Raw genomic sequence first — 57,671 nt, 5'->3', positions numbered from 1 at the left:
GGGACCGCCGCCCAGAGCGGCCGAGAACGCCCCGCCAGCGCCGTTAACACCATGCTTCCGCAGATGGAGGCAGTACGGGATGTGGTCAACGCCGTTGGCAGTCTCAAAGCCCTGAACGCGGTGGAACTGACCACGGAAGTCAGTGGCCGGGTGGTGGAATTGAATCTGGAAACCGGCCGCCGGGTGGGGCAGGGCGACGTCCTGTTGCGGCTTGATGATCGCCAGGCCCGGGCAGACCTGCAGGTGATCGAGGCGCAACTGGCGGATGCCCGCCGACAGCTTGAAAGGGCACAGCGGTTGCGTTCGAACAACAGTATTTCCCAGTCCCAGGTGGATCAACTGAGAACGTCAGTCGATGTCGCCGAGGCTCAGCGCCAGTCAGCTCAAGTTCGTCTGGAAAACCACCGGATCGAGGCGCCGTTCGCCGGTGTGGTCGGGCTGAGTGACATCAGCGTCGGCGCCTATATTACTGCCGGGACCTCGGTGACTACTCTGGATACCACCGACCGTATGGAACTGGGCTTTTCGATCCCGGAGCGTTTCCTGGGGCAGGTGAGTCTCGGGCAAGAGGTAAGGGGCGCATCGCCGGCCTATCCGGACCAGACCTTTTCCGGTCAGCTGGTGGAGTTGGGTTCCAGGGTCAGTGAGTTGAGCCGTTCGCTGCCTGTCCGGGCACTGATCGATAACCCGGATGGTTTGCTCCGGCCGGGACAGTTCATGTCTGCGACGCTTACACTCCGGCAACGGCAGGCGCTGGTAATCCCCGAGCAGGCGGTGATGATCCGGGGTGATGAACAATATGTGTTTGTGGCTGAAGACGGTGTGGCCCGGCGTGTTTCGGTGAGCCTGGGCTCGCGCATGCCCGGTTTTGTGGAAGTTTCGAACGGTTTGAGCCAGGAAGACCCGGTGATCGTGACCGGTCAGGACCGGCTCAGCAGTGGGGACCGGGTTCGGGTATTGGAAGACGACAAAGCCATTCCCGAGAACCGTTTTATTACGGCCAGGGAGTCGTAACCGGTGGTCCTCTCCGACGTCTCCATCAAGCGGCCGGTGTTCGCTACGGTCCTCAGTCTTCTGATCGTTGTGTTCGGTCTGGCAGCCCTGATGGGCCTGCCGGTGCGCGAGTACCCGGATATTGACCCACCCGTTGTTTCCATCTCTACCGACTACACCGGCGCCGCGGCCGAGGTGGTGGATACCCAGATTACCCAGGTGATCGAGGGTGCCATCAGTGGCATTGAGGGTATTCGGTCGATTGAATCATCCACCGAGCAGGGCGAGTCCCGAACCAGTATTGAATTTACCACCGCCCGGGATGTGGATATTGCCGCCAATGATGTCCGTGATGCGGTGTCCCGGGTGGCCAACCAGTTGCCAGACGAAGCCGATCCACCGGTGGTGCGTAAGGCGGATTCCGATGCACGCCCGATGATGTGGGTGACCCTGCGCAGTGATGTCTGGGACAGTGCCGAATTGAGTGACTTTGCCGACCGGGTCCTGGCGGACAGGTTGTCGGTACTCGATGGTGTTGCCGACGTGCGTATTGGCGGCGAACGGCGCTATGCCATCCGGGTCTGGCTGGACCGCGAACGTCTTGCGGCCCGGGATATCACCGTGGCGGAAGTGGAACGGGCCCTGCGTGCCAACAACGTGGAGCTGCCTGCAGGATCGGTGGATTCGTCCACCCGGAATTTCACCGTGCGGGCCGAGGGCCGGCTGTCGAACGTGGAACAGTTCCGGGAGCTTGTGGTTCGCCGGGATGGTAATGATCTGTTGCGCCTGGGCGAGGTGGCCAATGTCCAGATGGGTGTGGAGTCGGATGTGAGCCGCCTGCGCGCCAATGGCCAGACCGCCATCGGCATGGGGATTATCCGCCAGTCCAAGGCCAACACCGTTGCGGTTTCCGATGCCGTCCGCGCCGAGCTGGAGAAGATCCGGGAGACACTGCCACCGGAAGTCACCATCGCGGAAAGCTACGACGAATCCATTTTCATCCGGGCTTCCATCAAGGAAGTGGTCACCACGCTCGCCATTGCGGTTTCACTGGTTATCCTGGTTATCTTCCTGTTCCTGCGCTCCTGGCGGGCGACTCTCATTCCCGCGGTGACCATTCCGGTTGCGGTGATTGGTGCCTTTATCGGTCTGGGCTTCCTGGGTTTTTCCATCAACGTACTGACCCTGCTGGCGGTGATTCTTGCCATCGGCCTGGTGGTGGACGATGCCATCGTGATGCTGGAAAACATCCAGCGCCGGATTGACGAGGGCGAGCCCCCGTTGCTTGCCGCCTACCGGGGCGCGAAGCAGGTTGCCTTCGCCGTGATTGCGACCACTCTGACCCTGGTGGCGGTGTTCGTTCCCATCTCCTTCATGGGCGGCAACATTGGCCGATTGTTTGCCGAATTCGGCTTTACCCTGGCGGCGGCAGTGGTGTTTTCGAGCCTCGTGGCCCTGACCCTGGCGCCGATGCTGTGTTCCAAGTGGCTCAGGCACAGCCCCGAATCGGCAGAAGGTCATCGTTTCTGGGCCGCCAGTGAAAAGGTCCTGAATGGCCTGACCAATGGTTACCGCAGGCTGTTGGAGTTTTCCCTGAGGCAGCCGGGCTTGTTACTGGGCCTTGGACTTGTCGGGCTGGTCATTGCCGCCGTGGTGTATCCGAAATTGCCTCAGGAGCTGGCGCCTACCGAAGACCGTGCCGTGATTATCATGCCCACCAGCGCGCCCCGTGGCTCAACGGTGGAATACACCGACCACTACGTTCGGCAGGTGGAAGAAACACTGCTCCCGTATCTGGACGAGGGGATAGCCAACCGTTTGCTTGCTATCGTCGGATTCCGCAATGAAGAGGACAACGCGTTCATGATCATGGGCCTGGTACCCTGGGAAGAGCGGGATATCAAGCAGCAGGAGGTGACCAGCGAAATCCGCAGGAAGTTGGCTGATGTGTCCGGCATCCGGACCGTGGCCGTCAATCCGGCGGGTCTGGGCCAAAGGGGTTTCAGCCAGGCGATCGAGTTCGTGGTGGCTGGTCCGGACTATGAGTCGGTTCAGGCCTGGAGCCAGGAGATCGTGGAGCGCGCCAAGGAAAACCCGAATCTCCAGAACTTGGATACTGATTTCGAGCTGACCCGGCCGGAACTTCGGGTGAACATCGACCGGGAACGGGCCGCGGATCTGGATATCACGGTAGAAGACGTGGGCCTCACCTTGCAGACCATGCTGGCTTCCCGGCAGGTAACGACTTACATCGATCGAGGCCGCGAATACGATGTAATCATTCAGGCGGAAGATGCCAACCGGGCAACGCCCGAAGACCTCGGCCAGATTTTCCTGCGGCCCCGGGAGGGCGGTAACCTGATCCCATTGCAGGCACTGGTTTCCGTGCAGGAAATCGGCGCCAACCCGGACCTCCGCCGCATCGACCGCCTGCCCGCTGTGGTGATCAGTGCATCTCTGGCGGATGGTTACGACCTGGGTTCGGCATTGACCTACCTGAACAACCTGGCTGTGGATAACCTGCCGCCGGAAGCCCGCGTCAGTTACAAGGGCCTGAGCCGGGAATTCCAGGAATCCTCGGCGGCAATCTACGTTACCTTTGCGCTGGCTTTCGTCATCGTGTTCCTGGTGTTGGCAGCCCAGTTTGAAAGCTGGATACATCCGTTGATTATCATGCTGTCGGTGCCGCTGGCGGTAACCGGGGCTCTCCTGGCGCTCTGGTGGACGGGTATCAGTCTGAACATCTACAGCCAGATCGGCATCATCATGTTGCTGGGGTTGATGGCCAAGAACGGGATACTGATCGTGGAGTTCGCCAACCAGCTCCGGGACAAGGGTTACGAGGTGCGGGAGGCGATTCTCGAAGGCGCCTGTCTGCGTTTCCGTCCGGTATTGATGACTACCATATCGACGATTTTCGGTGCCGTGCCACTGGTCATTGCCACCGGTGCGGGAGCCGAGAGTCGGGCTGCGATTGGTATGGTCATTCTGGGCGGGCTGATCTTCGCCACCACGCTGACCCTGTTCATCATTCCGGTGCTCTACAACCTGTTGGCCCGGTTTGCCAAGTCTTCCAATGCGGTGGAAAAAGAACTTGAACGTCAGGCGTCCGGACAGGCGGGTGGCACGGGATTGGCCGCCGCGCCACAGAAACGCGCCGACGATTTCTGACTGACCGGATGATTACAGGGTGGCCGGGAACTCCAGCTGGCCGCCAAACATCTCATCCGGGTGTATGTCGACGCAGAAGACCTGTTGCCCCGGCAGCATTGTTGACAGGGTGACGGTACGTTTTGCGTCCGGCAGACCGACATAGGGCCGACAGCTGCTGATGTGCTGGGGCCGTTCCAGGGCATTCCGGAAGTACTCCCGGTGGGTCCATTGAGCACCGGCAGAATGATACAGCGGATTGAACTTTCCGCGATGAATGTCCGGATTGGCGCGGGCAAGGTTGCCTTGCTGAATGCCCTGGGGATTCAGCAGGAAGCAGCGTTTCACGCCATCCACTTCCAACAGCTTGTTGCAGGCGGTGCTGAACGGCAACTCCCGGCTCAGGGAATGGCAGGCTTCGAGAATTTCGAAACGCAGAAGGCGGAAATAACTCTCCTGATCGCGTATGTCCTGGGCTGATGACTCGCTGGAATCGGCAATGATGCGTTTTAGCGCCTGTTCGGTCAGCTCTGGCTCGTGTTGTTTCAGGTTGGACGGCCTTGCGAACAGGAAGCCCTGCAGAAGATCGGCCTCCGTTTGCAGGGCAATGTGAGCCTGGGTGTGGTTCTCGATCCCTTCCAGAAGCACGAGGCTGCCGCTTTCGCGGATCATCTTTACCAGACTCTCCAGCAGCATTCGGGCGCGACTGTTGTTCTCGGCGTTTACCAATAGGCTCCGGTCGAGTTTCACAATGAGCGGATTGATGCGCCACAGGCGCTCAAAATTGGAATCGCCCATACCGAAATCGTCGATAGCGATCTGAAAGCCGTGTGCTTTGGCCTTGAGGATGAATTCCAGAAGTGCGGCCGGGTTGTCGGATGCGGTTTCGACCAGTTCCAGAACCACTTTCTCGGGATCTATTCCGCTACGCTTGCATTGCAGAGCAAGCTTCTCCAGGGAAGCTTCCGGATGGATGCAGGTACCGGGATTGATATTCAGGAACAGCCAGACGGCTTGGGAGCTGGCCGCAAAGTTGTCCAGGTGAAGCTGCAACAGGTGCCGATCCAGCTCCGGTGTCTGGTTGTTTTTTTCGGCCTGTTCGAAAAGCGTAAACGGAGAGATGCTTTCATTGTTCTTTCTGACCCGGACCAATGCCTCATAGCCAACCAGTTTTCGATGGGTTGGGCTCAGGATCGGCTGGTAAACAGAACTGAAATCATAGTCGTCGATGATCTTGGGAGTCCTGGATATTTCGGCTCCGCGATAGATGCGCCTTGGAAGTCGGACTACGCTGCTCATGGTCAGGAACCTTTATAGTGCCAATAATCCAGCCATCCTGGCCTGATAAAATAGTGTCTGAACAAGGAGACCAAGCGAATTGCGTACCAGACGGCCAAAAATCAAGCGTTTAACTATGCTTAACCCCGTCAAATAAATGAACATGATTGCCGCTTTCTACGCTACCGCACCGGATCCGGGCAGATTTTCGGTCGCAATGCCGGCAACGCACCAAAACAGGGTTTCTTAATGCCATCGAAAAGTCAGTTCCGTTTGCTTGGCCAACGCCGGTTCCTGCCGTTTTATCTGACCCAGTTCTCTGGCGCTTTCAACGACAATCTGTTCAAGAACGCGCTGCTGCTGCTGATCACCTTCAGTGCCGGCGGTTTGATGGGGTTGTCGGTGAATGTGGTGGTTAACCTGGCCGCTTTCCTCTTCATACTGCCGTTTTTCCTGTTTTCCGGTATTGCCGGCGAGATGGCGGATCGCTACGAAAAATCCCGAATCATCCGAAATGTGAAGCTGGCGGAAATTGTCATCATGGCCGTTGCCGCACTCGGACTGTGGTTCGGCTGGTACGAGTTGTTGCTGGTTCTGTTGTTCCTGATGGGTACCCAGTCCACGTTCTTCGGTCCGGTGAAATACGCGATCCTGCCCCAGGTGTTGGCGGACGATGAGCTGGTGGGCGGCAATGGCCTGGTTGGTATGGGCACGTTTGTGGCGATTCTTCTGGGCACCATTGCGGCGGGGCTTTTGATGGGCTTTGAGATGGCCGCCCGGCTGACGGCGGTTGCCGTTTTTGTCATGGCGGTGTTCGGCTATCTGGCGGCGCGTCAGGTTCCGGTGACCGAATCCGATGGTTCCGGTGTCAATGTCCGTTTTCGCCCGGTGCTCGAAACCTGGAAACTGATGGCTCTGGCGGCCGAGCGCCGGCAGGTGTTGCTGGCGGTGCTGACGATCTCCTGGTTCTGGTTCCTCGGAGCCGCCTATCTGACCCAGTTTCCCAATTTTGCCCGCACCAACCTCCTGGGTGACGAGACCGTGGTGACCCTGTTATTGGCCATGTTCACGATCGGCATTTCTATCGGCTCCATGATGTGCGAGCGACTCACCAAACACCGCATTACCCTGTCACCCGTGCCCTGGGGCGCCCTGGGGCTGAGCCTGTTCGGAATAGACCTGTATTTTGCGGTGCCTGATGATCCCATGGCCTCCACCTGGTGGACCCTGTTGACCGATCCTGTCTATCTGAGGGTTTTGATGGATCTGGTCGGTATCGGGATTTGCGGCGGTCTTTTCATCGTGCCTCTGTACGCCTTTATCCAGCACGAAACGCCACGGACCAAACGTGCCCGTATTATTGCTGCGCTGAATGTCATTAATGCGTTGTTCATGGTGGTGAGTGCCCTAGCCGGAATTGTGGTGCTTGGTGTGTTGGAGGTAAGCATTCCGGGGTTTTTCCTCCTGCTCTCGCTCCTGAACGGGTTGGTGTTGCTGGTGGTCTGGCGGCTTCGACGAAAAACAGCCGGCAGTTCTGTGGATAATTAGTTGGACAACCTACGGAAAGCCTCTGGATTACTTTCTTTAAAATTAAATAAAACAATAGCTTAGGTGTTTTTTTAGGGTGATTAATAAGTAGTCTTGCATGTGGATAACTTTCTTGAAAACTTTTCTGAGAAGAGTGATCCAAACCCATGAAAAGCCGTAGGTTTCGGTTTTCCACTATCCATTTAACGCTCGGAAAAGTCCCCTTTGAGCCCTGACCAGGCCACTGCCGCTTTCAACGTAGTTCGTCTCTGGTTAAAATTTGCACATCCTGACTGCAATTTCCCGGGTGAAGCGTTATACTCGCCGCCCGATTTTATCCCCCGATTTCCGAGGTGAGCTGTGGATTTTCCGACCCGTTTCGATGTCATTGTCATTGGTGGTGGCCATGCCGGTACCGAGGCCGCGCTGGCGGCTGCGCGCATGGGTTCCCAGACCCTGCTGCTGACCCACAACATTGAGACCCTGGGCCAGATGTCCTGCAACCCGGCCATCGGCGGTATTGGTAAAAGCCATCTGGTGAAAGAAATCGATGCGCTTGGCGGTGCCATGGCCGAGGCCACGGACAAGGCTGGCATCCAGTTCCGGGTCCTTAACAGTCGCAAGGGACCGGCCGTGCGCGCCACCCGTGCCCAGGCTGACCGTGTGCTTTACAAAGCCGCCATCCGCCATACCCTGGAAAGCCAGCCGAACCTGACACTGTTCCAGCAGGCGGCGGACGATCTGATTGTGGAAAACGACCAGGTGACCGGTGTCGTGACCCAGACCGGTATTCGCTTCAACGCCAGGACCGTGGTGCTTACCACCGGTACTTTTCTGGGCGGTGTTATTCACATTGGTATGCAGCACCATGCCGGCGGCCGTGCCGGTGATGCGCCGGCCAATGCCCTGGCACAGCGCTTGCGGGAACTTCCTTTCAACGTTGGTCGCCTTAAAACCGGCACGCCGCCTCGCATCGACGCCCGGTCTGTGGATTTCTCGGTGATGCAGGAGCAGTGGGGGGATGACCCCACCCCGGTGATGTCCTTCATCGGCAGCCGTAGCCAGCATCCGGAACAGGTGTGCTGCTACGTGACCCGGACTACCGAACAGACCCACGATATTATCCGCAGCGGTTTCGACCGTTCGCCGATGTTTGCCGGCAGCATCGAAGGTGTGGGCCCCCGCTACTGCCCGTCGATTGAGGATAAGGTAAACCGCTTTGCCGACAAGGATTCACACCAGATCTTTGTAGAACCGGAAGGCCTGACCACCAACGAGCTCTACCCGAACGGGATTTCCACCAGCCTGCCGTTTGATATCCAGTTGGCAGCGGTGCGTTCGATTCCCGGTTTTGAAAATGCCCATATCACCCGGCCGGGCTACGCCATCGAATACGACTACCTGAATCCGCAGGACCTGCGCCATACCCTGGAAACCAAGTTTATCCAGGGCCTGTATTTTGCCGGCCAGATCAACGGCACAACCGGCTATGAAGAAGCGGGCGCCCAGGGCCTGCTGGCCGGGATCAACGCTGCCCTGCGGTCGCAGGAAAAAGACGAGTGGTACCCGCGCCGGGACGAGGCTTACCTGGGTGTGCTGGTGGATGACCTGATCACCATGGGCACGTCCGAGCCCTATCGCATGTTTACCAGCCGCGCCGAGTATCGCCTGATCCTGCGCGAGGACAACGCCGATCTGCGTCTGACCGAAACCGGTCGCAAGCTCGGCCTGGTTAATGATGAGCGCTGGCAGAAGTTCAATGACAAGCGCGAGGCGATCGCCACCGAGCGTAGCCGCCTCGAGGCCACCCGGATTCACCCGAATACCGAGGCCGGTGAGCGCGCCAACGGCTTTCTCAAGCAGCCGATGACCCGTGATCAGTCCCTGGCAGAGCTGCTGCGCCGGCCCGAGATTGTCTACAGCCACATTGCCGAGATCGGTGCCGAGAAAGCGGAAGATCCGGTGGTCGCGGATCAGGTGGAAATCGAGATCAAGTACGAGGGTTATATTTCCCGTCAGACGGACGAGATTGAGCGGCTCCGTAAAAACGAGAACACCGCCCTGCCGGTGGATCTCGATTATGACGTCATCGGCGGCCTGTCCAACGAGATCAAGCAAAAACTCAAGACCGTGCGGCCGGAAACCGTGGCTCAGGCCTCACGTATCCAGGGTGTGACCCCGGCGGCGGTGAGCCAGATCCTGGTGCACCTGAAAAAGCGCGACCTGCTGCGCAAACAGTCGGCCTGATCCGCGCCCATGACCAAGTCACTCTGGCACGGCCAGCTCCGGGATGGACTGGCCACGATGGGCCTGTCCCTGGATGAGGATCGGCAGGAAAAGCTGCTGGCTTTTCTGGGCCTGCTTAACAAGTGGAACCGGGCTTACAACCTCACGGCTGTGCGTGATGAGCGTGTGATGGTGTCCCGGCAACTGCTCGACAGCCTGAGCATTCTGCCGTGGGTAACGACGGACCATCTTCTGGATGTGGGCGCCGGCGGCGGTCTGCCCGGTATTCCCCTGGCGATCGCCCTGCCCGAGAAGCGCTTTACCCTGCTCGACAGCAACGGCAAGAAGACCCGCTTTCTCAACCAGTGTGTGCTGGAGCTCGGCCTGAAAAATGTCGAGGTTGTCCACGGGCGCGCGGAAGATTGCAATCCTCCGGAACCCTTCAGCCAGATCAGCAGCCGAGCCTTTACCGCGCTCGAGAAGCTGGTGAGCTGGTGCGGTGATCTGTTGGCAAATGAGGGTGAGTTCCTTGCCATGAAAGGTCAGTTTCCGGATGATGAAGTGTCTGCCCTTCCGGCTGGCTGGCAGGTAACATCCAGCCATTCCCTGGACGTACCGGGCGCCGATGGCGACCGCCATCTGCTGGTGATCGCCCGGACCGTGAATTCCCGGTAGTTTGGCAGTCCAATTTCTGAACCGGTAACCCATAAACAAGGAGGCAGGACATGGCGCGCGTGATTGCAGTGACCAATCAGAAAGGCGGCGTGGGCAAAACCACCACCTGCGTCAACCTTGCTGCCTCCCTGGCCGCCACCAAGCGTCGGGTGCTGCTGGTGGATATGGATCCCCAGGGCAACGCCACCATGGGCAGTGGTGTGGATAAAAACGCCCTGGAACTGTCTGGCTACGACATGCTGACCAAGCGCGCCAGTGCCGCCGAGGTGATCATTCCCGCCGAGGCTTCCGGCTTCGATATCCTTCCGGCCAACGGTGACCTGACGGCGGCCGAAGTGGAACTGATGAACGAAATTGGTCGCGAACACCGCCTGAGACTGGCGTTGAACACCGTTCGTGATAATTACGATTACATCCTCATCGATTGTCCACCATCGCTTAGCCTGTTGACGGTGAATGCCCTCTCGGCGGCAGACTCTGTGCTGATTCCCATGCAATGCGAGTACTATGCATTGGAAGGATTGGCCGCGCTGATGAACACCGTTGAGCAGATTCAGGAAACGGTCAATCCAAATCTGCAGGTGGAAGGCATTCTGCGTACCATGTACGACCCTCGCAACAGCCTTACCCTGGACGTTTCCGGCCAGCTGAGCGAGTACTTTGGCGACAAGGTGTATCGTGCAGTGATTCCCCGCAATGTCCGTCTGGCCGAAGCCCCCAGCTATGGGGTTCCGGCCCTGAAATACGACCGCGCCTCCAAGGGTGCGATCGCCTACCTGGCCCTGGCCGGCGAAATGGTACGCCGCCACGGTTCAAAAAAGACATCCGCGCCGGTTGCGGTGTAACATACCGCCCTGTCACTCACTTAAGCACAACGATATTCAACGGGAAGAATGACTGACACCATGGCGGCGAAGAAACGAGGTTTGGGTGAACGCGGACTGGGCGCCCTGCTGGCGGGCTCCAAGGTCAATCTTGACCAGGAGCTGAAAGACCACGACGGTGAGCTCCGCGAAGTTCCCATTGATCTGATCCAGCGCGGCCGGTACCAGCCCCGGCGCGACATGGACCCCGCCGCCCTGCAGGAACTGGCGGATTCCATCCGCCAACAAGGCGTGATGCAGCCGGTGGTGGTTCGTCCCATCGCTGAAGGCCGTTACGAGCTGATCGCCGGTGAGCGCCGCTGGCGGGCTACCCAGATGGCCGGCCTGGACAGCATCCCTGCCATCATCCGGGATGTCCCCGATGAAGCCGCCATCGCCATGGCGCTGATCGAGAACATCCAGCGTGAGAACCTCAATCCTATTGAAGAAGCTTTCGCTCTTCAGCGCCTGCAGGACGAGTTTGGCCTGACTCAGGCTCAGGTGGCCGAAGCCGTGGGCAAATCCCGTACGACCATCACCAATCTGCTTCGACTGATCGGTTTGTCCGAGGACGTTCGTATTATGCTCGAGCATGGCGATCTGGAAATGGGCCATGGCCGGGCAATGCTGACCCTGGCGCCGGAACTGCAGATGCAGGTGGCCAAACAGGTGGTGGCCAAATCCCTGTCGGTTCGCCAGACTGAAGCCCTCGTACGACGGGTGCAACAGGAAACACCGGACAGCAAATCCCGGAAAAAGGGAGTGGTGGACCCCAACATTCGCGCGCTCCAGGATGATCTGGCGGAGCGATTGGGTGCACGAGTGTCGATCGATCATGGCCAGCGTGGCAAAGGCAAGCTGGTGATCGAGTACAGTTCCCTCGACGAACTCGACGGCATCCTGGGCCACATCAAATAAAATCGTCGGGGTTTTGTGGGTCGTCCGACCCCCCTACGAAAGTTCGTATCTGGTTACGTACACAACATGTAGTGGTGAAAAACTGAACGGCCGTCTATTTGTGACGAAAATTGCCAAAACCCAGTTATTACGCCGCTTTTGACGGATCAGCCGGTTCCCGGTTTTGTTGATTCGTGCACATTGAACACATATAATCTGCGGCGCTCGTGTCGGTGTATTTGCTTACTTTTTAAACGACATCGACCGAAAAGCACCGTACTTCCGGAACGAACATGACGAAGGCAGCTTCAGGCGGCATTGGCCGTCCACCCATCGCACGATGGTTTGTTATAGAGAGTGTGGTACTTGTCTTCGTCAGCCTGGCGTTTCTCTTGCGAGGCGAGGTTTCCGGTTATTCAGCGCTGCTGGGTGGACTTATCTTTCTGATCCCCCATGGTTATTTTGCGCTCAAGGCATTCCGTTACGCCGGCGCGCGGTCTGCCAAGAAGATCATGACGTCTTTTTATCAGGGTGAGGCCGGCAAGCTCATCCTGTGCGCCATCCTCTTCACGATGGTGTTCAAATGGATTCAGCCGCTTGATATTGCGGCACTTTTTTTAACATTTGCGATCATGCTGGTCACCAACTGGTTGACACCGCTTCTGGCGGGCAGCAATACGCAGCAAAGCTAACTGGACCTGGGAAACCGTTATGGCAGGAAGTGCATCCGAATATATCCAGCATCACCTCCAGAACCTCACCTACGGTAAACTTCCGGCAGGCTATGAGCGTGCCGACGGTACCGTACTTCAAGATGCAACCTGGACGCTGGCTCACACCGGCAGGGAAGCATCCGACATGGGCTTCTGGGCTCTGCACATCGATTCACTGGGCTGGGCAGTCGCCCTCGGTGCCCTGTTCCTGTTTATTTTCCGCTTGGCCGCCAAGCGCGCCACCTCAGACCAGCCCGGCGGGCTCCAGAACTTTGTGGAAGTGATGGTTGAGTTTGTCGATCAGAGCGTCAAGGAAACCTTCCACGGCAAGAACAAGGTGATTGCGCCGCTATCGCTGACCATCTTCTGCTGGGTATTCCTGATGAACCTGATGGACCTGGTGCCGGTAGACTTCCTGCCCCAGCTGTTCCACCTGATGGGTCTGGAATACATGAAGGTCGTTCCGACTACGGATGTAAACGTTACTCTGGGCATGTCCCTGTCCGTATTCGCTCTGATCATCTATTACAGCCTGAAAGTGAAGGGCGTGGGTGGCTTCGTTGGTGAGCTGACCCTGCACCCCTTCTCTTCAGACAATCTGTTCCTGAAGATTTTGCTTGTCCCGATCAACTTCCTGCTGGAAGGCGTGAGCCTGATCGCCAAGCCGATCTCACTGGCGCTGCGTCTGTTCGGTAACCTGTACGCAGGCGAGCTGATCTTTATCCTGATTGCACTGCTGCCGTTCTGGGCACAGTGGGCACTGTCTGTACCCTGGGCGATTTTCCACATTCTGGTTATCACCCTGCAGGCATTCATCTTTATGATGTTGACGATCGTGTACCTGAGCATGGCTCACGAAGACAGTCACTGATCGGACACCATTAAGCCGTAGTTCTAAACCCTAAACCCTTAAACTGAAAAACCTAACTGAAAACTGGGAGTTATCATGGAAACTGTAGTTGGAATGACCGCTATTGCCGTTGCACTGCTGATTGGCCTGGGTGCCCTGGGTACTGCGATTGGCTTTGGTATCCTCGGTGGCAAGTTCCTGGAAGGCGCTGCGCGTCAGCCGGAAATGACCCCGATGCTGCAGGTTAAAATGTTCATCGTTGCAGGTCTGCTGGACGCCGTAACCATGATCGGTGTTGGTATCGCACTGTTCTTCACTTTCGCCAACCCGTTTGTCGGCCAGATCGCCGGTTAATCGAGTCGCCAGAGCCGGGGTTTTGCCCCGGTCAGATGATTCTTAACAAAACAGGCGAGAGGTGAAGACGTGAACATTAATTTGACGATGATTGGTCAAGCCATCGCGTTCTTTATCTTTGTCGTCTTCTGCATGAAGTACGTGTGGCCGCCAATCATGGCCGCACTGCAGGAGCGTCAAAAGAAGATCGCTGACGGACTGGCTGCCTCAGACCGCGCTGCGCGCGATCTGGAACTGGCTCAGGAAAAGTCAGCTCAGGAACTGCGTGAAGCCAAGCAGCAAGCTGCTGGTCTGATTGAACAGGCCAACAAGCGCGCGGCCCAGATTGTGGAAGCATCCAAGGATGACGCCCGCAAGGAAGGCCAGAAGCTGATTGAGCAGGCCAAGGCCGAAATTGAACAGGAGCGGAATCAGGCTCGTGACGCTTTGCGTGCAGAAATTGCCAGCATTGCCGTTGCCGGTGCCGAGAAGATCCTGGAAACCTCTGTCGATGCCTCCAAGCACAACGAGATGTTGGAAAAACTGGCGGCAGAACTTTAAACGACGAGGTTCATCATGGCAGAACTGAGAACGCTGGCCCGTCCCTACGCAAAGGCAGCATTTAGTGCCGCTCAGGAGCATGAACAGCTGGCTGAGTGGTCCAAGGTGCTGACGATCGCCGGGCAGGTCACCGCGAACAAAGACATTCGACAGCTTCTCGCGAATCCGGGTCTGGAAGAGCAGAAGAAGGCTGAACTGATTCTGGAGGTCGCTGAAGATGGCGTCACCGATCAGGTCCGCAACTTTTTCGCTGTACTGGCTGAAAACCGCCGGCTGACTCTTCTTCCTGAGATTGCAGCGCTCTTCAACACGTACCGGGCTGATCTGGAGCGCACTGTTGATATCGAAGTTACCGCGGCTTTCGAGCTGACGGACGAACAGCAACAGAAGCTCGCCCAGGCACTTTCGAAGAAACTCGAGCGGCAAGTGTCACTCGCAGCGTCATTGGACAAGTCTCTGATTGGCGGCGTGATTATTCGCACCGGCGATCTGGTCATTGACGCATCTGTACGCGGAAAGCTGACCAAGCTGGCCGACGCTCTGGGCTCCTGATTTCAGCACAAGGTTTGAGGATATTGGCATGCAGCAACTGAATCCATCCGAGATCAGTGACATCATCAAGAAGAGAATCGAGAAACTCGACATCTCTTCCGAAGCAAAGAACGAAGGTACGATCCTGTCGGTATCCGACGGTATCGTGCTGATCCACGGTCTGGCCGACGTTATGTACGGCGAGATGATTGAATTTGCCAACGGCACGTTCGGCATGGCTCTGAACCTGGAGCGTGATTCCGTTGGTGCGGTTGTGCTGGGTGACTACGAAGATCTGGCTGAAGGCCAGAAAGTTCGTTGCACCGGCCGCATCCTGGAAGTACCGGTTGGTCCGGAACTGATGGGCCGTGTGGTCGACGCTCTGGGTAACCCCATCGACGGCAAGGGCGACCTCGGTACCGACCTGACCTCTCCGGTCGAAAAGGTTGCACCGGGTGTTATCGCTCGTCAGTCCGTTGATGAGCCGGTTCAGACTGGTCTGAAGGCAATCGACACCATGGTGCCGATCGGTCGCGGCCAGCGTGAGCTGATCATCGGTGACCGTCAGATCGGTAAGACCGCTGTCGCCATCGACGCGATCATTAACCAGAAAGACACCGGCATCAAGTGCATCTACGTTGCCGTCGGTCAGAAGCAGTCTTCCATTGCCGCCGTTGTGCGCAAGCTGGAAGAGCACGGTGCCATGGATCACACCATCGTGGTTGCCGCCGGTGCCGCCGATCCTGCAGCGATGCAGTTCCTGGCTCCGTACTCCGGTACCTCCATGGGTGAATACTTCCGTGACCGTGGTGAAGACGCCCTGATCATCTATGATGATCTGTCCAAGCAGGCTGTGGCTTACCGCCAGATCTCCCTGCTGCTGCGTCGTCCGCCAGGCCGTGAAGCATACCCGGGTGACGTATTCTACCTGCACTCCCGTCTGCTGGAGCGTGCGTCCCGTGTTAACGCTGATTACGTTGAGCAGCTGACCAACGGTGAAGTGAAAGGCCAGACCGGTTCACTGACCGCTCTGCCGATTATTGAAACCCAGGCTGGTGACGTATCCGCGTTCGTACCGACCAACGTAATCTCCATTACCGACGGTCAGATCTTCCTGGAAACCAACCTGTTCAACTCCGGTATACGTCCGGCGATGAACGCCGGTATCTCCGTATCCCGGGTAGGTGGTTCGGCCCAGACCAAGATCATGAAGAAGCTCGGCGGTAACATCCGTCTGGCTCTGGCCCAGTATCGTGAACTGGCCGCTTTCGCACAGTTTGCTTCCGACCTCGACGAAGCAACCCGTCAGCAGCTTGAGCACGGTCAGCGTGTAACGGAACTCATGAAGCAGAACCAGTACAGCCCGATGTCTGTGGCTGAAATGGGTACGGTTCTGTTCGCAGCCAACGAAGGCTTCCTGGACGACGTTGATGTCGACAAGGTAGTGAAGTTTGAAGCGCAGATGCTTGACTGGATGCGCTCCGAGCAGAAAGACCTCCTCGACAAGATCAACGAGAAAGGCGATTACAACGACGAAATCGCTGCCGGCCTCAAAGCTGCACTTGAGAAATTCAAGACCACTCAGAGCTGGTAAGAAAACGGGCCTGCGGCAAACGCCGCGGGCCGCTTTTCGTAGCAACGAGTGTCTAACTTGAGAAGGCAGTGAGTTATGGCCGTCGGCAAAGAAATACGTAACCAGATTTCAAGCATCAAGAGCACGCAGAAAATCACCAGCGCCATGGAAATGGTGGCTGCGAGTAAGATGCGGAAGGCTCAGGAACGCATGCAGGCAACTCGCCCGTATGCAGACAAGATGCGTCAGGTGATCGGGCACATTGCCAAGGCGAACGCTCAGTACAAGCACCCGTTCATGGTCGAGCGCGAAGTAAAGCGCGTGGGCTATATCGTGGTGTCGACTGATCGTGGTCTCTGCGGTGGTCTGAACATCAACCTGTTCAAAACGCTTGTCCGTGAAATGAAAGCGTGGAAAGAAAAAGGAGTGGAAACCGATCTGTGCGCCATCGGGCAGAAAGGGGCTTCCTTTTTCCGGAGCTACGGCGGCAATGTCGTCGCGGCGTTGACCCATCTGGGGGACAGCCCGAGCTCTGAAAAACTCATCGGCAACGTCAAGGTTATGCTGGATGCGTTCTCGGAAGGCAAGATTGATCGCCTTTACGTGGTAAACAACGAGTTCGTCAACACCATGACCCAAAGCCCGAAGGTGGAGCAATTGTTGCCCCTGCCTGAGAGCGAAGACGAAGAAGAGATCAAGAACCAGTGGGATTATCTCTACGAGCCCGATGCCAGGCAGATCCTCGATGGCCTTCTGCCACGTTTTATTGAATCCCAGGTGTACCAGGGTGTGGTAGAAAATCTGGCATGTGAACAGGCAGCCCGGATGATCGCCATGAAGAGCGCAACTGATAACGCCGGTGGCATTATCGACGAACTTCAGTTGGCTTATAACAAGGCGCGTCAGGCAGCCATTACCCAAGAGATATCGGAGATTGTGAGCGGCGCCGCTTCGGTGTGATCCAGCCCACGATCCAACTGGTTTTATTGACTATCAAGATAACGAGGAACCGAGCATGAGTAGCGGACAAATCGTTCAGATCATTGGCGCGGTTATCGACGTGGAATTCCCACGTGACTCCGTACCCAAAGTATATGACGCACTGCTGCTTGAAGGTGGCGAAACAACTCTGGAAGTCCAGCAGCAGCTGGGCGACGGCATTGTTCGTACCATCGCCATGGGCAGCACCGAGGGCCTGAAGCGTGGCCTGAAAGCAGAAAACACCGGCAACCCGATTTCGGTACCGGTTGGTACCCAGACTCTGGGCCGTATCATGGATGTTCTGGGTCGTCCCATCGACGAAGCCGGCGAGATCGGCGAAGAAGAGCGTTGGGCGATTCACCGTAAGGCACCGGGCTATGCCGATCAGGCAGCGTCTGCGGACCTGCTGGAAACCGGCATCAAGGTTATCGACCTGATCTGCCCGTTCGCCAAGGGTGGTAAGGTTGGCCTGTTCGGTGGTGCCGGTGTTGGTAAAACCGTAAACATGATGGAGCTGATCAACAACATCGCGAAAGAGCACTCCGGTCTCTCCGTATTCGCAGGTGTTGGTGAGCGGACCCGGGAAGGTAACGACTTCTACTACGAAATGAAGGAGTCCAACGTTCTCGATAAGGTTGCCATGGTTTACGGCCAGATGAATGAGCCCCCCGGAAACCGTCTGCGTGTGGCCCTGACCGGTCTCACCATGGCCGAGAAGTTCCGGGACGAAGGTCGTGACGTACTGTTGTTCGTCGACAACATCTACCGTTACACCCTGGCAGGTACCGAAGTATCCGCACTGCTCGGCCGTATGCCGTCTGCGGTAGGTTACCAGCCGACTCTGGCTGAAGAGATGGGTCAGCTGCAGGAGCGTATTACCTCTACCAAGAACGGTTCCATCACGTCCATCCAGGCGGTATACGTACCGGCGGATGACTTGACTGACCCGTCGCCTGCAACCACCTTCTCGCACCTGGATGCTACCGTTGTACTGAGCCGTGACATCGCTTCCAAGGGTATCTACCCGGCGATCGATCCGCTGGATTCCACCTCTCGTCAGCTGGATCCGCTGATCATCGGTCAGGAGCATTACGAAGTGGCCCGTGGCGTGCAGACCAACCTGCAGCGCTACAAGGAGCTGAAAGACATCATCGCCATCCTGGGTATGGATGAACTGTCAGAAGAAGACAAGCTGACTGTAGCCCGTGCCCGTAAGATCGAGCGTTTTCTGTCCCAGCCGTTCCACGTTGCTGAAGTATTCACCGGTTCCCCCGGTAAGTACGTTTCCCTCAAGGAAACCATCAGCAGCTTTAAGGGCATCCTGAATGGCGACTATGATGAACTGCCCGAGCAGGCGTTCTACATGGTTGGTACCATTGAGGAAGCGGTCGAGAAAGCGAAGGAAATGAAGAGCAAGGCAAAGAGCTAATCTGAGCCGACGCATTTGTTTCCGGATCGATCAAAGAGGCAACTGACATGGGTATGACCGTGCATTGTGATGTGGTAAGTGCCGAAACAAAGATCTATTCCGGATTGGTGGAAATGCTGATCGCAGCGGGCTCTGAAGGTGACCTGGGTATTGCCCCGGGTCACACCCCACTGCTGACCCAGCTGAAGCCGGGCCCTATTCGGATTATCAAGCAGGGCGGTGAGGAAGAAATTCTTTACGTGTCCGGCGGGTATCTGGAAGTCCAGCCCAATCTGGTGACTTTGTTGGCGGATACCGCTGTTCGTGCAAAGGATGTGGACGAAGCAGCCGCGCTCGAAGCTCAGAAAGAAGCCGAGAAAGCACTTGCCAACAAGACTGGTGAATTCGAGTACTCCCGTGCCGCTGCAGAGCTGGCCGAGGCTGTTGCCCAGCTTCGTACCATCCAGCAGCTGCGTAACAAAATGCGCTAAGCATTTCCGTTTCGGGTTTGCCGAACACCGAAGCCGCATCCTGAGCGGCTGGAAGACCAACGTGTTGCGTTGGCCGTCCGGCCCTGAAGGGTGCGGTTTTTTTATTTTCAGCATTCAGAGAGTAAACACTCCGGGAGCCTGACTTTTCCATGAGCCCGCTACACGTCGTCATTCTGGCCGCTGGCCAGGGTTCCAGAATGAAATCCGCACTGCCGAAGGTGCTGCATCCGATTGCCGGCCGCCCTATGCTTCATCACGTGATCGACACCGCCAAACAGCTTGGCGCCGAGAGGATCCATACGGTCATAGGTCATGGTGCTGACAAGGTTCGGGAAACCACCGATGAGGCCTCGGTAAACTGGGTCACTCAGAGTGAGCAGTTGGGTACCGGCCATGCTGTGGCTCAGGCCCTGCCGGATCTTCCCGATGACGCCCGTGTTCTTGTGCTTTACGGCGATGTGCCTTTGACTCGTCATGAGACGCTCGACGGATTGGTTGGGACACTTGGTGACCACACCCTGGGTTTGTTGACCGTCACCATGGACAATCCCCAGGGATACGGACGGATTGTCCGGAGTGCTGATGGCGACGTACAGTCGATCGTCGAGCAGAAAGATGCCTCCGCCGAGCAGCAGCAGATCCGCGAGGTGAACACCGGGATACTGGCGGTGTCGGCGAAACACCTGAAAACCTGGTTGCCGACGCTCTCCAACAGCAACGCCCAGGGCGAATACTATCTTACCGACATCATTGCCATGGCGGTGGAACAGGGTCTTCGTATTGCGGTGTCCCAGCCGGAGAATCCCTATGAAGTCCAGGGAGTCAACAATCGCCTGCAACTGGCTGAACTGGAACGCTGGTTCCAGCGCCAGCAGGCTGACCGGCTGATGACAGAAGGTGCGACACTCGCGGATCCCGCCCGGATAGATGTCCGTGGCGAGCTGAGTATCGGCAATGACCTCTGGATTGATGTGAACGTGGTGTTCGAGGGCAAGGTCAGCCTTGGCAGTAATGTATCCATTGGCCCCGGTTGCGTCATCAAAGACGCCACCATTGCAGATGGCGCGGAAATCAAGGCCAACAGCGTGATTGAAGGGGCCGTAATTGGCGCCAGCGCCCAAATCGGGCCGTTTGCGCGTATCCGGCCGGGCACGGAACTGGCGGCCAACACCAAAGTGGGCAACTTCGTGGAAACCAAAAAGGCCATTGTGGGTGAGGGCACTAAGATCAACCATCTGAGCTATGTGGGTGATGCCTCACTGGGCCGTAATGTGAATGTGGGTGCAGGAACCATCACCTGTAATTATGATGGTGTGAACAAGTACCGGACGGTGCTCGGCGACGGGGTCTTTGTCGGCTCCAATACAGCCCTGGTTGCGCCGGTTACCGTTGCGGCCGATGCCACCATCGGTGCCGGGTCCACCATCACCCGTGATGTAGCCGACCACGAACTGGCCGTCGCAAGGGGCCGGCAGCGCAATATCGCCGGTTGGGAAAAGCCGAAGAAACACTGATACAAACGATCAACAGACAGGTAGAACAGCATGTGTGGAATTGTAGGCGCGGTTTCGGAAAGGGACGTTCAGGGTATCCTTCTTGAGGGTCTGCGCCGTCTGGAATACCGGGGATATGATTCGGCCGGTATGGCCGTCATCGGTGGCGACCACAGTGTCCAGCGCGCCCGTGAAGTGGGCAAGGTAGCCGCCCTGGCGGAAGCTATGGAAGCTAATCCCCTGGCAGGCCATCTGGGCATTGCTCATACCCGCTGGGCAACCCACGGCGAGCCCTCTCAGATCAACGCCCATCCGCACATGTCCGGCGACCGGCTGGCTATTGTCCACAACGGGATCATCGAAAACTATCAGGAGCTGCGCGAGGAATTGCGGGCTGACGGTTTCGAGTTTACGTCTCAGACCGATACCGAAGTCGTCGCGCACCTGATTGAGAAACACTACCGCACCCTGGGTAATCTCCATGATTCCGTGCGTTCGGCGATCGCCCGTTTGCGCGGAGCCTATGCCCTGGCGGTGGTACACGCTGACGAACCGGAGCACCTCGTGGTATGCCGTGAGGGCAGCCCCCTGGTCATTGGTGTGGGTATTGGCGAAAACTTCATCGCGTCTGACCAGCTGGCGCTGCTGCCAGTGACCGACCGGTTCATGTTCCTGGAAGAAGGCGATATCGCCGATATCCGAAAGGACGCCATTGCCATTCTCGACCGCGATGGCAAGGCCGTCGAGCGGGAAGTAACACGCTTCGAGCACGGTGCTGATTCCGCCGACAAGGGCGAGTATCGCCACTTCATGCTCAAGGAAATCTACGAGCAGCCGAAGGTGATCAAGGCGACCATGGAAGGCCGGGTCACCAGGACCCGGGTACTGGAACAGGCCCTCGGGACCGAGGCCGCCAACCTTCTGGAGAACGTTCGTCATGTCCAGATCATTGCCTGTGGCACCAGTTACCATGCCGGTATGGTGGCCCGTTACTGGATTGAGGAGCTGGCGGGCGTTGCCTGTTCCGTCGAGGTGGCTTCCGAATTCCGCTATCGCAAACACGTGATCCAGCAGGACACCCTGTTCCTCTGTATTTCCCAGTCCGGCGAAACCGCCGATACCCTGGCGGCCCTGCGTCAGGCGAAAAAAGCAGGTTTCCGGGCAGCATTGGCCATCTGTAATGTGCCGGGTAGTTCCCTCGTGCGGGAATCGGATTTGGTGATCATGACCCAGGCCGGACCGGAAATCGGCGTGGCCTCCACCAAGGCATTCACCACCCAGCTCACGGCTTTGCTGATCTTTACCCTGGCTCTGGCCCGTCATAATGGGCTGCCCGAGGAGCAGGAAGCTGAAATCGTCGAGGCCCTCCACCTCGTACCTGGCCAGGTCAGCGATGTGCTGGCCCTGGATGGCGAGATCGCCGAGATGTCCAAGGCATTCATGGATAAGAACCACAGCCTGTTCCTGGGCCGCGGTTCCCAGTTCCCGGTGGCTCTCGAAGGTGCCCTCAAGCTCAAGGAAATCTCCTACATCCACGCCGAGGCCTATCCTGCCGGCGAGCTCAAGCACGGCCCCCTGGCCCTGGTCGACAGCGAAATGCCAGTGGTCACTGTTGCTCCCAACAATGACCTGGTTGAGAAGCTGAAATCCAACCTGGAAGAGGTCCGGGCCCGCGGCGGTGAACTGTTTGTCTTTGCTGATAAAAAGGCCGACGTCAAAGCGGAAGAGGGCCTGCACGTGATGCAGATTCCGTCCGTGCATCCGATTACAGCGCCGATCGTGTACACCGTGCCACTGCAGCTGCTGTCCTACCATGTGGCCGTGTTGAAGGGTACCGATGTGGACCAGCCGCGGAACCTGGCCAAGAGCGTCACTGTAGAGTAGCCCCGCAGGCCAGCAAGGCCTTGATCACAGAATAAACGTTTTCTTGTATTTCACGATAATGATAATTATTATCATTATCGTGAATAAACAAGGAGAACGTCATGGAATTTCTGTGTCCCAATCACCGCCAACAGTTTTCGGACCTGCCGCTGGAAGAACGCAAAGACCTCTGGCTGTTCTGGATGGAGAATGCCCACGACTGCAGTGAGCAGGGGCAGTGGCGGGATGTTATCTCGCTGGCTGGCAGCGCCTTCGATCTTGCTTGCCTGCACGGGCCGCGGGATGAATCCTGCATGCACATCGAACTGACTCTCTCAGCCATACTGGTCTCCCGGGCCCTTTCCGATCGCGGTGAGCGGGCCGGTATGGACGCGGTGATTCTCCGGGCACTGGAGAGCCTTCAGCACCCGGACCATGCCGCCCCCATCGACGGTTGCTGTGATATCCAAGACTGCGTTTCTGTGCTTATAGATCCTTCACGGCACGCAGACTTTTTTGCTGACTACCTCAACTGGCCCTCCTTACCTTTCGTTCCACCAAAACGGGCAACTATGGTACGGACGCTCCATTGACCTCGTAACCGGACAACAGAGGCATAGTTAGCAGACCAGGTTGGATAGGCGTGGAGTGGGCAGGTTGCACACATTCAGTCAGGCAGATTTCGAACGTTTCGGGCAGCTTTACGACATAGAATTTCGGTTTCCGGCCATCCAGGGCGACACCGGAAGTGATGACCGTATCGTTGCCCGGGGTGAGATTGCCGAGTACAGCCTGGCTTCGGGTTTTCGGTTTACGTTTTCTTCGCTTCAGGTGCTCCAGGCGTATGAATCAGTCTCTTCTGGTCATGCGCCGTTGCTTGTGCTGGTCGTTCTGGATGGCACCGTTGAGCTTACCCTCGGGTCGGTCGAACACGAACTGACGCCTGGGACTGCAGTCAGCATGCAGCTGCACCCGGACTACCCATTGCAGGCCCACCAGCCAGAGCAACAGCATCTGAGCATTGTGGCGCTCGCTTTCGACCCTCGGGGCGCCAAATTGGGCCATGTCTCTCCCAGCTTGCATGGACTGAGCGTTCTTCCTGGAATGCCCCTGCGCCAATGGAAGGTGCCACAGGCGCTCCAGGAGCTGTTACGGACCTATGCAGGCCTCACGATGACCGGCACCCAGAAAAATCTGGTGTTGGAGGGGCTCGCGCTGCAGCTTGCCGGATTGGGTCTGGGAGGCCAAGAGCATGAGTCTCCGGAGGTTCCCGTGGTTCCGGTCCAGCAACGTCAACGACTTGAGTTGGTGAGGCAGCATCTGGAGTTTACCCCGGACCATGACCACAGCCTGAAGGACCTTGCGCAAATGGCTGCAATGAGTCCTAGCGGCCTGCGAGCGAAGTTCCGGGCGATGTATGGCGTTCCGGTCTTCGACTATCTGAGAAAATGCCGGCTTCAGTTGGCAAAACACTATCTGGAGCAAGGCTTCAGTGTTGAGCAGAGCGCGAACAAGGTGGGGTACACACACGCGACCAATTTTTCGACGGCGTATCGCCGGGAATTCGGGTTTTCTCCCCGACAACGCAACGTTGACCAGAAAAATTAGCACTCCGCATAGAATTTTTGTTTTCTTGAATACCAAACATCGGATCTAAACGACAATAATTCGCATTACAGTTTATTTTGTAAAGCGCGTTGTTTGGAGCTGATTAATGAATTCGTCCCGTGATAACCGCCAGTCCTTTCTCCCGTCAGGACTCGCGTTGGCCATAGCCGGGGTTCTGGCAAGCCCGATGTTGTACGCGCAGGAAGCGAACGTTACCGAGCTGGATGCAATTGAGGTATCTGCAGATGCCGCCGAACCGAGCGGCACCGCACCGAGTGATGGCTACACCGCAGAGGCGACCGTTACCGGCACGAAAACAACCACCAACATGGTTGAAACGCCCCAGTCCATTTCCACAGTCACAGCGGATCAGATCGAGGACCAGAACGCCGCCAACCTGGGCGAAGTTCTGCGTTATACAGCCGGCGCCCGAGGCGAGACCTTTGGTTTCGAGCCGCGCACCACGTTTCTGAGAATACGCGGCTTCGATGTGGCCACCAGTGGCTTGTTTCGTGACAACCTGAAACTGGCGAACCCCGGCTTTGCCGCCGGTTACAGCCTGGAGCCCTATGGCGCCGAGCGCATTGATGTGCTCAAGGGGCCTTCTTCCGTTCTGTACGGACAAGCGGGCCCGGGTGGGTTGGTGAACTATGTGTCCAAACGTCCTACTTTCGACACCCGTCGAGAAGTGCGCGTTGAGGCTGGTACCAACGATCTGGTCCAGGGTCAGTTTGATATCAGTGGGGCGGTGAACGACAGTGATACCCTCGCGGTTCGCCTGGTAGGCCTGGTTCGCGACAGCGAAACCCAGGTAGATTTCGTCAACGACGACCGAAAGTACCTGGCCCCCAGCCTGACCTGGCAGCCCACGGACGCCACCCGACTGGCGGTATTGGCGCACTGGCAGTACGACGATACCCAGCCATCTCAACGTTACCCGTTGCAGGGCACGTTGGAGCCAAATCCGAATGGCCCGATTCCTGACAACCGGTTTACCGGCGAGCCAGGGTACGATGCCTATGAGCGTCGCGAGAGTGCCATCGGCTACGAGTTTGAGCACCGCATCAATGACCAGATAGTTCTGCGTCAGAATGTCCGGGACTACCGTAACGATGTTGACGACCAGACCATCTACACCACCGGCTTGCTGGCGGATCAGAGAACCATTACCCGGTCGCGCTTCGACAGTTTCGGTCGCATTGACGGACTGGCCATGGATAACCAGCTGCAGTTGACTGCCCAGACGGGCTCGGCAGAACATACCGTTTTGGTCGGCCTCGACCATCAGGATATCGATGTGTCATCCCGGCAGTTCTTTGGGGCCGCCAGTAACCTGGACATCTATGATCCTGTCTATGGGGCGCCTGTCCCTGATGCCCCATTGTTTAAAGACGAGGACGGACAACTCAAACAGACCGGCATTTACCTCCAGGATCAGATCCGGGTAGATCGTTGGACGGTTTCCCTTGGCGGCCGGTATGACGTGGCCCGTTCCGAGACAATCAATACTCTCACCGGCGCCACAGCTAGCCGGGAAGACGAGGCCTTCACTGGTCGTGCCGGTGCCAGTTACCAGTTCGCGAATGGCTTTGCCCCTTATGTGAGCTACATGGAGTCGTTTCTCCCCACCACAGGTACCGATGCGGCAGGCAATCCCTTCGAGCCGGAAACCGCTCACCAATACGAGGTGGGCGTAAAATACCAGCCCAATACGGACACGCTGGTGACACTGGCCTGGTTCGACCTGACCCGGCAAGACTACCTGACCACCAACCCATCGACCTTCGCCAATGAGCAGAAGGGCGAGGCCAACTCGCGGGGCCTTGAGATGGAAGCCCGCACGCGTGTGTTCCAGGCGCTCGATGTGGTTGCCAGCTATACCTACACCGATGCCGAGATCACCAAAGCCAGCAACCCCGTGGAAGAAGGCGAGCCGCTGGAATACACCCCGGAGCATGAAGCAGCGCTGTGGGGCAAATACAGCTTCCGGGGCGGTATGCTGCATGGCCTGGGTCTGGGCGCCGGCGTGCGTTACATCGGCGAGAGTTTTGGCGCGGCATTCAACGCGGACAATTCCGCCCTGGAAGTACCGGATGTAACCCTGGTGGATGCCGCTGTTACCTACGACATTGGCCAGGTGTCGCTGGGCCTGCATGCCCAGAACCTGCTGGACGAGAAATACGTGGCAACGGCCTTCGACAGCTCGGGCACCTACGGCACCCGCCGTGAAGTCACAGGTTCGGTTACTTACCGGTTCTGATTAAATTATCCTCTTGGCGCAGGGACGCGCCAGCTCCAACAAATTTCTTTCAATAGAGCCCCATCAGTTCCCATCCGTCAGAACATTTGTGTATTTTTTTCACAAAGCGACCTCACAGACACGCAAATCGGTTAAAATGCCTGCGCTGCCTCCCTGTTGATTAAGTAATATTACGAAAATATCTGTGTTGATCAGCGCAAATTCCTCATTTTCTTGTTAGTAAGACTAAATCCGGTCTTCAATTTGTACCTTTGGCCCATACTCCGGTACATAAATATCAAGGAAGATGCGGGCTTGCTGGCACACAATACCAATAACCCGTTTTCTCAGAAGATTTCCGTAATGCCCAATACCGTTATCTCTGGCTTTACCCACAATTTCCTTGGCAAGGCGCCCGTCTGGTACAAGCAGGTCATTCTGCTGTTTCTTGTTGCCAACCCGATTGTCATGTGGACCCTGGGGCCGGGCACGGCCGGCTGGCTTCTGATTGCCGAGTTTATTTTTACCCTGGCCATGGCCCTGAAGTGTTACCCCCTTCTCCCGGGTGGCCTGCTGGCGGTGGAGGCGCTGCTGATTGGCCTGACCACGCCGGACGCGGTCTATCTGGAAGTGCTCACCAACTTCCCGGTTATCCTGCTGCTGATGTTCATGGTGGCGGGCATCTACTTCATGAAGGAACTGCTACTGGTGACCTTCACCCAGATTCTGGTGGGGGTGCGTTCCAAATCGGCTTTGTCTCTTCTGTTCTGCAGCGCGGCAGCGATTCTTTCGGCCTTCCTGGATGCCCTGACGGTTACCGCGGTGATCATCAGCGTAGCGGTGGGCTTCTACTCGGTTTACCACAAAGTGGCTTCCGGTAAGGGCTATCAGCACAAGGACCACAACGCCGGCAGTGATGATGAAGTAATCGAGCTGCACCGGGAAGATCTGGAAAACTTCCGGGCTTTTTTGCGCAGCCTGTTGATGCACGGCGCTATCGGTACAGCCCTGGGTGGTGTGGCCACCATGGTGGGCGAGCCGCAGAACCTGCTGATTGCCAAGGTGGTGGGTTGGGATTTTGCCGGTTTCTTCCTGCACATGGCGCCGGTGAGCGTGCCGGTGCTGGCGGCCGGGCTGTTTACCTGCTGGGCTCTGGAGAAGCTGCGCTGGTTCGGCTACGGCGGGCGCCTGCCCAAGCCCGTGCGCCGGGTACTGGAGGAGTTTGCGGAGAACGAGCGGGCGAAGCGTACCAAGGCTGATCAGGCGGCACTCTGGGTGCAGGCATTTGCGGCTGCAATACTCGTGGTAGGCCTGGCTTTTCACCTGGCCGAGGTCGGCCTGATTGGCCTGTTGGTGATTATCCTGATTACCTCGTTTACCGGGGTCACCGACGAGCACCAGATTGGTAAGGCCTTCCAGGAATCCCTGCCGTTTACCTCCCTGCTGGTGGTGTTTTTCGCGGTGGTTGCCGTGATCCACGAACAGCACCTGTTCAAGCCCATCATTGACTATGTGCTGTCGCTCCCTGAAGCCCGTCAGCCGGGCATGTTCTTTATTGCCAACGGGGTTCTCTCGATGATCAGCGATAACGTGTTCGTGGCCACGGTGTATATCAGTGAGGTGAAGCAGGCACTGGATGCCGGAGCAATCAGCTATGAGCATTTCCAGAAGCTGGCGGTTGCCATCAACACCGGCACCAATCTTCCCAGTGTGGCGACCCCGAATGGTCAGGCGGCTTTCCTGTTCCTGCTGACCTCTGCCATTGCGCCGCTGGTTCGGTTGTCTTACGGCAAGATGGTGGTGATGGCGTTTCCCTACATGCTGGTAATGGGCGGCGTTGGTCTGTACATGGTTATTAACTATATTTGACATTCTGTCGGGATTTTTGCGGGCAGTGTCAGTGCAGATTTGCACGGGTCTGTTAATCTTTGCCTTAACAGACCCCAACAATACGGATTCCATGTCCAGAAACTACGCGGACCAATTTTCCTCGATGTATACAGCCAAACGTTTTTTTAGTGCCCGGCTTTGGATTTTGCTAGCAGGATTATTGCTATCAACGGGCACTCTGGCTGACCCGGAAACAGCCGGCAAACCTCTTCGCATTGCCTATGTCGACTTTCCACCGATAACCTATCAGAAAGCGGATGGCAGTCCGGCGGGCACTTTCATTGAGATTACCCGAAAAGTGGCAGTCGAAGCAGGCTATCAGCCGCAATTTCTCTACCTACCCATCAGCCGTGTCTATCTGTATCTGCGCAACGGTCAGATTGACGTCTGGCCAGGTTCAACTAACGTTCCTGTCTTAAACGGCGAGGTTCTTGAGACTTGGGTAAGTCCCTTAGCGACCCAGCTTAGCGCGTGGTATCTGGAGGGAACCGGACCACTCCTTCATTTTGATCAGCTGCAGGGCAAGACAGTAATCACGATTGCCGGGTACACCTACGGCGGGCTTTTATACTGGCTGGAGGATGAGGCCTCGATTGACGTAACCGAGGCACCCAACTATCGGGCGGCTTTGGAAATGCTCAAGCTTGGTCGCGGGCATTATCTGTTGGGTCATCGAGATCCCGTTCTGGACACCCTTTCAATGCCCGAAGATGCGAAGATTCGTGAATCGGAGATCCGTTTGAGGAATCTCGCCTGGCTGTTTTCGCTTGCCAATCCCCGGGCAGCGATACTGCGCGAAGAGTTCGATGATGCCTATATCCGCTTGGCTGAAAAGGGTGAAGTACCCCCGATCCGAAAGTTTGGCGAGAGCTTTGTGATACCGGGCTTGCCCGAAAAATATCGATAGCAAGCCCAAGCGGCTCAGGAATCGGGATTCAGGCGAATATCACCGTACCAGGCGGTCGCTTTTTCCCCGGTGTTGTCTGAATCCGACATAATGGCAATACCCACCACCGGAGGTGGTTCCTCGCCAAATGCTTCCCGGTAATCAGCCATGATATCGCGTTCCACCGTGACCCATTCCCCGACCTTATCAGATCCGGAGTTCACGGCGATCATCATGGTTTTCTCGGTGTAAGGATTGGGGACAATCTCGCCCTCGGGCAGGGTATTGGCCCAGATGTAGTTCAGGGCATTGCCCGGCAGGGACTCACCGAATAACACCTCGACGGTCTTGCGCTTGGCGCGCTCGAAAAAGCCGGCCTTGTCGGGCTGGAACTCAAAGGCAACGTAGATTCTGGCGGGGTAATCGTCCCCGGACTTTTCCCGGGCATCCCCGTTTTCGAAGACATTCGAGACTTTCCAGCGCCATTGCAGAATCAGCGAATCGGTTGGCTCCAGCCTGACCCGTGCGATCAGTCCCGACGCACCGCCGTCCGTGGTCGCCCGCACGACCTGCTGACCGTCTTCGGTTGTCAGTTCATAGCGGCTGAGCTGATCTATCTTGGGGAATTCCAGAGGCTCCCAGCAATCATTCAGGGACTGCATTTCCGAGAAAGGTGTGAGGGGGGATGGTGTCTGTGCCAACAAGAGCCCTGACAGGCCCATCAGAACCAGCACTGATAAAAATGTGGCAGTCTTTCTCATCGCGCTTCTCACTTTCAGGTTCACAGTACCCCGATGGACAGACGCTGTGAGCAAAAGTGCCCGAGGCCATTACTGGATTGCCAGCAAGCGGATTGCACTGGCTGCGGCCGCCGTCCGGTTCTCTACGCCCAGTTTCCGGAATACCTGCTCCAGGTGTTTGTTAACGGTTCGGGGACTCATATCTAGGATCTGGCCTATCTCCCGGTTGGTCTTACCGTTCGCGATCCAGAGTAACACGTCGGATTCTCTCAGTGTCAGCTCGAACCTTTGCCGCAAGGCTGCTGTTGCGCTGTTCTGGTTCTGTGGTGTTTTCAGCCGCAGCAGGTATTCCCGGTTATCCACAAGGGCAAGAAACTCTACCGTTCTGTCGATGCCCATGATTTCGACTGGCATGCTGTGGCCCGGCTCGGGACGGTGGCCCAGCCATTCCTCCAGTCTGGCACGTACCTCGGGGAATTCGGGGTGCGCTGCGTCGGGCAGGTACTGGCAAACCTGGGGCGTGCCCCAGAGCAAGTTCGCCTCGCGATCCACCGCAAACAGGTTCTGACCGGCCGTATCTAGGGCGCTACGAGCACTGCGGGTCATGCGGGCATTCGTCAGGTGTACATCCATTCTGGCCAGGAGTTCGGTGGTGTTAATCGGTTTGGTCACGTAATCCACACCACCGGCGTTGAGCCCCATAACAACGTGCTCGGTATCGCTTAGACCGGTCATGAAGATGATGGGAATATCGGCGAACGCGGGGTTCTCTTTCAATCGACGACAGGTTTCGAACCCGTCCATATGGGGCATCAGGGCGTCCATCAGCACCACGTCCGGCGTGATATTCTGGCTGATGGTCAGTGCCTGGTTGCCTTCGAGGGCAACCAGCACGGTCATGCCTGCCTCTTCCATGGCATCGTTGATCATTCGAATGGAGTCGACCGCGTCATCCACGACCATCACGACAGTCTTCCGGTCATTATGAAGCTTCATGTTCGGCTACCTCGAGTAGTTCAAGAATTTTCTCAAACTGGAAATCATTGGTGAGTCTGGTGAGCTCAATCGCAAAGGGTTCGGCCGCCTCGCCGCTGTGTTTCAGGTCATGTAATGCCTCAAGCAGGCCTTTGCGGTGTCCAATCCGGGCCAGATTGGCCAGAGCCAGGCGCTGCTCCATTTTGGGTAAAGGCAAAACTCCATGGTCGGGTGCAGGAATAGCCGCCAGGGGATCCGGGCTCTTATCGAATCGCCAACTGAGATCCAGCACGCTGGCAATGGTGTCGAGCAACAGGTTCAGCCGAACCGGTTTGATGATGTAGCCATCGTGCAGACGCGGTGAGTCTGCGGCATGGTGGCCTTCGTTAGCGTCGGCAGAGACCATCACGACAGGCATGGTGTGCTTGTGCTGTCGTAGCATTGCCAGGACTTCCCAACCGTTTTGGCCCGGCATGGACACGTCGAGAAGCACAAGGTCAGGGCGTTCGGCCTCAACGGTTGCCAAAACCTGCATAGCATTGCCAAGATCGACGATTTCAAAGCCCAGGGGCGACAGCATGGCCCGCATGACCTGGCGGTGGGACACATCGTCATCCACCAGCAGTACTTTTCGCCGCGAACCGTGGTAACCGTAGATGCGCTTGGCCGGCATTGATATCGAGCGGGGTGTCGACGAATGCAGGCTTGATAGCATCAGACTGACCCGGAAGACACTACCCTGACCCGGTACGCTCTCCAGCGAGATATCGCCCCCCATGATTTCCGTGAGCAGGCGGGTAATGGTCAGACCCAGACCTGTGCCGGCCCGGCTTTGCCCCGGTGTCCGGATACGTTCGAACGGTCGGAAGATGCGTTCCACATTCTCAGGGGCTATGCCTTCCCCGGTGTCGCGCACGGTGAACTCGGCGACCTGACTGCGATAACGGAGGGTCAGGGAGACGCCGCCCCGATCCGTGTATTTAATGGCGTTGGAGAGAAGGTTGATCAGAATCTGGCGCAGCCGCTTCTCGTCGGTGGTGACCATTTCCGGAAGCGGGTTGGGGCAGTGGTAATCGAAGGCCAGGCCTTTATCTTCTGCCTGCAGGCGAAACATGGTCACCAGTTGCTCCATCAACAGCTCTATTCGAACCTGATCGCGGTGCAGGTCCAGGCGGCCAGCCTCGATCTTGGAAATATCCAACAGCCCCTCTATCAGATCTGCGAGGTACTCACCGCTGCGGCGAATGACACCGAGGGCTTCCTTGCGGTGGGAGGGAATGGTCTCGTCGTTTTCCATCAACTGGGCATAGCCGAGTATGGCATTGAGCGGGGAACGGAGTTCGTGACTGATCCCCGTCAAGTAGCGACTTTTCGCCCCGTTGGCTGCCTCCGCCTGTTCTTTTGCCTGCTGAAGAGCCTGGTCGGTCCGTTCGTGGGCGACGATCTCTTCCATCAGGAGGCGGTTTTGGCGTCGGGACTCTTCCTCGGCCACTACCCGGCTTTCGTGGGCGAGCACGAACAGCCAGCAGATCACGCCGGTTACAATCACTAGAATGAAGAACACTTTCCACAGGGTCACCGACAAAAGAATGCCTTCAGCGGGTGAAGCGACCGGCGTCTTGAAATAGATCAGGGACAGCAGCAGGCCGGAAAGGCCGTTGATGAGTACCAGCAGGCTCAGAAAATGCCCGAGCCTTGAGCGCAGACCGGCCAGCACCGGTTTTGGCATCAGGCTCCCGAGAAACTGATTGAGCTGTTCCTGATATCCGGCCCCCGGTTTGCAGGCGTCTGCGCAACGGGCATCGAGTGAACAGCAAAGTGAACAGATGGTGCCGTCATACGCGGGACAATTGGTGAGATCTTCCGGTTCGAAGTGATGTTCACAAATCGTGCATTGCACGAGCTGATGGTCAGTAGCGATGGGGACGAATGGCCGTGCTGTGTAGAAACGGCCGCCGGTTTTCCAGGCGATCAGAGGCGCCATGATCAGCGCGACTCCCATGGCGATAAAATGGGACAGGGCCTCCGGATAGACGCCCAGTATGCCGGTGTGACAGATGATACCTACTACAGAGGCCGTCAGCATGGCACCAACCCCGACCGGGTTGATGTCGTACAAGTGGGCACGTTTGAACTCTATGTGTGCGGGACTGAGCCCCAGTGGTTTGTTGATCACCAGATCGGCCACCAGCGAACCAACCCAGGCAATAGCGACGATGCCGTAGAAACCCAGGGTTTCCTCCAGCGCCCGGTAAACACCCAGTTCCATCACCAGAAGGGCAATGGCGACGTTGAAAAACAGCCAGACAACTCGTCCGGGATGGCTGTGGGTGAGTCGCGAGAAAAAGTTGGACCAGGCGATGGAGCCGGCATAGGCATTGGTAACGTTGATCTTGAGCTGACAAAGAATGACGAAAATGCCCGCCATCGCCAGGGAGATCTCGGGCGAATGGGTAATGTAATTGAAGGCGATCAGATACATCTGGGTGGGATCAGCCGCCTCCGAGGCGGTAACGCCCTGTTTCAGGGCAAGAACCGCAAGAAAGGAGCCCGCCAGGATTTTCAACATGCCGATCACAATCCAGCCCGGTCCCCCTGCCATAACGGCGGCCCACCACCGTCGCTTTTCCCGGGCATTGCGGGGTTCTGGAATGAAGCGCAGGAAATCCACCTGCTCGCCGATCTGGGCAATCAGTGAGAAAACCACAGCCGCCGCAGCCCCGAACATAACGATGCTGAAGCCACCGGAATCAACCGGGTTAAGTCCCTCGAACTGTGTCCAGTCGCTGACTGAAGAGGCATCCGCGTAAACAATGAAAACAAAGGGCACCAGTTGGAAAAAGATGAAGGCTGGCTGGGTCCAGACCTGGAACCGGCTGATCGTGGTGATCCCGTGGATTACAAAGGGAATGATCACCACGGAGCAAATCAGGTATCCAAGGACCAGGGGAATTCCGAATAACATTTCCAGTGCCATGGCCATGATGGCGGCTTCGATGGCGAAAAAGATAAACGTGAACGAAGCGTAGATCAGCGAGGTGATGGTGGAGCCTATATAGCCAAAGCCAGCACCGCGGGTCAGCAGGTCAATGTCGACGCCGTAACGGGCCGCGTAGTAACTGATCGGGATGGCGGTGAGGAAAATCACCAGACTGACGGCCAGTATCGCGGCGACCGCATTGTCGAACCCGTAGTGGAGGGTAATGGAGCCGCCGATGGCTTCCAGCGCCAGAAAGGAGATGGCGCCCAGCGCTGTGTTGCTTACCCGGGCAGCAGACCAGCGCCGGGCACTCTTGGCGGTAAAGCGAAGCGCATAGTCTTCCAGGGTCTGGTTGGCTACCCACTGATTGTAGCTGCGCCGAACCCGAAAAATATTCTGTCTTGCCGCCATGACTGCCTTGCCTTTGGTTTCTGGACGCCCCGCGTTAGTGCAGCTTCAAGCTGAAATGCACCGGATAGGAAAGCAGGATCAATATCCGTGCCATAGACCGGTGCAGGGATGTTCTTCTTTCTGCATGCCTGCGTTTTTAGCCTTTCTTGCCGGTGACAGGAATGCGTCAAATGACGTAGCACGCTGGGGCGATTGCCGAATGGGCACCCATGGGGGCGCCGAGCAGAATGAGTCTCGTGGGCGCTGTGCTTTCGAAAGGAAGCGCGGATCCGGACTTCAAAAACTGCGAGGAATCACCATGGATACGACAGATCAAGCCGCCAACGGGCGGTCGTTCGGTAAGGGACTGGGGCTGAAAAAGAGCCTGATGACGCTGGCGGCTTCCGTCATGCTTGCGACGTCGGCACAGGCGGCAGTGCCGGCCACAGCAGAGGTCAACACGACCGGTCTGGCGGTGACGGATGACACCGTTACGGTCGGCATTCTGCACTCCATCACCGGCACAATGGCGATCAGTGAGATTGGCTCGGTTCAGGCGGAAAAGCTGGCTATTGACCAGATCAACGCCTCCGGTGGTGTCCTGGGCCGCCAGATTGAATTCGTTCAGGAAGACGGCGCCAGTGACTGGCCGACCTTCGCTGAAAAATCCCGGAAGCTACTGCGCCAGGACAACGTTGCTGCGATCTTCGGCGCCTGGACCTCGGCTTCCCGCAAGGCCGTTCTCCCGGTTATCGAGCAATACAACGGCATGCTCTATTACCCCACCTTCTACGAGGGTCTGGAGCAGTCGCCCAATGTTGTCTACACCGGCCAGGAAGCGACCCAGCAGATTCTTGCCAGTATCGACTGGGCCGCAGAAACCAAGGGTGCCAAAAGCTTCTATCTGCTCGGATCGGACTACATCTGGCCCCGTACTTCGAACAAGATCGCCCGCAAGCACATCGAGGACAAGCTGGGCCTCAAGGTCTCTGGCGAAGAGTATTATCCGCTGGGTCACACCCAGTTCAACTCGGTTATCAACAAGATCAAGCTGCGCAAGCCGGACGTGATCTTTGCCTCGGTTGTAGGCGGCTCCAACGTGGCCTTCTACAAGCAGATGAAAGCGGCCGGTATCGATTTCACCGATGAGAAGCCCCTTCTGCTGACCATCTCCGTGACCGAGGACGAGATCCGCGGTATCGGCGGTGAGAACGTGGACGGCATCTACGCCTCCATGAAGTATTTCCAGAGCCTCGATAACCCCAACAACAAGGAATTTGTTGCGGCCTTCAAGGAAGCCTACGGCGATGACATGGTCATCGGTGACGTGACCCAGGCGGCTTATCTCGGCCCATGGCTGTGGAAAGCTGCGGTTGAAAAAGCCGGCTCATTCGACATCGACAAGATCCGTGAAGAGTTCGCAGGCATCGAGTTCACGAAAGCGCCAGAAGGTTACGTGCGCATCCACGAAAACCATCACCTGTGGTCCAAGACCCGTATCGGCCAGGCTCAACCTGACGGCCAGTACAAGGTTGTCTACGAGACCGAAGAACTGATGGAACCGGACCCGTTCCCGGAAGGCTACCAATAAGCCCGGACTGCTGGCGCCCCCGGGCGCCAGCATCCGTTGCCTCTGCAACACGAGATTAAGGGTTTGAAGGGTAAGTTGGTCTAAAGGGGAGTAAGGGTCATGTTTGATGGCTACACCAGCAGTGAATTGATGTCGATATTTGCCATGCAGGGGTTTGCCGGGCTCTCCCTGTTTTCAGTGTTCGTACTGATGGCTTTGGGCCTGGCCATCATCTTTGGTCAGATGGGGGTGATCAATATGGCCCACGGGGAGTTCATGATCCTCGGCGCCTACACAACCTACCTGACATCCGGCTTTTTCCAGTCCTATCTGCCGAGCCTGTTCGGCGGCTACTTCTTCGTCGCCATGGTTCTGGCTTTCCTGATTTGTGCTGCCCTGGGGGCATTCGTTGAATGGCTCATGATACGGCGACTCTATCACCGACCACTGGATACCCTTCTGGCCACCTGGGGTCTGAGCCTGATCATGCAGCAGGCTTACCGATCCATCTTTGGCGCCCGGGAAGTGGGTGTGGACCTGCCCGAGTGGATGATGGGGGCGATCCAGGTGACTGACCTGGTGGAGCTGCCCATCAACGGCCTGTTCGTCATGATCATCGCGCTGTCCATTGCCGTGGGCGTGTATTTCCTGATGTACCGATCCGGCTATGGCAAGAAAGTGCGGGCGGTGGTTCAGAATCGGCCCATGGCTGAAGCCGTTGGTATCAACAGTGCCGGTATCGACCGAGCCACCTTTGCCCTCGGGTGTGGCATCGCTGGCGTCGCTGGTGCTGCCTTCACCATGATCGGTTCCACCGGTCCGTCCTCTGGCCAGGCTTATATCGTAGACACCTTCCTGGTGGTGGTGTTTGGCGGTGCCCAGAGCCTGATTGGCACCATTGTGTCCGCCTTCGGTATATCCCAGGCCCAGTCCACCATGGAGTTCTTCCTGAGTGGTTCCATGGCCAAGGTGCTCACCCTGCTGGTCGTCGTCGGCATCCTGATGCTGCGTCCAGAAGGACTCATGGCCCTCAAGGTCCGTCGCTAGGAGATTGTCATGAAGAGTTCATCCCCATTGAAATGGTTTGCCACCCGCGAGGGACTGTATTACGTCGCACTGGCCGTGTTGCTGGTGGTGCTTTTGCCACTGGCGCTGGACCCATTCCGCCTGAATATGGTGGGCAAGTACCTGACTTACGCCTTTGTCGCCATTGGCCTGGTGATGTGCTGGGGTAAGGCCGGCATTCTCAGCCTGGGCCAGGGTGTGTTCTTTGGCCTTGGCGGCTACTGCATGGCCATGTTCCTGAAGCTGGAGGCCTCCACTCCGGAGGCCACCGCCATCCAGTCCACCCCCGGCATCCCGGATTTCATGGACTGGAACCAGCTCACCGAGCTGCCCTGGTTCTGGGAACCGTTCCACAGCTTCTCCTTTACCCTGCTTGCGGTGATCGGTGTGCCGGTTCTGCTGGCGTTTGTTATCGGCTTCGCCATGTTTACCCGGCGGGTGGGGGGCGTGTACTTCGCCATCATCACCCAGGCTATCGCCGCAATCCTGACGATTCTGATTATCGGACAGCAGGGCTATACCGGCGGTGTGAACGGCATTACCGATCTGCAGACGCTGAACGGCTGGGACATCCGCACCGATGAAGCCCGGACCATCCTGTACTTTGTCTGTGTTGGCATGCTGTTCCTCTGCCTGTTTGTGGCGCGCCTTGTCCAGAACCGGAAGCTGGGCCGCATCCTGGTGGCCATGAACGCCCAGGAAAACCGAGTTCGTTTTTCCGGCTATGACGTTGCCGCCTTCAAGATCTTCGTGTTCTGCCTGGCAGCGGCTTTTGCCGGCGTCGGTGGTGCCATGTTCACCCTGATTGTCGGCTTCATGTCGCCGTCGTTCATCGGCATTGTCGCCTCCATCGAGATGGTCATCTTCTGTGCCCTGGGTGGCCGGTTGTCCATCCTCGGCGCGGTCTACGGTGCCTTGCTGGTGAATGCCGCCAAGAGTGGCTTTTCGGAATCCTTCCCGGAACTCTGGCCGTTTGCCATGGGTGCGTTGTTTATCGGTGTCGTACTGGCCTTCCCGAACGGTCTGGCCGGCCTGTATCAGACCTACGTCATGCCCCTGGAAGACAAGATCTTCAAGCGCAACAAGGGTGCACAGCTGGAGGCCAAGCCCGCGGAAAAAACCGCAGAGCCAAAGCCGACCGCTGAGAAGACTCCTGATTACGATCCGATGATCGATTCCTACAGCCCGGAGAAATCGTGATGAGTGCAGCCAAAAGCAAAAGTGGGGATTTCCTGCTGGCGGTCGAAGGCCTGACCGTGTCATTCGATGGCTTCAAGGCCGTGGATGACCTGTCCTTCTACCTGGATCCGAAGGAAATCCGGGTCATCATCGGCCCCAACGGTGCCGGTAAAACCACGGTTCTGGACCTGATCTGCGGCAAGACCAAGGCCACGTCCGGCTCCATCAAGTTTGACGGTAAGGAGCTTACCAAGCTCAAGGAGCACCAGATTGTTCACTCGGGTGTGGGCCGGAAGTTCCAGACCCCGTCGGTGTTCGAGGACCTGACCGTCTTTGAAAACCTTGAAGTGTCCTACCCAAAGGGACACAGCGTGATGGGCGCCCTGGGATTCAAGCGCGACGCGGAGGTGATCAAGGCTGTAGAGGAAGTGGCTGAAACCATCTTCCTGACCGAGGCCCTGAATGAGTCGGCTGCTTCGTTGAGCCATGGCCAGAAGCAGTGGCTGGAGATCGGCATGCTGCTGATCCAGAAACCGGACCTGCTGATGCTGGATGAGCCGGTGGCCGGGATGTCCGTCACCGAGCGCAAGAAAACCGCCGAGCTGCTGAGGGTGATTACCAGGGACCATACGGTACTGGTGATCGAGCATGACATGCAGTTTGTCGGTGATATCGCTGACCGGGTCACGGTCATGCATCAGGGCAAAGTCCTTTCCGAGGGGTCCATCGAGCACGTGAAATCGGACCCGAAAGTCATCGAAGTCTACCTGGGGCACTGATCATGCTGAGCATCAAACATCATTCGGTGGCCTACGGCCAAAGCACCATCATCGATGACCTCAACCTCGACGTGGCAAAGAACGAAATTGTCGCCGTGGTGGGGCGTAACGGCATGGGCAAGACCACGCTGATGAAATCGCTGGTGGGCATGACCCCCACGCGAGGCGGTGAGGTCAGCCTGGATGGGAACGACCTTTCCGGCCTGAAGAGCTTCCAGCGTGTGCGCGCCGGAATCGGTTTCGTGCCGCAGGGGCGGATGATCTTTCCGACCCTGACGGTACGGGAGAATATCGAGACCGGCCTGGCCGCCGTGGGTGAGAAGAAGGTACCCGAGGACCTCTACGAGATGTTCCCGGTACTGAAGGAAATGCAGAACCGGCGTGGTGGCAACCTCTCTGGCGGCCAGCAACAACAGCTGGCTATTGCCCGGGCACTGGCCACCCGGCCCAAGGTGTTGCTGCTTGACGAACCCACGGAAGGTATCCAGCCCAACATTATCAAGGAAATCGCGCAGACCCTTCGGCGCATCCGGGATGAGCGGGGCCTGTCGATTGTGGTGTCGGAGCAGGTTCTGAGCTTCGTGATGGATGCGGCAGACCGGATCCTGGTGATTGAAAAGGGCGCGATTGTGCACGAAGAGAGCCGGGAAGAAGCGGATCAGGACAAGATTGCGAGCTATCTGGCGGTTTAACGAGGAGCAGAACGATGAGACACGGTGATATTTCCAGCAGCAACGATACCGTCGGCGTGGCGGTGGTGAACTACAAGATGCCGCGGCTGCATACCAAAGCCGAGGTGTTGGACAACGCCCGCAACATCGCTGACATGATCAAGGGTATGAAAGTCGGCTTGCCGGGCATGGACCTGGTGGTGTTCCCGGAATACAGCACCATGGGCATCATGTACGACAACGAGGAAATGATGGAGACCGCGGCCACCGTGCCCGGTGACGAAACGGCCATCTTCTCCGCCGCCTGTCGTGAGGCGAACACCTGGGGCGTGTTTTCGCTCACCGGAGAACGACACGAGGATCACCCCAACAAGGCGCCGTACAACACTCTGGTTCTGATCAACAACGAGGGTGAGGTCGTCCAGAAATACCGCAAGTGTATCCCCTGGTGTCCGATCGAGGGATGGTATCCGGGTGACACTACCTATGTCACCGAGGGTCCAAAGGGCATGAAGATCAGCCTGATCATCTGCGATGACGGCAACTATCCCGAGATCTGGCGCGATTGCGCCATGAAGGGGGCGGAGCTGATTGTTCGCTGTCAGGGCTACATGTACCCGGCCAAGGAACAGCAGGTGATGATGGCCAAGAGCATGGCCTGGGCCAACAACTGTTACGTTGCGGTGGCCAACGCCGCCGGATTTGACGGCGTGTATTCCTACTTCGGCCACTCCGCGATCATCGGCTTCGATGGCCGTACCCTCGGGGAATGCGGTGAGGAAGACATGGGCATTCAGTATGCCCAGCTGTCCGTAAGCCAGATCCGTGATGCCCGTGCGAACGACCAGTCCCAGAATCACCTGTTCAAGCTGCTGCACCGGGGCTACACCGGTGTGCATGCCTCCGGGGACGGCGACAAGGGCGTGGCCGACTGTCCGTTCGAGTTCTACCGTACCTGGGTGATGGACGCCCAGAAGGCGCAGGAAAATGTGGAGGCCATGACCCGGAAGACGGTAGGCACCGCTGAGTGCCCGGTGGGCGAGCTGCCGTTCGACGGCAAGGAAAAATCCGCAGGGGCCTAAGCCCGGGAGGCGTTCATGCCGTTTATCAACGAACGGCTGGAAGCCAATCGGGAAACCATTGAAAAGAACCGGGCCGCCTCAGGCCCGGTTCGTGCTTCCCGGTTCCGCTTCGAGCCCGAGGCCGTGATGGCCAGACTGCGGGAAAATATCGTCGGCCAGGATGAGGCCCTGGCGGCCATGGAATCCATGCTGGTGCGGGTGAAAGCCGATATCGGCGAGGACAACCGACCGCTGGCGGTGCACCTGTTCCTGGGTCCTACCGGCGTTGGCAAAACCGAAACCGTGCGCCTCATTGCCGAAGCTATCCACGGTAATCGCGATGGCCTGTGCCGTATCGACATGAACACCCTGGCCCAGGAGCATTACGCCGCAGCCCTGACCGGTGCACCGCCGGGCTACGTGGGCAGTAAGGAAGGCCACAGCCTGTTCGATCTGGACAAGGTACAGGGCTCGTTCAGCAAACCCGGCATTGTGTTGTTTGATGAAATCGAGAAAGCCAGCAAGGAAGTGGTGCGCACGCTGCTGAACGTGCTGGACACCGGTCGGCTGGTGTTTCCCTCCGGTAACCGGGAGATCGACTTCCGCAACACCCTGATCTTCATGACCAGCAACACCGGTGCGCTGGAGGCGGAGACGCATGAGCAGAGCTACCAGCGGGGCTGGCGCCGCTGGCTCGGTTTATCACCCGGCAACGGCGAGGCCATTCGCGATACCGCTCTGCGCCGGCACTTTGACCCGGAATTCCTCAACCGGATTGATCAGATCCTCAACTTCAACCGACTTACCGACAACTGGCTGGAAGCCCTGCTGGACATTGAGCTGGCGGGCCTCAATCGCCGGTTGTCCAGAAAGCATGCCGAGCTGTCGTTGTCGCCTGACCTGCGCTCAGATCTGTGCCGTGGCTATGACGCCCGTTATGGCGCAAGAGAAATGCTGCGGGCTTTTCGCCAGCGGCTGGAACCCGCCGTTGCCCGGGCGTTACTGGCGTATCCGGACTGCCGCCGGTTTGAAGCCAGCTTACAGGGCAGGCAGGTCACGGTGCACCAATACGTCGAATGACGTAGGCACCGGGGGCATTTCGCGAATACCTCACAGGGACGGGATTTCGGATAGTAAAGCCGTTACCTAATCGTGCAAGCCAACACCAAGGAGCGCCCGTTATGGCTGAAACCATTATCAAGATCGATCTGAACAAGTCGGCCTATGAGAACGACAAAATTCACAACCGCTGGCACCCGGATATTCCGCTGGTGGCCACCGTCAAGCCGGGCGACGATTTCATCGTTGAATGCTATGACTGGACTGGCGGCCAGATCAAGAACGACGACAGCGCCGACGACGTGCGCGATGTTGATCTCAGCCAGGTTCACTTCCTGTCGGGACCGATCGGGGTCGAGGGCGCGGAGCCGGGCGACCTGCTGGAAGTCGACATCCTCGACATCGGCACCTTCGAAGAGAGCCAGTGGGGCTTTAACGGGTTCTTCTCCAAGCAGAACGGCGGTGGCTTCCTGACCGAACACTTCCCGGAGGCCCAGAAATCCATCTGGGACTTCAACGGCATGTTCACCAAATCCCGGCACATTCCCAACGTGGAATTTGCCGGCCTGATTCACCCGGGGCTGATCGGCTGCCTGCCCTCCAAAGAATTGCTGAACACCTGGAACAAGCGTGAGGCCGGACTGGTCGCGACCGATCCGGAGCGTGTGCCGGAACTGGCAACACTGCCCAACGGTGAGACCGCCCACATGGGCCAGATGACCGGCGACGCGGCCAAAGCTGCCGGCGCGGAGGCCGCCCGTACCGTGCCGCCACGGGAACACGGTGGCAACTGTGACATCAAGGATCTGTCCCGTGGCTCCAAGGTGTATTTCCCGGTGTACGTGGACGGGGCCGGCCTCTCCGTAGGCGACCTTCACTTCAGCCAGGGCGACGGTGAAATCACGTTCTGTGGCGCCATCGAAATGGCCGGCTGGATTCACCTGCGGGTGAACCTGATCAAGGACGGCGTGAAGAAGTACGGCATCAAGAATCCGGTGTTCAAGCCCAGCCCGATCAAGCCCCGTTACGACGACTATGTAATCTTCGAAGGCATCTCCGTAGACGAAGACGGCGGCCAGCATTACCTGGACGTGCATGTGGCCTATCGTCAGGCGTGCCTGAACGCTATCGAATACATGACCAAGTTCGGTTACACCAAGGCGCAGGCCTACGCGATTCTGGGTTGTGCGCCGGTGGAAGGCCACATCAGCGGCGTGGTGGATATCCCGAACGCCTGCGCCACGCTCTGGTTGCCGACTGGCATCTTCGACTTCGACATTAACCCGTCCGCCGATGGTCCGCAGAAGAAAGTCAGCGGGGGCATGGACGTACCGCTGTCGAAAGATAAGGAGTAATCGCCATGCCCGTGTATGACTACAAGTGCCGTGAACATGGCCTCTTTCACACACTGGCCACCATGGAGGATGCGGCCAAGCCGGCGCAATGCCCCACCTGCAAGGCCATGTCGCCGCGGGTGATCGTATTGCCATCCCACATTGCCGCCATGGACCCGGCCAAAAGGGCGGCCGAGGACCGGAACGAGCGGTCCCGGCATGAGCCGGTGTTTTCCACCGCAGACCGAAGGGCGAATGATAAGGAGCACAGTCGCGCCTGCGGCTGTGGCTCTCCGAAACCCGGAAAGTCCATGCTGTTCTACACCGCTGACGGGAAGAAGATGTTTCCCTCCATGCGGCCCTGGATGATCAGCCACTGATTGGCTGAGTTGAAACTGTCACGTGTTTGGCCCCCTCTCCGGGGCCTTTTTTATTGCTTCAGGTTGTCCCTTCCGAATATCGTGTATATAGTGTTTTCATCCTTGGTCAAATACCAGATGTAGTGATCAGTGCGTAACCAACTCGGTCAACGTGTGATCATCTAAGCCATTCTGGTATCGGGAATCCGGTGAGACTCCGGAACTGACGCGCAGCGGTATTGGGGAACAAGCGTGGCATCAAGACACTGGCGAAAGCCGGGAAGTCGCCACACGAGGCCGAATCTATCGATTCACGCCCCTGAGTCCGAAGACCTGCCAGGGATGAAGGAGCTTTACGGCTCCCAACTGCACCTTCGCGACCCAGGGTGAGCAGACCGGTTATGCCCAGCCATTCCCATGGCGAGGTGTGCCCCTGCGTACGCGATGGTGAAAGGAACTCAACGCGTATTCAGGAGAACACTGCATGTCTGCCTCAGCCCTGGCCGAACCCCGGCCAACCTCGCACACGGACACCGAATCCCTTCAGGTCATCAAGCGCAACGGCACACTTGTCGGCTTCGACCCCTCGAAGATCAGCATCGCCGTCACCAAAGCGTTCCTCGCTGTTGAGGGCGACACCGCCGCCGGTTCCGCGCGTATCAATGACGCGGTACACCGGGTGACCGACCAGGTCATCCAGGCGATTAGCCGTCGCCTGAAGGCCGGTGGCAAGGTGCATATCGAAGACATCCAGGATCAGGCGGAACTGGCCCTGATGCGGGCCGAAGAACAGAAGGTGGCCCGCGCCTACGTCCTGTATCGGGAAGAGCATGCCCGCGAGCGCGCCCGCCATGCGCCGGTTGAGGCGCACCCCCATCTGACGGTGAAAAAGACCAGTGGCGAGATTGCTCCGCTGGATCTGGGCCTGATGAAACTGCAGGTGGAAAAGGCCGCCACAGGGCTGGAGGGCATCGACGGTGATTCCCTGGTGGACGATGCCCTGACCAACCTCTACGACGGCATCGCCGAGGAAGACGTGCTGTCGGCCCTGATCATGACGGCCCGCAGCCGGATTGAGCGGGAGCCGGACTACAGCGCGGTCACCGCTCGTCTACTGCTGGAACAGCTGCGTCTGGAGAATGCCGCCGCGTTGGGCCTGCCCATCAGTCTGCCATTGGCTGAGATTTATCCACAGGCACTGAGCGCCTTTGTCGAAGCGGGAATCCGGTACGAATTGCTGGATGACGCTCTGGCCGCCTTTGATCTGGAGCGCCTGGGTGCCGCCCTTCAGCCGGAGCGGGATCTGCAGTTTGGCTTCCTGGGTCTGCAAACCCTGTACGACCGTTACTTCCTGCACTGGAACAAGGCCCGACTGGAGTTGCCCCAGGTATTCTTCATGCGCGTTGCCATGGGCCTGGCCCTGCGCGAAGACGATCCAAATGCCCGGGCCATCGAGTTCTACAACCTGTTGTCGTCGTTCGACTACATGGCGTCCACACCCACGCTGTTCAACAGCGGCACCCGCCATTCTCAGCTGTCCTCCTGTTACCTGACGACGGTGGGCGACGATCTTGAAGACATCTACGGCGCCATCCGTGATAACGCCATGCTGTCGAAATGGGCTGGCGGTCTGGGTAACGACTGGACGCCAGTCCGTGCGCTGGGCTCCCACATCAAAGGAACCAACGGCCAGAGCCAGGGCGTGGTGCCCTTCCTGAAAGTAGTCAACGACACCGCCGTGGCGGTCAACCAGGGCGGCAAACGTAAAGGTGCGGTGTGCGCCTACCTGGAAAGCTGGCACCTGGACATCGAGGAGTTCCTGGAACTGCGCAAGAATACCGGCGACGAACGCCGCCGAACCCACGACATGAATACGGCCAACTGGGTGCCCGATCTGCTGATCGAGCGCATGCGCGAAGACCGTGACTGGACCCTGTTCTCCCCCAGCGATGCGCCGGATCTGCACGACCTGTACGGCAACGCCTTCCGTGAACGCTACGAGCATTACGAAGCCCTGGCAGAGCAGGGCAAAATCAAGCTGTTCAAGAAAATCCCGGCCAAGCAACTCTGGCGCAAGATGCTCACTGTTCTGTTCGAAACCGGCCACCCCTGGATCACCTTCAAGGACCCGTGCAACCTGCGTTCCCCCCAGCAGCACCAGGGCGTGGTGCACAGCTCCAACCTGTGCACCGAAATCACCCTGAACACCAGTGCCGACGAGATTGCCGTGTGCAACCTGGGTTCCGTGAACCTGACGGCTCATATCGCCAACGGCGAGCTGGACGTGCGGCGTCTGGAACAAACGGTGAACACCGCCGTGCGCATGCTCGATAACGTTATCGACATCAACTACTACGCCGTGCCCCAGGCCCGCAACTCCAACTTCAAGCATCGCCCGGTCGGTCTTGGCCTCATGGGTTTCCAGGATGCGCTCTATCAACTGGGCCTGCCGTATTCCAGCCCGGAAGCGGTTGAGTTTGCCGACGTTGCCATGGAGCAACTCAGCTACTTCGCCATCCGCGCCTCAGCTTCGCTGGCGGGTGAGCGAGGCGCCTATGAGAGCTACGAAGGTTCCCTCTGGCAGCAGGGCATCCTGCCGATCGACTCCATCAACCTGCTCAAGGAAAACCGCAGGGAAGGGGATCTGTCCGTAAATACCAACACCCGGCTGAACTGGTCTCCCGTACGCGAACTGATCGCAAAAAACGGCATGCGCAACAGCAACGTGATGGCCATTGCCCCGACGGCGACGATTTCCAACATCGTGGGTGTGTCCCAGTCCATCGAGCCGGCGTACCAGAACCTGTTCGTGAAATCGAACCTCTCCGGCGAGTTCACGGTGGTGAATCCCTCCCTGGTCCGGGATCTCAAGGCCGAAGGCCTTTGGGACAACGTGATGGTGAACGACCTCAAATACTTCGACGGCAGCGTTCAGCAGATCGACCGCATCCCGAATGATCTGAAAGCGCGATACGCCACCGCCTTTGAGATCGACGCAAGATGGCTGGTGGAAGCCGCGGCCCGGCGCCAGAAATGGCTCGATCAGGCCCAGAGCCTGAACCTGTACATGGCCGAGCCCAGCGGCAAAAAGCTGGATGCCCTGTACCAGCTGGCCTGGGAACGTGGGCTGAAGACCACCTATTACCTGCGCTCCCTGGGTGCCACCGGCGCTGAAAAAACCGCTCCGGTTGCCGCGCCCCAACCCCAGGTGTGCAGCATCGACGATCCGGACTGCGAAGCCTGTCAGTAACTGCTTACTTAACGATTTCGAGGCAAAACCATGCTTGATTGGGACGACGAACCAAAAACTGAATCCAAAGCGGCGCATCCCGGCGCCCCGGCACCGGTGAACGTGGACGACAAACGAGTCATCAACGGCGAAACCGACATCAACCAGCTGGCACCGTTCAAGTACCCCTGGGCCTGGGAGTACTTCATGAACGCCAACAAAAACCACTGGACCCCCCTGGACGTGAACATGGCCCAGGACGTTCACGACTACCACCACCGGCTGACCGCGCCGGAAAAACATGTGTACGAGAACGTGTTGGCCTACCTCACCACTTCCGACATCCTCGCCATGCGCAACATCGGCCTGGCGGTGATGGAGAAGATGAGCGCGCCGGAACTGCAGATCTACCAGGCCCGGCAGGTATACGAGGAAGCCATGCACACCTGGGCCTACCAGCACTGCATCGAAACCCTCAACCTGGACCAGAGCGAGATCTACAACCGTTATCGTGTTGTGCCCGCCATCAACGGCAAGATCCAGATCGCCAACCGCCGGCTGGATGCGGCCATGCGGCCGGACATGAACCTGCGCAACAAGGACGACCTGCAGGAATTCATCATGTCTTACCTGTTCTTCGCGGCGGTGTTCGAAGGCACCTGGTTCTACAACGGCTTCAGCCCTATTTTCGCCCTCCAGCGCCGGGGCCTGATGCGCGGCACCGGCGAACAGCTGCAGTACATCCTGCGGGATGAGGCCATGCACTTCTCATTCGGCCTGAAAGTGGTCAACCAGATCGTGGAAGAGGAGAACATCACCTTCGATCCGAAGGCCGTGCGCGAGATGTGGGACGAATCCGAAGCCGCCGAGAAGGCCTATGCAGATTACATCCTGCGGGACCCGATTCTCGGTTATTCGGCCGAGTACCACAGCGAACAGTTCCGCTTTGTGGCCAACCGCCGTGCCCGCACCGTCGGCCTGGAAGAGCCGTTCCCGGGCGCGAAGAACGTCTCGCCGTGGCTGGACGAACAGGCTACCCTGCGAAAAGAGAAAAACTTTTTTGAAACCCGGGTGATTGAGTACCAGACGGGTGCGCAGCTGGAGTGGTAAATTCGGCTGAGCAGCCGAAGTTATACGCCCTGTGTCCGCATGAATCTGTGAGCCGGGCAGGGCGTATAACTTTCAGACCTGGCATGAATTTCTTCAGAGGTAACTTTGGTGAACAAACGCAGTTTGAAAGCCTTTATCGCGCCGCTCTGTCTCGTTTGTTCAATGGTGTTGCTGGCTTTGCCGGCTGTCTCTGTGGCAGAGCGCAAACTGAAGTTTGCCTTTGCCGACAATGCAAAACCTTACAGTTTCTCTCAGGATGAAAAGGCAGCCGGGCTATTTCCGGAGTTGGTACGGCTTACTTTCAGTTTTATCCCCGACTACAACATGGCAAGCGCGGTGATGCCGTGGTCGAGAGTGCAGTACAATGTCAGATTGGGCCTGAACGATGGCCTCCTCACCTATCCGTCGAAGGAACGACAGAGCTACGCAGTCTTTTCAGCGGCGCCGCTTTTTATTCAGGATTTTGGCCACCTGGTTTACTCGGCTGAAAACCCCAATAAAGACCTGATCGAATCGGCCGCCAGCTTTGCTGACTTGTCCGGTTTGAAGGTAATCGTCGAAAAGGGCTCACAATGGGAAGAGAACAACATACCAGACTATTTGGAGCGTGTTCCCGGTCGGGATAGTGAGACGATGATGCATCTACTGATGTTTCGGGAAGCCGGGGATTTTCTGGTGCAGCCCGCCGAGGACGCCCGTTTCATTGCAGGGAAACTGGGCTACACCGAGAACTTGAAGATTCGTAAGGTCGATTTTATTCCGAACTCTATGATCCCTTTCCATCTTGGTGTTTCGCGCCAGCATCCATCCGCTAACGATGTGATCAATCAGGTTGATGCAATCATGCAAAAGCCGGATTTTCAGTCACAATTGACGACTCTGATCAAGAGTTATCGATAAGGCTGCACGGCTTATCTGTCCGGCATCTTCATGCGGCCCTCACCGCGACCCGGGTACCATTGAATGCAGCATTGCCCGTCAGTGCGTCAATGCGCCCGGAATCAGTGACGTCGTTCATGCTCACGCCGGGTTGTCCCTCGGCGATCGACATGGCGGTGTCCGGCCGGTTGTGGCCCCAGCCCTGGGGCATGCTGATCACACCCTCTAACATATCGTCGTCGATTTCCACCGGCAGGTTGATGCTCCCGGAAGCCGACGTAACCGTGGCCAGCTGTCCGTCTTCAAGCCCGATTTTGAGAGCATCTGACGCGTTCATCTGTAACGTGCACGGGTTTTTGCCCTTGACCAGGCGGTGGGAATTCTGGGTCCAGGTGTTGTGGCTGCGAGGCAGGCGGCGGCTGATCAGCGTGAACGGATAGTCGCTGTTCTCATCTGCCTGCAACAGGCCCGAGGCATCCAGGCGTTTCAGATCCTTCAGGTATAGCTCGGGGGCAATGCGGATCTTGCCGTCCTCGGTCTGGATGCGCTGCGCCAGGCAGGGCTGCAGTGGTCCCAGATCCACACCATGAGGGTTGGCTTTCAGGGTCTCCAGACTCATGCCCTCTTTTCCGTAGGCGCCGTGTTTCAGTCCCAGATCCAGCATGGCCTCCGGCGTTACGCCATCGTCTTCCAGGCCCGTTAACTGCAGTGCCAGATCCCGCAGAATCTCCCAGTCGTGTTTCTGGCTCGGTCCTTTCTCGAACATCGGTTCCGAGAACTTGGCGGTATTGCGAACGGCGAAAGAGTTGAAGAACACATCGAAGTGCGGCACTTCCAGCCCGGTTGTGGCCGGCAGGATGATGTCGGCATGGCGGGTGGTTTCGTTCAGGTAGATATCCACCGACACCATGAAATCCAGGGCATCGAAGGCGTCTTCCAGTCGGGCTCCGCCGGGCGCCGAAAGCACTGGATTGCCGGCGATGGTGATCATCGCGCGGATCTGGCCCTCGCCCGGGGTCAGGATCTCATCGGCCAGGGTAGCCACGGGGAATTCGTTGTTGAAGTAGGGCAGTTTTCGCACCCGGGACTCGTAACGGCCATAGGAACTCGGCTTGCCCTTTTTGTCCCTGACAAGATCAAAGGCCGGCTGGGGGAACATGGCGCCACCGCGGCTATCGAAGTTGCCGGTGAGAATGTTCAATACATTGTTGAGCCACTGGCAGAGGCCGCCGAACGACTGCGTCGAGGCGCCCATGCGGCTGTAGCAAACGGCGCTCTTCGCAGCTGCCATCTCCCGGGCCAGCTCGCGGATGGCCTCCGCGGTCATACCACAGGCTGCCGCCACGTTTTCCGGGCTATAGGGTTTTACGGCCTCGGCCAGTTGCTCCAGCCCGTCGATCCGGTCTTCCAGATGACCAAGGGTAACCAATTGTTCCTCAAACAGGGTGTGAACCATGGCCAGCATGAACAGGGCATCGGTTTCCGGGCGGATAAACAGGTGCTGGTCGGCCTTTCTCGCAGTCTCGGTGCGCCGTGGATCAACCACCACCACCTTGCCGCCACGTTGCTGGATGGCCTTCAGGCGTTTGCCGACGCCGGGGGCGGTCATCAGGCTGCCGTTGGAAACAATCGGGTTGGCACCAATGATCAGCATGAAATCCGTATGGTCGATGTCCGGCACCGGAATCAGCATGCCGGCACCCAGCATGTAATTGGAGGCCACGTGGTGTGGTAACTGGTCCGCCGATGCGGAGCTGTAGCGGTTATTGGTGCCCAGCGCCTTGAAGAACCGCGGCAGCATGATGGCGTTGCCGAAGTTATGGGCGTTTGGATTACCCAGATAAACCCCGACCGCATCCTGCCCGTGTTCCTGCTGGATGCCGCGAAACCGCGAGGCGATTTCCTCGAAGGCAGCTTCCCAGCTGATCTCCTGCCAGCCGTCCGCGGTGCGCTTCATAGGTGCTTTCAGGCGGTCCTTGTCATTGTAGAAATCCTGCAGTGCAACGGCTTTCGGGCAGATATGGCCGTGGCTGAACGGGTCGTTGCTGTCGCCCTTGATGGACAGGATCTCGCTACCCCGATGCTGGATTTCGAGGCCACACATGGCTTCACAGATGTTACAGGTGCGGTAATGGGTCTGGGTGTCGGTCATGGCAAACACTCGGTCCGGATATTGTCGTTATTGGTACTGGCAGTGTGGCACAAGCCGGCGGAAAATCAGACGGTCATAATTCACATAAAACCGGTCAATCCCGCCAAATACTGTTTCTCTCGGTGCCTGAAAGACAGGCCGGAATTTCATCGTACAATAGCCCATGGCTAAAACCTTTTACCGTCGGGGCCCGGACCATCGAGCCGGAGCGCCGGTTACCTTTCTCGACGTCCGCCGTCGTTTCCAGTTCCGTTCCATCGAGCTTGGCCGCTGGGTCACCGAGCCGGAAAAACAGCGCAGTGCGTCGCTGTTCTACGATGCCCTGTGCGACCTGATGACCATTCTTGGCGGCACCGAGTCTCTGGTTTCCCTGCGTGGCACCCTGGCTCTTCAATATGGCATTGGCGGCCGACCGGGTGTGTCGGCCCACTACACGCCGGCCACGCGCAGCTTCTCACTGGCCAAAAATGCCGGGCCCGGCAGCATCGCCCACGAGTGGTTTACACCGAAGCTTGTAAGTTGACACGAAACACCGAAGCGCCTACGTTGATTGACATACCTTGGTTGAGGAGTCGAGATGCAGGGAAGCAATTTCAAGATTGGAGACCAGTTTCAGTCTAAAGCTAAGATCGTCGAGATCCCCCGCTTTTACTTCGGCGAGTTCAAATTTTCTGACTCCAACGAAACCAAAGATGCTCCGAGTTACCAGTTCCAGCGAAAGAGGGGGTGGTGGCCCAAGGTACCTGTTCTAATACAGAGCGATGGGCTTCCATGGGAAATCGGCAACGCATATCTATTAACAATTCTAAATAACAAAAAGCCCTGGGACATGGAGACACTGAGGAGTCGGGCCAATTATCTTCTTGCCTACCTTAGATTTCTTGAAGACACAGGTACGCACTTTATGCATTTCCCTTTTAAGCGATCTGAAAGGGTAACTTATGTATTCAGGGATACCCTCCAGTCTTTTGTTATGCAAGGCTTAAATCCGCTCTACGCGTCAAACATTATTAATACAGCTTTAGATTTCTATCGAACTATTGCAGCAGAGGGCTTCATAGCGGAGGAAGACTTCAAAAACCTCCCGTTCAAAACTATTCAGAGATTTGTAAAGTTCTTAGATGTTAGGGGGTTTGGTCGACTCAAAGCTGTAACTACGTCGGACTTGGCGATCCCACATGCAAAGCCTCAAAAAAGACTTGATCGAATTAATGATGGAGGACAACTGAGACCTCTTAGCATAGATGAACAAAGAGCTATTCTAGGTGGTTTTGAACGCCAGATGTGCCCTTTCAATCTCGAGCTAATGATGAGAATAGCCCTCTCTACGGGAGCAAGAATTCAGACTGTTTGTACGATTAGGATTCATCACATAAAATCAGCTTACCGAAAAATGACATCGGAGAATCTATCTTGTGTTGAAATACAAGCTGGAAATGGGGCTCGAGATGAAGGTCACCTAATAAATACCAAACGAGGAAGATTGCACCGATTATTATTTCCTAGAGGCCTTATAGAAGACTTATATGTGTACCTCAACTCCGATTATCACCAGTCCTTGATGGAGAAGTCCTATTATGGCGCAAGTGATATTAATTATTTGTTTTTGACAGAGACTGGCTCGCCCTTTTATATATCGAAGCAAGAAATACAAGATCGCCAAGCCTTAGATTCCCATTATTCAGTAAACTCCGGGGATTTCGTACAAAATAAAGGCGATACCGTGCGAATGAATCTGAAAAAATTTAGAGAAAAATTAAAATCAAGGTACCCATACGTTGGATATTTTAAGTTCCACGATTTGCGCGCGACCTTTGGAATGAACCTGGTAAGAAAACTGGAGAACAAAGGTTATAAATCCGGGCGCATACTTTCTGAGGTAAAATCAAGGCTAGGCCATACCAATGTAGCGACAACTCAAGAATATTTAGACTTCCAACAACTAGAAGAGAGATTTGATCAAATCTCTGTCGAGTTCGAGGATGACTTGCTGAAAGACTATGAAGGCATTGGGAGAAGCAAAGAATAATGGGTCTGCAATTTAGAGCGGTCAGCTATCTGCCGATCAAAGCCAATTCATTAAAGGAATCGGAAAGCGTATCCCCGTTGCACCCTGAAAACATCATCCTTGTAAGTGAACACAAAACCGGTGAGCGAAGAAGAACTTTTGATTTTGGAAGGTTCTGTTTCACAAGGAAGGACTTTTCCTTACATCAAGCCAACCCGAGAACTGGCGTTAAACAGTACAAAGTTGATCCATTAAGCTTCAAAGAAGAGCGTCGTGAGTTCATCAAAAAAACACTGCATTTTCTAAGAGAGCAAGGAAGCGCTGAAAACAATATCGTTAGCATAGCGAGCAGTTTAATGCGCTTTTTCTTATTCTTGGAAAGGGCGGTTGATAAAGAGGAATGGCCATCCAATCCGGAGAAAGCGTTGGCGTGTTATCAAAAATATATAGCAGATTTAATACATTGTTCACGACTGCCTAAAGCCCAACGCAACCATATCGCGGTCGCTAGCGCGTACCAATATGCTACTAGTGTAAGAAACCTGGTAGGCTTCGCATATGAATTAAGCAGACATGATATAGAGCGCGTTGTCCCTAGTTATGTTGGTGGCAAGTCCAGACCAAAGAAAGAAGCTGTATCAAAAGCCTCACGACAAAAATTTGTTTATTTTTGCCTTTCAATATTCGAACAACTTCAACAGTCAATATTGGAACGGAAACGTTTCCCATGGCGCATAGACCTTACTAACGCTGGAATCGATAAAACTTTTATTTGGAGTGGGGTTCACAAAACGAATCAAAAGAACGCGATATATACGCAGCTATTCTATGGGCATTCGGGCGCTTTAAAAAGCGAAGAGGAATTTCTAGAATCTCTCGACTTGTTAGGATTTACCCATTACAAAGATATAGTAAAAATAAGCGGTATGGGCAATTCAAATCGGAGTAGCCTTGTGGCTTGGTTCCGAAAAAAACAGTCGCATTTCGAGCGTATCAACAACGATGAAGGGATCTACTCTGCATGCTTAATGTCATCCTATGAGCTTGCCACCAAATGCTTTTGGTACTGTTTTATTGCAGCGACTGCGTCCAATTATTCAGTAGCATCAAAATTTAAAATGGGGTCTGAGGAGTATATTCCTCAGAGGGGTTATGTATTCTCTGGACTTAAGGTGAGGGCCGGAAACAAAAAAGTTCATGCCGAATTTAAAAAGAACTTTCAGAAATATTTTCGGCTATTTCAAGAGCTTCGCTCTTGGGCAGTAAAACAACTCGACCAAGAGCCCCCTGTTTGGTTTTTTCTATTTGAAACGCCCGAAAAAGTAGGGCGGTTATCGAAGGGAACCAATCACTTGCGAACCGACCGGGAAATAGATAGGAAATCCTATAGGCTAATTCCGAGCGGCATTGCATCGAGTTTGCAGACAATTGTCAGAACTAACAATATTGATGTGGACTTGGTTTCACCAAAACAGCTTCGACAAGGCGTCTCGTTTGATTTTTATAAACTTTCGGGGGGTGATTCAAGTATTGTTGCCCAAAAGCTCGGGAATACCGTGGCGACTGTGCAGCAAGCCTATTCTGGAGTGCACGAGGAGGATGCACATCCGGAACTCGCCGAATACTACGGTAGAGTCATTGAGCGAGTGAAATCTGGCGGGAAATCAAAGCCGGGGTTAATTCCAGTGCGCGTGATTGACGATGAAGGCGCCGACAACTTGCCCGTTGGCAATTGTGATAACTCTACCTTTAGAAAACCAAAAAAAGCTCAGCAATTTGGTGGGGCGGCTCCAGATCCAGACTGTGCCCGAAGCGAAACCTGCTTGTTTTGTGAATTTTTTGCCATTCATGCTGACAAGAACGGCTTGAGTAAACTTCTATCGTTCCGTGAGCTGTTCCCTCTTATAAGAAAACGGACAGGCTCAATCGACCAGTATATTTCTGTATTCGGTCCGATAGAGGGAAGGATTGAGGAAATAGTAGAGTATATCAGGGACAACGTTCCAGATGGAGCCGCGCTGCTTGAAGAGGTCTCCGAAGATGTCTCAGAGGGCAATTTAGATGAGTTTTGGGAACATCATTTCAATCTCCTCACCGAATTAGGTTATTTAGCATGAGCCTCTTGCCTCGTTTCGTAGAGAATACGGTTGACGTCGGTATTCCTGATTCAATTCCAGAAAACGGCTACATCCCAAGCGTCGATCACGTGATGAGTCGCGATGCCAACGGAAATACCGTTAGCGTATTTGGAGATCCGACCTGGGATTTTTCGATGTTCTTGGGCGCGGTCACTCGATTTCATATTGAGCGATTCATCGAAGATGCGTGCGATCAGAAGGATGCTGACTCATACCGAAGAGATTTCAAGGTAATACTGTTTCGAATTATTTACACCTCGACCTCAAGGGCCATAAATACTGTCGCAGATCATTATAACGTCCTGAAGCGCCATACTCGGTTTGCGATCAGTAAAGGTCTGAGCATAAGGGAGTCTCTAAAAGATAGATCGACGTTAGACTTGATAGTCCTCGATTCCCAACTAAATAAAAAGCAGATCGCGCGACGCTTGGTAGATGCTAAAAACCTTTTTTCTGCACTCCATAATATATCAACTCAGGTCGATAGTTTTGATTGTTTTCCATCCAACGAAGTTTTCGAGTACCTGTCGGAGTTGACAAAAGAGTTTCCTTTGATATCGCAGCAAACCCCGCTTATTCCTACAAGAATTCTTTCCCGTAGAATTTACACTTGCTTCGAGTATATGGAAAAGTTCATCGAATTAAAGGAGAGCTACGACTCTTTGCTTAACTTTCGACATTCTTTTGTCGCTGAATATATAAGAGATGGCGGATCAAAAAGGGTTGCCCGAGATTACGCGGCCGAACGTTTCAAAGAAGAAATCAAGAAAGAGAAGCACTCTGAATTTGTTGATTATTTTCGAATAAGAGAATTTCAGAACTTGAGGGGCCTTGCTCACAAAGTTAGGCTGCCGGTTAGAGAGATGATTCATGCTTTCAGTGGCATGAGGAGCAAAGAATGCAACTCAATCGCCATGGATGGATTCCGATTTAAAACAATCGGTCGAAGTAAGATTCCGGTTATTCGGTCATACACTACAAAGTTGGCCAGGGATTCCGGATACTTTGCGGATTGGGTAACGTCCCCCGAGATTGAAACAGCTTTTCGGGCCGCAAATATCATTAACTATGCCACCCTAAGGTATCATTTTGGGCTGGCTCCGGAACAGATCGATGAGTCCTGTGTTCCGCTTTTCCTCTCAGTCGATTTTCGCGAAAGCACCAAAAAAAAGATGAACGCTCTCTTTGATTTTCCGCTACAAAAAGCAAGCCTTCGAGGTTGGGCATGGCGGGAACATCCACTTAATCAAGATCCTGAAATCATTGTTTCTCGAGAAGACCTGGTCGAGATTTTTGCAGTCGATCCCAATGCAAGCACTGAATCTCTCAAACCTAACATTGAGATCGGAAAACCGTATGAATTTCAATCACACATGTATCGTCGGTCTTTGGCTGTATATGCCGCACGGAGCGGACTCGTTTCATTGCCGACTCTTAAAGAACAACTGAAGCACATCTCCATACAAACTAGCGCGTTCTACGGCAATGGCGCAGCGTTTGCAAAAAATTTCATTCTTCCGAAATCAGATAATGCCCCTCTTGATGGGTCGGTGATCTCCCAGAGAGGTTTCGTAAAGGAGTTTCAGGACGAATTGATAGAGGGAGAGGCCGACCTTTTTTTCAACGAGGTTGTTACGGCGGACGAAGTTTTGTTCGGTGGAATGGGATCCCAAATACAAAAGCAGAAATTTTCGGGAACACTACCAACAGTTTTCACTGATAGAGAAAAGACGAGAAAGGCAATCAAAAAAGGTCGTCTGAGGTATTCGGAGACGCCACTTGGCGGCTGCATGAGAATAGAAGTGTGTGACCGAATTGCCTTCAGCTCTATAACAACTTGTGTGGGATGCGGGGATAGCGTTTTTAGCAGTCGTTCAGTACCACTGTTGGAGAAAACCAAGAAGGACTATCAGTTTCGCCTTGAACGCTATGGCACAGGAACGCCATATGGAAAACAACTAGAGAGGGATATCAGAGATATAGAGATGGTACTAAAAATGCGAGAGAAACTTATTAAAGCGGTCGATGTAACGGACGGTGGGCCAAGCTATGAGTAGGTTGAGAGGAGAGCGCCTGTACAGAGCTGCTTTGCAGCGACTTAAGTCGGGGGAGACAGAGGTTGTAGATACGACTGCCCCTGACTTTCGTTTCTCGACTACAACTGTCGCTGTCGAGGCCGGGAAAAAGAAAGGTTATGTTCGCTCAGAGCGCTATCCTGAGCTATGCAAAGAAATTGCGGAGCAGGAGAGTATCCGAAAAAAGAAATTGTTTGACGCTCCAAGACATTCCAAAAGAACTCCTGGCGCCAGGGTTAAAAAGATTTCAGAACAGTATGAGTTGCTCAAGCGAGAACATGAGGCCTGCTTGGAAAGGATGCTCAATTTATTACTAACGAATTATGCGCTTCAGAGCGAGAACAGGCACCTAAAATCCCTTACAAAGAGTGCTGCGCAACTCGATCAGGAGCAATAGGGCAATTCTCAAATCAAATCAATTGCAGACATGCTTGATCGCGAATGCACCTCTCACTGTCCGTCCGCGGGGTTGCCGACTGTTGGAGAGACTCTAAGGGCTATTCGTCATTTGAATTGGCACTGAGGAGAACTGCCCCTATATTTCAACTAGTAAGATGCACTCCAATTTCGGTTTGTCCCTGCGCGTAGGCTATCCAAGCTTTAAGTCTCTTAGAGATCCTCGGCAGATTCTGGTTGAATCTACCGGTATTGAGCTTGCTACTGATAAATTTTTTGTGTAGTTGACCTATCTATTGATGTTCCAGATTTACCAAGATAGCGAGCTCAGATCGGCGAAGTTCGAGTTGTGTCGTAAGCGCCGTTAAATCGACCCACTTGCCCTAATCGTATTGAGCCACTTTTTTCAAAGCCAACAACTCGGCATTCCAGGGCAGCAAGGCTTCAAGCTTCTCCAGCGTGTCGGCCTTAGCAATTCGTTCCAGCACATGGT

44 protein-coding genes, 1 pseudogene and 1 riboswitch (1 of these 46 running past the window's edge) are annotated in these 57,671 nt (G+C 56.2%); of the genes and pseudogenes, 40 read left to right on the top strand and 5 right to left on the bottom strand.

The window, feature by feature from the left end; all coding sequences use genetic code 11:
• Window positions 1-1,014: the 3' portion of an efflux RND transporter periplasmic adaptor subunit gene (locus tag AC13DD_RS19510; protein ID WP_008172559.1), read on the top strand. Its footprint begins 81 nt before the window's first position; only the last 1,014 of its 1,095 coding nucleotides appear in the window; its start codon lies off the left edge, out of view; it ends in the stop codon at window positions 1,012-1,014.
• 3 nt (window positions 1,015-1,017) lie between these two features.
• A complete protein-coding gene (locus tag AC13DD_RS19505; RefSeq protein ID WP_338355620.1) occupies window positions 1,018-4,164 on the top strand; it encodes an efflux RND transporter permease subunit in 3,147 nt (1,048 codons plus the stop codon).
• Between the two features lie 12 nt (window positions 4,165-4,176).
• Here AC13DD_RS19505 and AC13DD_RS19500 read toward each other — a convergent pair whose 3' ends face one another.
• Window positions 4,177-5,442, bottom strand: coding sequence for an EAL domain-containing protein (locus AC13DD_RS19500; RefSeq protein WP_062783725.1), 1,266 nt, complete (start codon window positions 5,440-5,442; stop codon window positions 4,177-4,179).
• Between the two features lie 228 nt (window positions 5,443-5,670).
• Between AC13DD_RS19500 and AC13DD_RS19495 the strand changes: the two genes are divergently transcribed.
• The 21 genes from AC13DD_RS19495 (at window position 5,671) to AC13DD_RS19395 (ending at window position 29,050) form a co-directional block, all read left to right on the top strand.
• Window positions 5,671-6,969: an MFS transporter gene (locus AC13DD_RS19495; protein WP_273044593.1), complete on the top strand. Its 1,299-nt coding sequence runs from the start codon at window positions 5,671-5,673 to the stop codon at window positions 6,967-6,969.
• Window positions 6,970-7,308: 339 nt separating this feature from the next.
• Window positions 7,309-9,195, top strand: a complete 1,887-nt coding sequence (mnmG, locus tag AC13DD_RS19490) for a tRNA uridine-5-carboxymethylaminomethyl(34) synthesis enzyme MnmG (RefSeq protein WP_008172567.1) — start codon at window positions 7,309-7,311, stop codon at window positions 9,193-9,195.
• Between the two features lie 9 nt (window positions 9,196-9,204).
• On the top strand, window positions 9,205-9,849 hold the full coding sequence (rsmG, locus tag AC13DD_RS19485; RefSeq protein ID WP_482931620.1) for a 16S rRNA (guanine(527)-N(7))-methyltransferase RsmG: 645 nt from the start codon (window positions 9,205-9,207) through the stop codon (window positions 9,847-9,849).
• A gap of 50 nt (window positions 9,850-9,899) precedes the next feature.
• A complete protein-coding gene (locus AC13DD_RS19480) occupies window positions 9,900-10,694 on the top strand; it encodes a ParA family protein (protein WP_008172572.1) in 795 nt (264 codons plus the stop codon).
• A gap of 60 nt (window positions 10,695-10,754) precedes the next feature.
• Window positions 10,755-11,630, top strand: a complete 876-nt coding sequence (locus tag AC13DD_RS19475) for a ParB/RepB/Spo0J family partition protein (protein ID WP_039881967.1) — start codon at window positions 10,755-10,757, stop codon at window positions 11,628-11,630.
• 272 nt (window positions 11,631-11,902) lie between these two features.
• Window positions 11,903-12,301 carry a F0F1 ATP synthase subunit I gene (locus AC13DD_RS19470; RefSeq protein WP_008172578.1) on the top strand — a complete coding sequence of 133 codons (399 nt, stop codon included), beginning with the start codon at window positions 11,903-11,905 and terminating at the stop codon, window positions 12,299-12,301.
• Between the two features lie 19 nt (window positions 12,302-12,320).
• Window positions 12,321-13,193, top strand: a complete 873-nt coding sequence (gene atpB, locus AC13DD_RS19465) for a F0F1 ATP synthase subunit A (RefSeq protein WP_008172580.1) — start codon at window positions 12,321-12,323, stop codon at window positions 13,191-13,193.
• Window positions 13,194-13,268: 75 nt separating this feature from the next.
• Window positions 13,269-13,526 carry a F0F1 ATP synthase subunit C gene (gene atpE, locus AC13DD_RS19460; RefSeq protein ID WP_012138088.1) on the top strand — a complete coding sequence of 86 codons (258 nt, stop codon included), beginning with the start codon at window positions 13,269-13,271 and terminating at the stop codon, window positions 13,524-13,526.
• 69 nt (window positions 13,527-13,595) lie between these two features.
• Complete coding sequence (locus tag AC13DD_RS19455; RefSeq protein ID WP_008172587.1) at window positions 13,596-14,066, top strand: F0F1 ATP synthase subunit B; 471 nt, start codon at window positions 13,596-13,598, stop codon at window positions 14,064-14,066.
• Between the two features lie 15 nt (window positions 14,067-14,081).
• On the top strand, window positions 14,082-14,618 hold the full coding sequence (locus AC13DD_RS19450) for a F0F1 ATP synthase subunit delta (RefSeq protein WP_008172588.1): 537 nt from the start codon (window positions 14,082-14,084) through the stop codon (window positions 14,616-14,618).
• Between the two features lie 28 nt (window positions 14,619-14,646).
• Window positions 14,647-16,191, top strand: coding sequence for a F0F1 ATP synthase subunit alpha (atpA, locus tag AC13DD_RS19445; RefSeq protein WP_008172590.1), 1,545 nt, complete (start codon window positions 14,647-14,649; stop codon window positions 16,189-16,191).
• A 75-nt stretch (window positions 16,192-16,266) separates the two neighbouring features.
• Window positions 16,267-17,130, top strand: a complete 864-nt coding sequence (gene atpG / locus AC13DD_RS19440; protein ID WP_104321065.1) for a F0F1 ATP synthase subunit gamma — start codon at window positions 16,267-16,269, stop codon at window positions 17,128-17,130.
• Between the two features lie 55 nt (window positions 17,131-17,185).
• Window positions 17,186-18,580 (top strand): F0F1 ATP synthase subunit beta, encoded by a 1,395-nt coding sequence (gene atpD, locus AC13DD_RS19435; RefSeq protein ID WP_008172594.1) that lies wholly within the window; start codon window positions 17,186-17,188, stop codon window positions 18,578-18,580.
• Window positions 18,581-18,627: 47 nt separating this feature from the next.
• Entirely contained in the window at window positions 18,628-19,050 is a 423-nt protein-coding gene (locus tag AC13DD_RS19430) for a F0F1 ATP synthase subunit epsilon (RefSeq protein ID WP_008172596.1), read from the top strand.
• 149 nt (window positions 19,051-19,199) lie between these two features.
• Window positions 19,200-20,564 (top strand): bifunctional UDP-N-acetylglucosamine diphosphorylase/glucosamine-1-phosphate N-acetyltransferase GlmU, encoded by a 1,365-nt coding sequence (gene glmU, locus AC13DD_RS19425; protein ID WP_482931619.1) that lies wholly within the window; start codon window positions 19,200-19,202, stop codon window positions 20,562-20,564.
• A 30-nt stretch (window positions 20,565-20,594) separates the two neighbouring features.
• Window positions 20,595-22,427, top strand: coding sequence for a glutamine--fructose-6-phosphate transaminase (isomerizing) (gene glmS, locus AC13DD_RS19420; RefSeq protein WP_430416160.1), 1,833 nt, complete (start codon window positions 20,595-20,597; stop codon window positions 22,425-22,427).
• Window positions 22,428-22,528: 101 nt separating this feature from the next.
• Window positions 22,529-22,999: a hypothetical protein gene (locus AC13DD_RS19415; protein WP_482931618.1), complete on the top strand. Its 471-nt coding sequence runs from the start codon at window positions 22,529-22,531 to the stop codon at window positions 22,997-22,999.
• Between the two features lie 55 nt (window positions 23,000-23,054).
• Window positions 23,055-24,014 (top strand): AraC family transcriptional regulator, encoded by a 960-nt coding sequence (locus AC13DD_RS19410; RefSeq protein ID WP_482931617.1) that lies wholly within the window; start codon window positions 23,055-23,057, stop codon window positions 24,012-24,014.
• A 106-nt stretch (window positions 24,015-24,120) separates the two neighbouring features.
• Window positions 24,121-26,274, top strand: coding sequence for a TonB-dependent siderophore receptor (locus AC13DD_RS19405; RefSeq protein ID WP_482931616.1), 2,154 nt, complete (start codon window positions 24,121-24,123; stop codon window positions 26,272-26,274).
• Between the two features lie 342 nt (window positions 26,275-26,616).
• Window positions 26,617-28,122: a sodium/proton antiporter NhaB gene (nhaB, locus tag AC13DD_RS19400; protein WP_482931615.1), complete on the top strand. Its 1,506-nt coding sequence runs from the start codon at window positions 26,617-26,619 to the stop codon at window positions 28,120-28,122.
• Window positions 28,123-28,213: 91 nt separating this feature from the next.
• Window positions 28,214-29,050 carry a substrate-binding periplasmic protein gene (locus AC13DD_RS19395; RefSeq protein WP_273085249.1) on the top strand — a complete coding sequence of 279 codons (837 nt, stop codon included), beginning with the start codon at window positions 28,214-28,216 and terminating at the stop codon, window positions 29,048-29,050.
• 14 nt (window positions 29,051-29,064) lie between these two features.
• On the opposite strand, the gene AC13DD_RS19390 is transcribed toward AC13DD_RS19395, so the two are convergent.
• From AC13DD_RS19390 to AC13DD_RS19380, 3 genes are all read right to left on the bottom strand, one after another.
• Window positions 29,065-29,751: a DUF3047 domain-containing protein gene (locus AC13DD_RS19390; RefSeq protein WP_482931675.1), complete on the bottom strand. Its 687-nt coding sequence runs from the start codon at window positions 29,749-29,751 to the stop codon at window positions 29,065-29,067.
• Window positions 29,752-29,859: 108 nt separating this feature from the next.
• The gene (locus AC13DD_RS19385) at window positions 29,860-30,765 is read right to left on the bottom strand and encodes a response regulator transcription factor (RefSeq protein ID WP_053113353.1); all 906 of its coding nucleotides are present in this window, start codon (window positions 30,763-30,765) and stop codon (window positions 29,860-29,862) included.
• Window positions 30,752-34,135, bottom strand: a complete 3,384-nt coding sequence (locus AC13DD_RS19380) for an ATP-binding protein (protein ID WP_482931614.1) — start codon at window positions 34,133-34,135, stop codon at window positions 30,752-30,754. The genes AC13DD_RS19385 and AC13DD_RS19380 overlap by 14 nt, the downstream gene beginning before the upstream one ends.
• Before the next feature lie 298 nt (window positions 34,136-34,433).
• Here AC13DD_RS19380 and urtA point away from each other — a divergent pair, with 298 nt between their 5' ends.
• From urtA to AC13DD_RS19320, 12 genes are all read left to right on the top strand, one after another.
• A complete protein-coding gene (gene urtA, locus AC13DD_RS19375) occupies window positions 34,434-35,705 on the top strand; it encodes an urea ABC transporter substrate-binding protein (RefSeq protein ID WP_014578807.1) in 1,272 nt (423 codons plus the stop codon).
• Window positions 35,706-35,804: 99 nt separating this feature from the next.
• Entirely contained in the window at window positions 35,805-36,731 is a 927-nt protein-coding gene (urtB, locus tag AC13DD_RS19370) for an urea ABC transporter permease subunit UrtB (RefSeq protein WP_014578806.1), read from the top strand.
• A gap of 9 nt (window positions 36,732-36,740) precedes the next feature.
• Window positions 36,741-37,949 carry an urea ABC transporter permease subunit UrtC gene (gene urtC, locus AC13DD_RS19365; protein ID WP_064229506.1) on the top strand — a complete coding sequence of 403 codons (1,209 nt, stop codon included), beginning with the start codon at window positions 36,741-36,743 and terminating at the stop codon, window positions 37,947-37,949.
• Entirely contained in the window at window positions 37,949-38,707 is a 759-nt protein-coding gene (urtD, locus tag AC13DD_RS19360; RefSeq protein WP_482931613.1) for an urea ABC transporter ATP-binding protein UrtD, read from the top strand. Before urtC ends, urtD begins: the two co-directional genes overlap by 1 nt.
• Before the next feature lie 2 nt (window positions 38,708-38,709).
• Entirely contained in the window at window positions 38,710-39,399 is a 690-nt protein-coding gene (gene urtE / locus AC13DD_RS19355; protein WP_014578803.1) for an urea ABC transporter ATP-binding subunit UrtE, read from the top strand.
• A gap of 14 nt (window positions 39,400-39,413) precedes the next feature.
• On the top strand, window positions 39,414-40,460 hold the full coding sequence (locus tag AC13DD_RS19350) for an aliphatic amidase (RefSeq protein WP_014578802.1): 1,047 nt from the start codon (window positions 39,414-39,416) through the stop codon (window positions 40,458-40,460).
• Between the two features lie 15 nt (window positions 40,461-40,475).
• Complete coding sequence (locus tag AC13DD_RS19345; RefSeq protein ID WP_482931612.1) at window positions 40,476-41,519, top strand: AAA family ATPase; 1,044 nt, start codon at window positions 40,476-40,478, stop codon at window positions 41,517-41,519.
• A gap of 101 nt (window positions 41,520-41,620) precedes the next feature.
• Window positions 41,621-42,853: a formamidase gene (gene fmdA / locus AC13DD_RS19340; protein ID WP_482931611.1), complete on the top strand. Its 1,233-nt coding sequence runs from the start codon at window positions 41,621-41,623 to the stop codon at window positions 42,851-42,853.
• 5 nt (window positions 42,854-42,858) lie between these two features.
• Window positions 42,859-43,212, top strand: a complete 354-nt coding sequence (locus AC13DD_RS19335) for an FmdB family zinc ribbon protein (RefSeq protein WP_041645822.1) — start codon at window positions 42,859-42,861, stop codon at window positions 43,210-43,212.
• A 155-nt stretch (window positions 43,213-43,367) separates the two neighbouring features.
• Window positions 43,368-43,546, top strand: a riboswitch (cobalamin riboswitch).
• 129 nt (window positions 43,547-43,675) lie between these two features.
• Entirely contained in the window at window positions 43,676-46,441 is a 2,766-nt protein-coding gene (locus AC13DD_RS19330) for a ribonucleoside-diphosphate reductase subunit alpha (RefSeq protein ID WP_482931610.1), read from the top strand.
• Window positions 46,442-46,471: 30 nt separating this feature from the next.
• A complete protein-coding gene (locus AC13DD_RS19325) occupies window positions 46,472-47,530 on the top strand; it encodes a ribonucleotide-diphosphate reductase subunit beta (protein ID WP_202346216.1) in 1,059 nt (352 codons plus the stop codon).
• Window positions 47,531-47,638: 108 nt separating this feature from the next.
• The gene (locus tag AC13DD_RS19320; RefSeq protein ID WP_482931609.1) at window positions 47,639-48,430 is read left to right on the top strand and encodes a hypothetical protein; all 792 of its coding nucleotides are present in this window, start codon (window positions 47,639-47,641) and stop codon (window positions 48,428-48,430) included.
• A gap of 28 nt (window positions 48,431-48,458) precedes the next feature.
• On the opposite strand, the gene AC13DD_RS19315 is transcribed toward AC13DD_RS19320, so the two are convergent.
• The gene (locus AC13DD_RS19315; protein ID WP_482931608.1) at window positions 48,459-50,561 is read right to left on the bottom strand and encodes a molybdopterin-dependent oxidoreductase; all 2,103 of its coding nucleotides are present in this window, start codon (window positions 50,559-50,561) and stop codon (window positions 48,459-48,461) included.
• Between the two features lie 163 nt (window positions 50,562-50,724).
• On the opposite strand from AC13DD_RS19315, the pseudogene AC13DD_RS19310 reads away from it, so the two are divergent.
• The 5 genes and pseudogenes from AC13DD_RS19310 to AC13DD_RS19290 all read left to right on the top strand — a co-directional run.
• Window positions 50,725-51,063: pseudogene (locus AC13DD_RS19310) on the top strand (CLCA_X family protein); the annotation flags it as partial.
• A gap of 75 nt (window positions 51,064-51,138) precedes the next feature.
• On the top strand, window positions 51,139-52,590 hold the full coding sequence (locus tag AC13DD_RS19305) for a tyrosine-type recombinase/integrase (protein WP_482931607.1): 1,452 nt from the start codon (window positions 51,139-51,141) through the stop codon (window positions 52,588-52,590).
• Window positions 52,590-54,686, top strand: a complete 2,097-nt coding sequence (locus AC13DD_RS19300; protein WP_482931606.1) for a hypothetical protein — start codon at window positions 52,590-52,592, stop codon at window positions 54,684-54,686. The genes AC13DD_RS19305 and AC13DD_RS19300 overlap by 1 nt, the downstream gene beginning before the upstream one ends.
• Window positions 54,683-56,764: a hypothetical protein gene (locus tag AC13DD_RS19295; protein WP_482931605.1), complete on the top strand. Its 2,082-nt coding sequence runs from the start codon at window positions 54,683-54,685 to the stop codon at window positions 56,762-56,764. The genes AC13DD_RS19300 and AC13DD_RS19295 overlap by 4 nt, the downstream gene beginning before the upstream one ends.
• Window positions 56,757-57,179 carry a hypothetical protein gene (locus tag AC13DD_RS19290; protein ID WP_482931604.1) on the top strand — a complete coding sequence of 141 codons (423 nt, stop codon included), beginning with the start codon at window positions 56,757-56,759 and terminating at the stop codon, window positions 57,177-57,179. Before AC13DD_RS19295 ends, AC13DD_RS19290 begins: the two co-directional genes overlap by 8 nt.
• Window positions 57,180-57,671 lie beyond the last annotated feature (492 nt).

It is taken from the genome of Marinobacter sp. L-13, assembly GCF_056857715.1.
This window is presented reverse-complemented; position numbering and strand designations above follow the sequence as displayed.

Excerpts from the sequence above, each read along its gene's own strand:
- AC13DD_RS19500 (WP_062783725.1), bottom strand. The coding sequence starts at position 5,442 with ATGAGCAGCGTAGTCCGACTTCCAAGGCGCATCTATCGCGGAGCCGAA.
- AC13DD_RS19495 (WP_273044593.1), top strand. The coding sequence starts at position 5,671 with ATGCCATCGAAAAGTCAGTTCCGTTTGCTTGGCCAACGCCGGTTCCTG.
- rsmG (WP_482931620.1), top strand. The coding sequence starts at position 9,205 with ATGACCAAGTCACTCTGGCACGGCCAGCTCCGGGATGGACTGGCCACG.
- AC13DD_RS19480 (WP_008172572.1), top strand. The coding sequence starts at position 9,900 with ATGGCGCGCGTGATTGCAGTGACCAATCAGAAAGGCGGCGTGGGCAAA.
- AC13DD_RS19475 (WP_039881967.1), top strand. The coding sequence starts at position 10,755 with ATGGCGGCGAAGAAACGAGGTTTGGGTGAACGCGGACTGGGCGCCCTG.
- AC13DD_RS19470 (WP_008172578.1), top strand. The coding sequence starts at position 11,903 with ATGACGAAGGCAGCTTCAGGCGGCATTGGCCGTCCACCCATCGCACGA.
- atpB (WP_008172580.1), top strand. The coding sequence starts at position 12,321 with ATGGCAGGAAGTGCATCCGAATATATCCAGCATCACCTCCAGAACCTC.
- atpE (WP_012138088.1), top strand. The coding sequence starts at position 13,269 with ATGGAAACTGTAGTTGGAATGACCGCTATTGCCGTTGCACTGCTGATT.
- AC13DD_RS19450 (WP_008172588.1), top strand. The coding sequence starts at position 14,082 with ATGGCAGAACTGAGAACGCTGGCCCGTCCCTACGCAAAGGCAGCATTT.
- atpA (WP_008172590.1), top strand. The coding sequence starts at position 14,647 with ATGCAGCAACTGAATCCATCCGAGATCAGTGACATCATCAAGAAGAGA.
- atpG (WP_104321065.1), top strand. The coding sequence starts at position 16,267 with ATGGCCGTCGGCAAAGAAATACGTAACCAGATTTCAAGCATCAAGAGC.
- atpD (WP_008172594.1), top strand. The coding sequence starts at position 17,186 with ATGAGTAGCGGACAAATCGTTCAGATCATTGGCGCGGTTATCGACGTG.
- AC13DD_RS19430 (WP_008172596.1), top strand. The coding sequence starts at position 18,628 with ATGGGTATGACCGTGCATTGTGATGTGGTAAGTGCCGAAACAAAGATC.
- glmU (WP_482931619.1), top strand. The coding sequence starts at position 19,200 with ATGAGCCCGCTACACGTCGTCATTCTGGCCGCTGGCCAGGGTTCCAGA.
- glmS (WP_430416160.1), top strand. The coding sequence starts at position 20,595 with ATGTGTGGAATTGTAGGCGCGGTTTCGGAAAGGGACGTTCAGGGTATC.
- AC13DD_RS19415 (WP_482931618.1), top strand. The coding sequence starts at position 22,529 with ATGGAATTTCTGTGTCCCAATCACCGCCAACAGTTTTCGGACCTGCCG.
- AC13DD_RS19405 (WP_482931616.1), top strand. The coding sequence starts at position 24,121 with ATGAATTCGTCCCGTGATAACCGCCAGTCCTTTCTCCCGTCAGGACTC.
- nhaB (WP_482931615.1), top strand. The coding sequence starts at position 26,617 with ATGCCCAATACCGTTATCTCTGGCTTTACCCACAATTTCCTTGGCAAG.
- AC13DD_RS19395 (WP_273085249.1), top strand. The coding sequence starts at position 28,214 with ATGTCCAGAAACTACGCGGACCAATTTTCCTCGATGTATACAGCCAAA.
- AC13DD_RS19390 (WP_482931675.1), bottom strand. The coding sequence starts at position 29,751 with ATGGGCCTGTCAGGGCTCTTGTTGGCACAGACACCATCCCCCCTCACA.
- AC13DD_RS19385 (WP_053113353.1), bottom strand. The coding sequence starts at position 30,765 with ATGAAGCTTCATAATGACCGGAAGACTGTCGTGATGGTCGTGGATGAC.
- AC13DD_RS19380 (WP_482931614.1), bottom strand. The coding sequence starts at position 34,135 with ATGGCGGCAAGACAGAATATTTTTCGGGTTCGGCGCAGCTACAATCAG.
- urtA (WP_014578807.1), top strand. The coding sequence starts at position 34,434 with ATGGATACGACAGATCAAGCCGCCAACGGGCGGTCGTTCGGTAAGGGA.
- urtB (WP_014578806.1), top strand. The coding sequence starts at position 35,805 with ATGTTTGATGGCTACACCAGCAGTGAATTGATGTCGATATTTGCCATG.
- urtC (WP_064229506.1), top strand. The coding sequence starts at position 36,741 with ATGAAGAGTTCATCCCCATTGAAATGGTTTGCCACCCGCGAGGGACTG.
- urtD (WP_482931613.1), top strand. The coding sequence starts at position 37,949 with ATGAGTGCAGCCAAAAGCAAAAGTGGGGATTTCCTGCTGGCGGTCGAA.
- urtE (WP_014578803.1), top strand. The coding sequence starts at position 38,710 with ATGCTGAGCATCAAACATCATTCGGTGGCCTACGGCCAAAGCACCATC.
- AC13DD_RS19350 (WP_014578802.1), top strand. The coding sequence starts at position 39,414 with ATGAGACACGGTGATATTTCCAGCAGCAACGATACCGTCGGCGTGGCG.
- AC13DD_RS19345 (WP_482931612.1), top strand. The coding sequence starts at position 40,476 with ATGCCGTTTATCAACGAACGGCTGGAAGCCAATCGGGAAACCATTGAA.
- fmdA (WP_482931611.1), top strand. The coding sequence starts at position 41,621 with ATGGCTGAAACCATTATCAAGATCGATCTGAACAAGTCGGCCTATGAG.
- AC13DD_RS19335 (WP_041645822.1), top strand. The coding sequence starts at position 42,859 with ATGCCCGTGTATGACTACAAGTGCCGTGAACATGGCCTCTTTCACACA.
- AC13DD_RS19330 (WP_482931610.1), top strand. The coding sequence starts at position 43,676 with ATGTCTGCCTCAGCCCTGGCCGAACCCCGGCCAACCTCGCACACGGAC.
- AC13DD_RS19325 (WP_202346216.1), top strand. The coding sequence starts at position 46,472 with ATGCTTGATTGGGACGACGAACCAAAAACTGAATCCAAAGCGGCGCAT.
- AC13DD_RS19315 (WP_482931608.1), bottom strand. The coding sequence starts at position 50,561 with ATGACCGACACCCAGACCCATTACCGCACCTGTAACATCTGTGAAGCC.
- AC13DD_RS19305 (WP_482931607.1), top strand. The coding sequence starts at position 51,139 with ATGCAGGGAAGCAATTTCAAGATTGGAGACCAGTTTCAGTCTAAAGCT.
- AC13DD_RS19300 (WP_482931606.1), top strand. The coding sequence starts at position 52,590 with ATGGGTCTGCAATTTAGAGCGGTCAGCTATCTGCCGATCAAAGCCAAT.
- AC13DD_RS19295 (WP_482931605.1), top strand. The coding sequence starts at position 54,683 with ATGAGCCTCTTGCCTCGTTTCGTAGAGAATACGGTTGACGTCGGTATT.
- AC13DD_RS19290 (WP_482931604.1), top strand. The coding sequence starts at position 56,757 with ATGAGTAGGTTGAGAGGAGAGCGCCTGTACAGAGCTGCTTTGCAGCGA.